Here is a 54,952-nt window from a genome sequence, read left to right as displayed (position 1 = left end):
TTCGCGGTTCGTCCAGTACGGCACCGCGTCCAGACCCGGCACCGGGGGGATCTGCGGACGGCTGCCGGTGGCGATCACCACCCCGCGCCGGGCGGTGAACTCACGCCCGTCGATTTCGACCCGTTTTGGCCCCGCCAGCCTGGCGCGGCCCCGGACGAACTGCCCGCCCTTGCCGGTGAACCGGTCCACGGCCACCTGGTCGTTCCAGTCGTCGGTGGCCTCCTCACGAATCCGGGAAGCCACCGGTGCGAAGTCCGGAGTGACCTGCGCCTGCCCCGCCATACCGGGGATCCGGCGGGCCTCCGCCAGCAGGTTCCCACCGCGGATCATCATCTTGCTCGGGATGCAGGCCCAGTACGGGCATTCGCCGCCGACCAGCTCCGCCTCGACCCCGACGACGTCCAGCCCTTCCTCCGCCAGGCGCTCGGCGACATGCTCACCGCCCACGCCCATCCCGATCACCACGACATCAGTCTCCTGCGCCATGTCCGTCTCCTCGCTGAGGTACTTTCCGTCCTGCTTCGGCCTATACCGGGAACCCCGTGGGGACTCCCGCTCCATCCCTTCCCTGTCCCTCGTGCAGCGGCGCAAGAGCGCTACTGCGTTCCCATGCGGTCGGCAGAGAGTTCAGTGCGCCGGGTCGGCGTCGTGGCGAGGTAGCGCGCCGTTGGCCTGGTCGATGGCCGCCGCCGCGTTGATGAGCCCGATGTGGCTGAACGCCTGCGGGAAGTTTCCGAGCAGCTCACCGGTGCGCGGGTCGATCTCCTCTGCGAGCAGCCCCAGGTCGTTGGCGAAACCGGCGACGCGGTCGAAAAGGGCCTGCGCGCGGTCCGGCCGGCCGGCCTGGGCGAGGGCGGCGGCGAGCCAGAACGAGCAGAGCACGAAGGTGCCCTCGCTGCCTTCGAGTCCGTCGAGGTTGCGGTCGTCGGTCAGCCGGTAGCGCAGCACCAGCCCGTCATCGGTGAGATCGCGGGCGATCGCCTCGATGGTCGCGTTCATGCGTGCGTCGGTGGCGGGCAGGAAGCCGTAGAGCGGCATGAGCAGGGCGGCGGCGTCGAGTTCGTCGGAGTCGAACGCCTGGGTGTAGGCGCCGCGTCGCTCGCTCCAGCCGCGTTCGAGCACCGCCGCGTGGATGCGGTCCCGCTCGGCTGCCCAGGCTTGAGGACGCGCGTGCCCGCCCAGGCGGGGCGCGAGTTTCACCGCGCGGTCCAGCGCCACCCAGCACAGCACCTTGGACGACAGGTGATGGCGCGGTTCCCCGCGCATCTCCCACATGCCGGCGTCGGGCTCCTGCCAGCGGCGCACCGCCGTGTCCGCCAGTCCGGCGGCGAAGCGCTGGATCTCCGGATGCAGGTCGCCGAGCCGCTCCTGGTAGAGGTGCAGGGCGTTCAGCAGTTCGCCGTAGACGTCGAGCTGGGTCTGCGCCCATGCCTGGTTGCCGACTCTGACCGGGCGGGAGTCCCGCCATCCGCGCAGGTGCGGCAGCTGGCGTTCGCTCAGGTCGTGCTCGCCGCCGACGCCGTACATGATCTGCAGGGACGAGTCCGCCCCGGAGGTCCCACCGGCAGAGCTGGTCATGAAGGAGACAAAATCGGCTGCCTCGTCCGGGCATGACCCGTGGTAGAGGGCTTCCAGAGTCAGGCTGGCGTCGCGGATCCAGGCGTAGCGGTAGTCCCAGTTGCGCGTCCCTCCCACCGCCTCCGGCAGTGAGGTCGTCGGCGCGGCCACGATGGCGCCGGTCGGACGATAGGTGAGCCCCTTGAGGACCCGGGACGACAGCAGCACCAGGTCGCGGTGCGGGCCCTGGTAGATGTCGTGCTCGGCTTCCCAGGACCGCCACGCCTCGACGGTGTCGTCAATCCGCTCCGCCACCCGCTCCGGAGTGGTCGGTTCGGGCGGCGCCACTTCCGGGGGCGCCCACACCAGGGAGAAGCCGAAGCGCTGCCCAGCCGCCACGCGCAGTTTCGCCCGTACGCATGCCTCGCCGGCCTCCAGCGGAACGGGGGAGCGCACGGCGATCTGGTTCGGCCCGCCGAACGTGCGCATCCCACCGTCCGTGAGCCGCAACAGCGGCCGTACCAGACCGTATTCGGGACGGGGCACCAGCTCCACGTCGAACGCGACATCGCCACTCACCCCCTCGATCTCGCGCAGCAGCTCGTGCGGCGGCGACATGCCCAGCTCGTGGCCGCGCTGCCCCTCGGGAACCGCGAGGGCGTCGCGCAGCCGCGCCACGCCGGACGCGGTGGTGAACGTCGTCTCGATGACCAGCGTGCCCGGCAGGTAGCGGCGCGTCGCCTCGAATCGGCCGACTGGTGTGATCGACCAGTGCCCGGCCTCGGGGTCGAGCAACCGTGCGAACAGCGCGGGACTGTCGAAGCGCGGCACACACATCCAGTCGATCGCCCCCCGGCGGTCGACCAGGGCCGCGGAGCTCCCGTCGGCCAGCATTCCGTAATCGGCGATCCGCGAGGACATCACTCAGCTACCCTCCATTCGGACCGGACAACTCCGCTGACGGAAACGGCATACCCGCGCGCACCGAGCCGCCCCTCGGGGGGGGGCAACTCCTCAGCACTCATGGCAACATCCCTGTGACCTCGACGTCATGGGCAGTGTCTACAGCACTGCCACGCAGACCAGGGCGGCCACCACGCCGTAGGTCGCATGGCCGGCAAGCAGTGCCGACCCCACCGCGAACTCTGTGTACTCATTCTCCATTTCCCAGAGCCGGAAATCCGTCATCCGACACTGGGGAAACCCGCTTCGTGCCAAACAGGCTTCCATTGGCGCCCGGCGGCTCAGGAGCACGCCGTTTCCAGGCCGTGGGGACGGAAAATGCGCTCCACACCGGAGGCGAACAACGGGTCTGGGGCGGGCCTACGCGAGGGTTTCCGCAAGTTCACGGAGATTGCCTACCGTGTAGGTGGGAGGCAGCATGACCTGCGGGTAATCCGCTGCGTCCCGCCGCAGCCATGCGCCGCCGAGTCCAGCACGCTGCGCACCGTCGACATCCCACGGGTGCACTGCCACCAGCACCGCCTCATCCAGACGTACGCCGACCTGCTCCACGACGTACTGGTAGGCGGCCTGGGCCGGTTTCCAGCGCTGTGGCCCGCTCGCGTCCAGATGGCTCTCAAAGCAGTCCGCGAGCCCGGCTCGGCCGAGGAGCCGCTTGCTAAGGTCCGAACTGCCGTTGGTCATGGTCACCAGTCGGAACCCCCGTTCGCGAAGAGCGCGGACGCCGTCCGGAACATCAGGATGCACCTCCAGGTGCGAGAACCCGTCCACCACATGTACGGCCGCTTGTTCGATATCGCCGGACCACTCGGGCGCACTGGACAGCAACGCCCGCATTCCCTCTCGGGCCACGGCTGAGAAATCTGAAAAGGAACCCGCAGCAGTGAGTGCGAAGCCATCACGCAGCACGCCTGCGAACCAGAGGTGGAACAAGTGAGGCGGGGCGCCGATCTCCGCAAATCGGCTCTGCAGCGGGCTCATGTCGCTGAGGGTCTCGTTGACGTCGAATACGAGCAGGGGTGCGTTCTGGCGCGGCACGGTGTCCTCCATCAGCTCGGCGTACGAACAGCCACTTGTCTCGACGGAGCCCTGCGGTGCCCCGCACCGACCGTAAGCGCGGGGCGGGTCACCGACTCCTCTGGCACCGCCTTCCGGAGGACTCAATAGCCTTGATGGCTCTCAAGCGCGGTCCTGCGCGCGCTGACGGAGGCGGTCGACGGCCAGGAGTTCGAGACGGCAGTAGCCCACCCGCAGCAGGCCCTGGCGCTCGAAGTCCTTGATCACCCGGTTCATCGTCTGTCGACGCATTCCCAGCATCGCTGCCAGGGTGCCTTGGGAGCAGGTGACCGCACTGTCGCGGGCCTCACGCAGCAGCAGCCAGGCGGCACGGCTCTCCGCACTGCCGTGCAGCGTCCGTACCTGCGCCTCTTGCGCTCGCAGGTGCCGGTGGGCGAGTGCGGTCAGCCAGGCCCGGGTCAGTGCGGGACTGGCGTCCAGCGTGGCGAGGAATCCCGCCGCGCTCAGAAAGCTGCTCTGCACATCGGTACGTGCCCGCACCGTGCAGACCGCCGGTTTGCCCAGGAGAAGCGGCACGTCTCCGGCGATGCCACAGGGCTGCAGCGTCCCGACCACCACCCGGTCCTGTCCCCTGCCCGCGACAAGTTCCAGTTCCCCGCTGCGTACCATCCATACTCCGTCGGGATGCGTTCCCTGCGTGAAGATGATCTGTCCTTGCCGGAGTTGACGGTGTTCCAGTCGATCGGCGAGTTTCAGGGCATCGATGTGGCCGGGCGGCAGAAAGCTTCTCATGCATCCCGCGATCCAGGCAGCCGCCCGCTGTGCCGCGGGGCCCACGACGGTCATTCCGCGGCGTGTGCTCGCATCCAATGTGTCACCTCCCTGACCATGCCTTCGCTTGTCTGGCGGGTTCAGCGGTTGGGCGCCGGTCGCGGAACGTACAGGTGGCAGTACAGGGCGGCAGCCGCCGCCCCGCACTGTCCAAGGAGGCATCCCTTATGCGAAACCGTCTTCTGCTCCGGGCCACCTTCGGCACCGCCGCCACCCTGCTGGCCGCCGGCGCCGTCATCGGCGCGCCCGGCACCTCGTCCGCTGCCCCGCAGCATGGGGCTTCGGCCGCTGCGGTGACCTCGGACCACCGGGGCCAAGACCGCTACGACCGCGACTGTGACGGGCACAGCGCGTACCCGTACGGGGGCTACTACGGTGGCGGCCTGGGCCTGCTCAGCTGGCTTCTCTGAGATCTCCCTCTCCGCGAAGAGGGATCTCTAGGCGCCCGCCGGGGGCGTCGTGCCATGTTCCGCGTCGTCGTCCCCGGCCGGCGGGTCGCTCATGAGCGAAGCGCCGAATGCCCGCAGCCGCTCCACCGCTCCACCGTCCGGTTCCGCCCGGCGGGCCAGCGCATCGTGGAGCTCCCGGTAGACGGACGCCTCCAGGCCGCAGCGCCGACAGTCCTCCAGATGGGCCGCGACCCGGCGTGCGGTGACCTCGTCCGTTTCGCCATCGAGGTAGGACTGCAGCACGCGCCCGACCTGCATGCAGTTCATCCGGCGCTCCGCCGCTGCACGCCGCCACCATGGACGCTTGTTCACATCACACCTCGCTTCGGTGCCAGTCCTGCTGTGGCCAGTCGCGCCCGTATCCGTTTGCGCGCCCGGTGCAGCCGGCTCATCACGGTCCCCTCGGGGACATCCAGCAGGTGGGCGGCCTCCGCGTAGGTGAGGCCGTCGATGTCCACCAGCTGCACCACCTGACGGTGCTTGTCCGGCAGCGCGCCCAGGGCCTCGTCCACCACCTCGTCGAACGCCTCACCCACCACGATCTCTTCCGCCGATCCGCTCGGGCCCGTGGAGCTGAGCCGGTCCAGATCGGCGTCCGGATCGTCCAGGAGGTGCGGACGGCGGCGGCGGTGCCGGTTGATCTCCGCCCGCCGCATGATCGTCAGCAGCCACGCGCGCGGATGTTTCCCGTCGAAACCGTCGATGGCCCGGTAGGCGCGCAGCAAGGTGTCCTGCACGAGATCCTCTGCGTCTGCCGGCTGCGCGGTCAGCGTCATCGCCACCCGCAGCAGCACCTCCACCTCCGGCAGCACATAGGCGGCGAACGCCTGGCCCTGCGGGTCCGCAGGATCCGGTGGCGCTGTCACTTGGTCTTCCACACGGCGGAAACCCCTTCTACCTGGACCCGCATTCCATCTTCTTCCTTCTTCTTGTGGTCTGCGCTCCGCTCCGAGGCCGCTGCGGACCGCACGGCCGGGCGAGGAGCCCTGCGCAGGCTGGAATGCCGCGTACGACTGGAGGGGTTTCCGCTGCATGAAAAAGCAGCGCGTTCCCGGGCCAGGGCGAGTGTGGGCCGAGTGCCGGGAGAAGATCCGGCATATGCGGCTGCGCGGCTAGGTGGAGGCGTACGCCGACGGGCAGCTCACCGGTGCGCACCGTATGCAGGTGGCTGCTCACATCGCCTGCTGCTGGGCCTGCAGCGGCAGTCTGCAGCTTCTGCGGCTGATCAAGGCGTCGCTCCGGCACAGTCCCCAGCGGACGCCCCCTTCCCTCGCGTCGGCCCGGGTACGGCGCTTCGCTCAAGACCTCAGCGCGCCGACGGGCCGGGACCGGCCCAGCGGTTGACGCCCGCCGGTCCCCAGCCCGTCAGACCGCGGGCAGCCCCGGCCCGCCCGCGGTCCGGATGATCAGCAGCAGCCGGGCGCGGCGCCCGGGCCCGGCGCGGCTGCTCCCTCTGCGGGGGTGCAGGGGAACAGGCCGAAGTGCTGGCTCTTGTCACCGGTGACGGCGAAGTGGGCGGCGTAGCGGGTGGCGGCAAGCATGTCGGCGGTGTTGCCGCAGACGAGCGCCGGTTTGCCGGTGTGGAAGCGGTGGTGGTCGTCGAGATCGAAGGCGCGCGGGTGCTCGGCGATGGTGCCGTGGTAGACGGCGACCTGGCCGTAGTCCTCGCAGCGGTCCTCCAGCGGGAGCTTGAAGGCGCGGATGGTGCGGGAGGTGAAGGCGGCGAAGCCGATCTTCCGCTCGATGTCCGGGTCACTGATCGTCACCGGGGAGGCAGCCACGGTACGGGCGTCCGGGCAGCCGGCGCTTTCCAGAGCACGGCGGAAGTCCTCCGTGTACAGGGCGCCGGCGAGGCATTCGCCGACCAGGACCGGGTCGTCGAGCAGTGAGGCGGGCAGGCGCCGGTCGGAGAAGATGTCGGAGAAGTACAGCTCACCGCCGGGTTTGAGGACGCGGAAGATCTCGGACAGGACGCGCGGCTTGTCCGGGGAGAGGTTCACCACGCAGTTGGAGACCACGACGTCCACGGAGGCGTCCGGGATTCCTGCCCCGGCCAGGTCCTCGATGTAGCCGTGCCGGAAGTCGGTGTTGGCGTGGCCGAACCGTTCGGCGTGCCAGTCCTGGTGGCGGCGGGCGACGGCGAGTTGTTCCTCGGTCATGTCGACGCCGATCACACGGCCCGTGGGGCCGACCAGTTGGGAGAGCACGTAGACGTCCCGGCCACTGCCGGAGCCCAGATCGAGCACGGTGGCTCCTTCCAGAGCGGGCGGGATGGGTGAACCGCAGCCGTAGAAGCGCTCCATGACCTCGTCGTGGACCTCGGCGAGCGCCGCGGCGATATGGGGCGGCGGTGCCACGTCCGTACAGCAGGCCGTTGTCTTCAGGTCGGCGGAGGAGGCGAGGACCTTCCCGTAGTAGTCCCTGACCGATTGCGCAACGGACGCCTCGGCTGCCTGCTGGTCTGTGGATACATCGGTCGTCGCCATGTCTCTCCCTGATGAGTGAGTTGCCGTGCGCGAGTCGGCGCTTCGCCGGGCCGCGACGGAAACCCGCTGCGCGGCCGTCGTCATTCCCTCTCTGCCGGAGCACGACCGGAACAGCGCTCAGCCCGCTCGCGGCACCACCCAGCGATGCGCGACGGGCAGGTGCAGCCAGACATGCTCCGACGGGGCAGGTGGCGTGCCGGGCGGAAGAAGTACGTGTACGGGGCCGGCGGCCGTGTCGGCGACGAGAGCGGTGAAGGCGCCTTCCGGGCGCACGCTGTGCACCACGGCGGCCACGGTGTCCGGTCCGGTGCCGAGCTGGACGGCCTCGGGGCGGATCACCAGGTGACCGGGGCCGCGGTGGGCGACGGCGTCGGGCAGGTCCAGTTCTCCCAGAGGACATGCAAAACGTCCATGCGGCGTGACGTGACCGGGGAGCGCGGTGGGGCAGCCGAGGAAGCGGGCCACGGCCAGGGAGGCCGGGCGGGCATAGAGGTCGGCGGGCTGAGCTTGCTGAAGGAGACCGCCCCGGTCGAGCAGGGCGACGGTGTCGGCGACGGCAGCGGCTTCCGTCTGGTCGTGGGTGACCAGGACGGTGGTCACCGCGAGTTCTCGCTGGACCGTGGTGAGCAGGTCGCGCATGGTGTGCCGCAGGCTCGGGTCAAGGGCGCTGAACGGTTCGTCGAGGAGCAGCACGGCCGGTTCGGCGGCCAGTGCCCGGGCGAGGGCGACGCGCTGGGCCTGGCCCCCGGAGAGCTGGCGGGGGTAGCGGGCTGCGAGTGCGCCGAGGCCAACGCGCTCCAGGTGTGCGAGGGCGCTGGTGCGGGCGTCGCGGTTGGAGCGGCCCCGCATGCGGGCGGGGAAGGCCACGTTGTCCAGCGCCGTGCGGTGCGGCAGCAGCATGGGCTGCTGGAAGACCACCGCAGCACCGCGGTGTTCCGGCGGGACCCGGGTCACCTCGGTGCCACGGAGGTAGACGGCGCCCCGGCCGGGCGTGAGGAGCCCGGAGGCGACCTGCACGGTGGTGGTCTTGCCGCAGCCGGAGGGGCCGAGCAGGGCCAGCAGCCGGCCGTCGTCCACATCGAGGTCGAGTCCGTCCAGGACGGGCTCGCGGTGCCCCGGATAGGTGACGGTGATCCGCTCCAGGCGCAGGCCGGGGGCGGGAGTGGAGGACAAGAAGGGCATGACGGTCAGCGCTCGATTCCCGGTGCGGCGGAGGAAGAGGAAGAAGCAGGTTCGGCGTCGGCCCAGGCTGCCCGGTGACGTCGCAGCAGTGCCGCACCCACGCCGAAAAGGAGGATGGGTGGGGCGACGGTGAGGATGCCCAGTACGGCGGTCAGGGCCTGGTTCCCGCTGCCCGCGGCCGTGGAGAACAGCAAGAGCGGCAGTGTGGTGACGACCCCGCCCCCGACCAGCACGGTCATCAGGTACTCACTCCAGGAGACGAGGAAGGCCAGGGTCGCCGAAGCCAGCAGGGCCGGGGCGAGTGCGGGCAGGGTGACGTGGCGGAGAACGGCGCTTCGGGACGCGCCGAGGGTGCGGGCGGTCTGCTCCATGCGCACGTCGTAGGTGGCGTAGCCGCCGATCATGACGAGGACGGTGTAGGGCAGGGCGGGCACCAGGTGGACGAGGGCGACGCCGGCCGGCTGGTCGGAGAGTCCGGCCCGGACGAACACTTCCTGGACGCCGACCGCCAGTGCGAACGGGGGGACCAGAACGGGGGCGAGCAGCAGCAGACGCACCAGTCCCGCGGCCGGTGGGCGGTACAGGACCAGGCCCCGCGCGGCCATTGCCCCGAGCGCGGTGGCGGTCATGGCGGTGGTCAGCGCGAGTCCCAGCGAGGTGCCGGTCGCGGCGATCACCTGCTGCTGGGGGGCGGCGGCCTGGTCCCACGTGCGGAGGGTGAAGTCCTGGGGGACGAGTGCGGGATACACCCACCGCCCGGCGAAGGCCCAGATCAGCAGGGGCAGCAAGGGCGCTGCGATCCAGAGGGTGAGCAGCGCGAATCCGGCGCTGTGCAGGGCCCGCCTCATGGTCCGGTCCTTGCCAGGAGCAGTCGGCGGGAGATCGCCGCGGCGGCGAGGGCCGCGAGGGCGATCACCAGGCCGATCACGACGGCGAGGGCCAGGGCGGCGGGCCGGTCGTCGAGTTCCACCGAGCGGTAGAGCTCGACGGCCTCTACGGGCAAGGCGCGCGGGACGGTCGCTCCCAGCAGCGCTGGAGTTTCGTAGGCGGCGAAGGTGAACGCGAAGACCAGCAGGCATGCCTCGGTGAGAGCCGGGGCGAGCAGCGGCAGGGTGACGTGCCTCAGTCGGCGCAGCCGTCCGGCTCCCAGGGTGCGTATCGCGTTCTCCTGGTCGCGTACGGCGGGTGTGTAGGCGGCCAGCAGCATGATCGTGACGAAGGGGGCCTCTTTCCATACGTAGGTGAGCAGAACGGCGCTGGGGGTGGAGCCGGCGACGAGTGCGGGGAAGTCCGCGGGCCCGTCGGTCCATCCCGCGGCGTGGGTGAGCCGGGAGATGATTCCCGACCCGGAGAGCAGCAGTGCGAACGCCGCGGCGGCGAGCAGGTGCGGGACGGCGAGCGTGGCGCGGGCGGCGGTCTCCAGGGCGGCCCGGCCGCGGCGGGAGCCACTGACCGCACCCACCACGGCCAGTGCCAGCGCAGCCGACACAACGGTGCTGAGCGTCGCGATCTTCAGGCTGAGCAGCAGGGAATCGGCGAAGGCCGGGTCTTGCAGGAGCCCCGCGTAGGCGGAAAGGCTCCAGCCCCGGCCCAGGCCATCGGCAATGCTGCCGCGGGCTGCGAGCAGCAAGGCACCGCCTGCGAAGGCGACGACGGCCAGGGACGGAGCCGTCAGCAGCAGTCCCCGCCATCGCGGCGGCATCGGTACGGTCACGGGGCGGAGGCGACTTCCTGCTTCCAGCCCTTGTCCAGCGGCCCCACCCAGTCACCGCTCAGTTCGGGGCGGGCGTTTCGCGAGAGTTCCTCGATCGGAAGTGTCGTCTCCGGTGTGGTCAGCGAGGCGAACTTCTCTCGCCACTGCTCGGGCAGCCGTTCCTGGTCCAGCACCGTGTAGGCGCCCCAGCCGCCCGGCCGGGCCTTGGCGTACTGCAGCTCGGGCGAGAGCATCAGGTCGGACAGCACGAGCGCCGCCTCCCGGTGGGCGGCGTTCTTGGGCACCGCGAGATAGCTGGTGTTTCCCAGGGTTCCGTCCTCGGGCACGAACACCCGCGCGCTCGGCGGGAACTGGCCCTTGCCGACGAGGGCCGGGACCTCTGCGGGGCCGTAGGTCATCGTCATGTCGACCTCGCCGTTGGCGAAGAGGTCGTTCAGCGCAGCCTGGTCCTTCGGGTAGGTGGCACCCTGCCGCCACAGGGCGGGCTTCAGCGCGTTCAGGTCCTTCCATAGGCCGGGGGCGACGGTTTCGTACGCCTTCTTGCTGTAGGCAGGGGGGACGGGCTCATCCTGGGCGCGGGCGAGGAGGATCTGCCGTACGAAGGCCGAGCCGGTGAAGTCGGGCGGTGCCGGGTAGGTGAAGCGACCGGGGTTCTGCTTGATCCACTCGGTCAGGGCGGCCGTGGTCCGGGGCGGATCGGCGAGCTTGGCCGAGTCGTAGACGAACGCGAACTGGGCCCGGCTCCAGGGCGTTTCGCAGTCGTCGACCGGGGTGCCGAAGTCCTGGGTGAGGGTGAGGTCGGTACTGTCCAGATACTTCTGGTTCGGCATCAGGCCGGTGTATCCGCACAGCCACAGGTCCGCCTGCTTTCCAGTGCGGAAGTTCTCTCCGTTGACCCACACCAGGTCCACCGCACCGCCGCTGTCCTTGCCGGCACGCTGATCGCCGAGGATCTTCTGCACGGCGTCCTGGGTGTCTGCCACGGGGACGCGCCTGACCGTGATGCCCAGCTTCTTCGCCGCCGGGGCGACTTCGTCGTCAATGTAGGAGTTGGCTCCCTTGTCGCCGCCGAACATGAACATATTGACGCTCTGGCCTTTCGCGGCGCTGCGCAGCTGGGCCCAGTCCTTCGCGGGCGGCTCGGCCCCGCCGGTGCCGGGGCCCGAGCAGGCGGCCGTCAGCAGCCCGGCCACGACGGCCCCTGCGGCCAGAACTGTGGCTCTTTTGACGCGCCGCCCGCTGTGCCGCATCCGTATCCGCATATGCGCTGCCCCTTCGGCTGGTCCTTCGTAGTTTCCCGCGCGACGATCCTGCGAACATCCGTTGCGCGGAAACGGAACACGGTCGGGTGCTCGCAGGCTTCCCTTTGTGTTCGCCGGCGCGGTGCCGGTGTGGCGGAAGGAGACAAGCGATGCTGGACGTGCGGGCGAGGGCGGCACTGAGCGGTCCGTTGGACCGTGCTGCCGCGATGCTGGACCGCCCCGCTGTCACGCCCAATCGTCTGACTGCGCTCGGCATGCTGACGGGTCTTGCCTCGGCCGGTTCCGCAGCGGCCGGCTGGTGGCCGGCCGCGGTGGTGCTGTGGCTGCTGTCCCGGCTCGCCGACGGCCTGGACGGTCCGCTGGCCCGTCGCCGCGGCACGGCGAGCAGTGGGGCGGGCGGCTTCCTCGACATCAGTGCCGACTTCCTCGTCTACGGAGCGTTCGTCGTCGGCGTCGCCGTCGGCGTGGGCGGTCCGGCACTGCCGTTCCTGCTCGTCCTGCTCGCCTACTACGTCAACGGCACTGTCTTCCTGGCCTTCTCCTCCATCGCCGAACGCACCGGGCGCCGCAGTGTCGATCGCCGGTCGGGAGGCCGGTCGCTGAACTTCCTGGGCGGCCTGGCCGAAGGCGCCGAGACCATCGCCGTGCACACGCTGTGGTGCCTGCTGCCCGGCTTCGCCCACACCATCGCCTGGGTCTGGGCCGCGATGGTCACTGTCACCGCGGCCCACCGCGTCGTCACCGGATATCGGCAGCTGCGCTGACCTCTGCGCCGCGGGAGCGGAGCAGACGTGCAGCCCACCAGCCGCCCGCGCTCAGCACCAGCAGAGCGCCCAGCGCGATCCACAGCCCGGGAGAGCCGGGGTCGCCCAGAGATCCGCCGAGCCCGGTGTAGACGACGGTGCCCGGGATGATGCCCAGGGCCGTGGCGGTGACGTAGGAGGAGAAGCGGACACCGGCCACCCCGGCCCCGTAGTTGATCACCGAGAAGGGAAACAGCGGCACCAGCCGCACCAGGAGGACGGCCACGAAGCCCCGGCGTGTCAGAAAGGCATCCAGCCGCGCCAGCCGCCCCGAACCCGCGTACCGGGCGACCACCGGACGCCCCAGCCAGCGCGCCAGGCCGAAGGAGAGAGCCGCGCCCACCGTCGCTCCCACGAGCACCGCGCCGGCCCCCACCGGAAGCCCGAACAGCACGCCGGCCGAGGCGGTCAGTACGGAGCCGGGCAGCAGGGCCGTCACGGCCAGGGCGTAGACAACCGCGAAGACGACCGGCCCCCACATCCCGAGCGAGTCCACCCACTGACGCACATCACGCAACAGGTCTCCACCCCCCAGCGCCACCCAGGAGCCGAGCGCCAGGAGCAGAGCCACGAGGAAGGCCAGCCGTATCCACGCCGCACGTCCCGGCCGCCGCCCCTCCTCGTCCGCGTCCGTGACGGGCGGTGGGAGCTCGGTTGCGGAGGAGCGGGCTGCCGGGCGGTTCATGTCGTCTCCTGTGACTGCTGTTCGATCGGAAGTTCGGCCACGACGCGACGCAGTGGCAGTTCCAGACGCCGCCCCGGGGCCGCCCATCTCGCGAGGGAGCGCTTGGCGGCCTGAGCCCGGTGGGCGGTGAGGCCGGGCAGGTAGAGGGCATCTGCCAGCAGGGCCGCCGCGTCGGCCGAGCCGATGGCGAGGGTGAAGACGTGTCGCTCGTCGCTGCGGACGCGGAACCCCGCTGTGCGCAGCAGTGCGGGAAGTCCGTCGCGGGCCTGCGGGTTGGGCCACGGCTGCCGCACGGCGCGCAGGGCCGCCATCACCCGGACCCAGCCGAGCATGCCGGACGGGGAGAGCCCGGACTGGGAGGGCACCAGCGCCACGAGCGTCCCGCCAGGCCGCAACACACGCCGGGTCTCTCCCAACGTCTGCGGCAGGGGTGTGACCACCGGCAGGCACATGGCCGCGCAGACCGCCCCGACGCTCGCCGAGGCAGCGGGGAGCGCGTCCGCTGCGGCCCGCACCAGCGGCCCGCGCCCCCGTCGGGCCGCCTCGGCGAGTTCCTCTGCCGAAAGGTCGACCCCGACCCAGTCGGCGTCCGGGAGTTCCTGACGTGTGGGTGCCGAACCGCAGGCCAGGTCGAGGACCGTGCCCTCGATACCTCGCAGCGGTTCGGCCAGCCAGGCGTAGGGGGAGATGTCGGCCAGGGAGAACAGTTGCTCGGTGATGCCGGCGTGCTCCTGGTGGTATGCGGTGATGAAGCGCCGCCAGTCCGGTTCGTCCATCCAGCCCTCGCCCCTCCTGTGACTCATGGAGGCGGCTCGCGCCCCTGTGCTTCCCTCGGGAACCCTGCCGGGCTGGTCACGCATTCCGTTTCGGACACGCCACAGGCGCGCGGATGAAGCGGGAGGGCCATCGCGACCGTGATCGTGGGGGCGGGGAAGGGAAGGCCACAACGGTGTCACCGGGTTCCCTTCACGTCCCACGCCCGCGCGCCGGCCGTCCCACGACGGCGCACCGACAGAGAGTTCCGCGCCATGAAGAGGTACGACTTGGTGGTCATCGGCGGCGGCAGCGCCGGTCTGACCGCGGCCCGCACCGCCGGACGCCTCGGCGCCCGCACGCTGCTTGTCGAACGCGACCGCCTGGGCGGGGACTGCCTGTGGACAGGATGTGTTCCGAGCAAGGCACTGCTGCATGTCGCCGCCGATGTCCAGGCGGCCCGCCGCGCCGCCGCCTACGGGCTCCCGCCGGTGTCCGGCCCGGCCGACCTTGCGGCGGCCATGGCGGAGGTGAAGCGGGCGATCGGTGCGATCGAACCCCACGACTCCACCGACGCGCTCGCCCCGTACGGGGTCCACGTGGTGCACGGGGCAGCGTCCTTCACCGGCCCGGGCACCCTGACCGCGGGCGAGCGGGTGGTCTCCTTCCGGTACGCGCTGATCGCCACGGGCTCCTCGCCGGCCCTGGTACCGGTGCCCGGCCTGGCCGAGGCCAAGCCGTTGACCAGCGACACGGTCTGGGAGCTGTCCGAACTCCCGCGCCGCCTGGTGGTGCTCGGTGGCGGGCCGATCGGCTGCGAGCTGGGCCAGGCGTTCGCCCGGCTCGGCTCGCGGGTCACTCTCGTGGAGGCGATGGACCGCCTGGTACCGCGCGAGGAGCCCCGGGCCTCGCAGGTGCTGCGGGAGCGGCTGGAGGCCGAGGGCGTCACCGTGCTGACCGGCTACCGCGCCGAGCGAGTCGATGCCGACGCCGTTCACGGGCCCGGTGGTCCTCTGCCCTACGACGCTCTGCTGGCCGTCACGGGGCGCCGTTCCCACACGCACGGGCTCGGCCTGGAGGCGGCCGGTGTGGAACTCACCGATGCCGGTCATATCCGCACCGACGGTCGGCTGCGCACCACCAACCACCGGATCTACGCCGCCGGAGATGTGACCGGCCTCTCGGCCTTCACTCATCTTGGCGGCACTCAGGGCGGAGCAGCCGCCGTCGACGCTCTGCTGGGGGTGCGCCGTCCCATCGACTACCGGGCGGTGCCCTGGGTGACGTACACCGATCCCGAGATCGCCCGCGTCGGACTTACCGCGGACGAGGCGCGGGAGAAATACGGCGACGACACACGCGTCCACACCTTGGACAACGACCGGGTCGACCGGGCGGTCGCCGACGGCCGCACCGAAGGCTTCACCACCCTGGTGCTGGGCCCGCGCGGCAAGATCGTCGGAGCCACGGTCGTGTCACCGAGGGCCGGCGAGACCATCGCCCATCTCGCGGCGGCGGTGCGCCTGGGCTGGGCGCCCTCTGACTACGCCCGCACCGTGCACCCCTATCCCACCTACGCCGACGGGCCCTGGCATACCGCGCTGGCCGACGTCTACGCCCGTCTGGCCCGGGGCAGCAGCGCGATCGGTGCGCTGCTGAAACTCCGCAGAGGGATGATCCGGTGATCCTTCGTCTCGTCCTGGGCCTGCTCCTCGCGGCGATGGCGCTCGGCCAGGCCGCTTCGTTCGACGCGATGCCCGCCATCCTGACCACCTACGGACTGACATCCGGTGCGGCCTCGACCGCCCTGGCCGTGGCGTTGATCAGCACCGAAGCCGTAACGGCCCTCTAGTTCCTCGCCCGGCCCCGCTCCCGCGCCACCACGCCCGTCTGGCTCTACACCGGCGTCGCGGTGGTGTGGGCCGTCCTGGCCTCTCAGGCGTTCGCCCGCGGACTCGTCCTCGACAACTGCGGCTGCTTCGGCACCTACCTCCCCCAGCCGCTGCGCTGGTACGTCCTCGTCGAGGACACTCTGATGCTGCTGTACGCCGGGCTGCTGTGGCGCGGCCTGCACCGGGCCCGGCCCACATCCCCGCCCGCCACAGCTCGAACCCCGCAGGAGAACCACTGATGCGGATCACCGCGAAACTGCGCGCCCTCGAACGTGCCACCCGCCCCTACGACACCGCGTTCGCCGCGGCGATGGAGCTCCGCTGGAAGGAACTCCCCGACACCGCCAAAACACCCGGCCAGATCCTCGGCCGGCACGGCGTCGGCTGCGAGGGCACCCACGGCGTCTTCCCCAAGTGCAACCTCAAGTGCACCCCCTGCTACCACTCCAGAGACGCCAACCAGGTACGCGTCGACGGCCCCCACACCCACGAACAGATCACCGCCCAGATGCGCCTGCTGCGCGAACTGCGCGGCCCACGCGCCCACACCCAGCTCATCGGCGGCGAGGTCAGCCTGCTCACCCCCGACGACCACTCCGCCGCCCTCGCCATCATGCGGGACCACGGCCGGGAACCGATGAGCTTCACCCACGGCGACTTCGACGACGACTACCTCACCCAGCTCGCACTCGGACCGGACGGCACACGGCGCTTCGACCGGCTGTCCTTCGCCGCGCACTTCGACAAGTTCATGTACGGCCGGCGTGGCATCGAACGCCCGCCGGACGAGCAGTCTCTGAACCCCTACCGCGCCCGATTCGCCGCGATGTTTGCCCGCATGCGTCGCGAGCACGGGGTGCGGTTCTTCCTCGCCCACAACATGACCGTCACCCCCGGCAACCTCGACGAGATCGCCGAAGTGATCCGCGACTGCCACGCCATGGGCTACGGCATGTTCTCCTTCCAGCCCGCCGCCTTCCTCGGCGACGACCGCCGCTGGAAGGAGAAGTTCCGCGAGGCGACCCCGGACGCGGTATGGGCGGAGATCGAGCGCGGCGCCGGAACCCGCCTGGACTACCGCGTCCTCGAGAACGGCGACGTGCGCTGCAACCGCACCGCCTACGGCTTCTACGTCGGCAGCCGCTGGTATCCCTTCCTCGACGGCGACGACCCGCGCGACCTCGCCGTACGCGACGCGTTCTTCCGCTACTTCGGGAAGATGACCTTCACCGGCACCCCGACCGCCCTCCTCGCGGCAAGGATCGTGCGGGTGGTGGCCCGCCATCCGTCCACCGTGGTGACGGGGCTGCGCTGGCTGGGCCGTACCGCCCGCCGCGTCGGACTGCTGCGGCTGGTCCGCCACCGGATGCGGGTACGTCCGGTCACCTTCGTCATGCACCAGTTCATGGACGCCGACGTCGTCGCCCCGGCCTGGGAGATGATGCAGCGCGGCGAGCAGGCCGAAGACGCCGCACTGCGCGAAACCCAGGAGCGGCTGGCCGCCTGCCACTACGCCATGGCCCACCCCGAGAACGGAACCCTCGTCCCCGCCTGCGTCCAGCACGCCGTGCTCGACCCGGCCGAGAACGCCGCGCTGCGCACCCTGCTGCCGATCGTCGAGGTCCGCACCCCAGCACGCCGCTCGCCCGGCACGTCCGGCATGTAACCGAAGAACCGAAGGAGAAGCAGTCCATGCGCATAGGCGTGATCACCGGCTCCGGCAGCTACGACTGGCCCCACATGGAGGGTGCGGCGGAGCGGACCGTCGTCACGGACCACGGCGAGGTCACGGTCACCGAGGGCCGCCTCGGGGACGCGGAGATCGTGCAGTTGTCCCGGCACGGCACCGGTCACCACCGGCTCTCCAGCCAGGTCGACCACAAGGCGAACCTCGCCGCTCTGCTGGCCGTCGAGGCGGAGGCCGTGGTGTCCTTCACCGTCTGCGGTTCCCTCGACCCGGACCTGCGGCCGGGCTCGCTGGTGGTCTTCGACGACCTGTACTTCCCCGCCAACCGGCTCCCCGACGGCACCCCCTGCACCTGGTACGACACCCCCGGCGAGGCCGGACGCGGCCACTGGATCTTCGACCGGCCCTTCAGCGAACCACTGCGCCAAGCGCTGATCACCGCCGCCAAGCAGACCGGGGCACCGGTCGCGACGCGGGGCGTGTACGGACACGTCGACGGCCCCCGGTTCAACTCACGGTCGGAGGTGGCCGCGCTGGCCGCCGCCGGGGTGAGTGCCATCAGCCAGACCGCGGGCCCGGAGGCCGTCCTGGCCGGTGAGGCCGAACTGCCCATGGCCCTGGTCGGTTTCGTCACCGACTACGCCAACGGCGTCGCCGCGAAACCGGAACCGGTGCAGGCGTTGCTGGACCGCATGGCGGCGAGCAAGGAGGTCTTCGCCACGCTGGCCGGGCACGCGCTGCCATCCCTGGGCAGCGTGAGCGCGGCGGGTTTCGTCTACCGGTTCGACACGTGAGCGCCACCGCCCACCGGGGCACACCCGCGATCCTGGTCATGGCCAAGGCGCCGCGGCCCGGCACGGTCAAGACCCGGCTGCATCCCCTGCTCGGCCCGCTTCGCTGCGCGGAACTCCAGGCCGGACTCATCCGCCACACCCTGGAACTGACCACCCTCCGCATTCCGCGGACCTACCTCGCCTACGCCCCGGCCGACGGCGGGGACACCATCGGTACGGCAGCACCCGCCGGCGTCCGCTTGCGCCTCCAGCGCGGCGAAGACCTCGGACAGCGCCTGGCCGCAGCCGTCGCCGACGCCTTCGCCGACGGCGCGGGCCCGCTGCTGGTCATCGGCACCGACGCGCCGACCCTCACCGGCGACCACCTGACCGCCGCGTTCACCGCCCTGGAAAGCCACGACGTGGTGCTGGGCCCCGCGCTCGACGGCGGCTACTACCTGATCGGCCTGCGCGCCCCCCACACCTCGCTCTTCGCCCTCGACGCGGATGTCTGGAGCACGGACCGGGTGCTGAGGGCGACCCGCTGCGCCGCCCGGCGCGAAGGGATGAGCGTGGAGCTGCTGTGCCCACTGCGGGATCTGGACACCCCCGAAGACGCAACCGCCCTCCTCGCCGATCCGGCGCTGCCCGCGCCGATCGCCGCTCTGATCCGGCCCGGGGAGGCGCCATGACACACGTGTCGATCATCGTCCCGGTACTGAACGAGGAGGCCGCGATCCAGCGCGCGGTGAGCCGCCTGTGCCGCGACTTCCCCGACTGCGAGCTGATCATCGTGGACGGCGGCTCCACCGACGCCACCGCCGAACTCGCCGCGCTCCACGCCACCGTGATCACCAGTGAGCGAGGACGGGCCAAGCAGATGAACGAGGGCGCCCGGCACGCCTCCGGCGACATCCTCTGGTTCGTCCACGCCGACACCGACATCGATCCAGACGCCCTGGACCAGATCCGGGCCGCACTCGCCGACCCGGCCGTGGTCGGAGGCGGCCTCACCCTCCGCTTCGACCGCCGCACCCCTGCCCTGAACTACCTCGCGTGGACGTCCAACGCCCGCGCCCGCCGCCTCCACCACATCTTCGGCGACCAGGCAATGTTCGTCCGCCGCACCGTCTTCGACGAACTCGGAGGCTTCCCCGACCTGGCCATCATGGAGGACCTGGAGATGTCACGGCGCCTGCACCGCCTCGGCCCGCTGCGCCTGCTGCCCGCCACCTCGACGGCCTCCTCACGCCGCCTGACCGCCCACGGAACCTGGCGCATGATCGCCTTCATGCAGTACCTGAAGCTGCTGTACTTCGCCGGCGTCGACCCCGAAGCCATCCGCACCCGCTACACCGCCGGCCCCCGCCTCTTCCCGCACAGATCCCGGGCAGCGGAACGAACCAGCCCCACCTGAGCGACACCCTCCCCCTCTCTCTTCGACACATTGGAGACCGACTTCATGCGCATCGCAGTCTGCGGAGGGCCCTACGGAAACCCGTACGCTCTCCAGGCATTCGTCGACGACGCCCGCGCCCGGGGTGCCGAGCGGCTGTTCTGCCTGGGCGACCTCGGCGGCTTCGGCGCCGACATCGATGCCCTGTGGCCGATCCTCACCGACAACGCAGTCGAGTGCGTCGCCGGAAACTACGACGTGGCCATCGCCCGCGGCGACACCGACTGCGGCTGCGGTTACCGCGACCCGAAGGACAATGAGTACGCCCAGCTGATCTACGACCACACGCTCGCCACCCCCCACCGCGACTTCGCCGCCTGGATGGGCACCCTGCCCACCGAACGCCGGGAGACGATCGACGGCGTCGACATCCACATGGTCCACGGCTCGACCCTGGCCCTGAACGACTTCTGGTGGGAGTCGCTGCCCGAGGAGCAGCACCGCCTGCGAGCGGAGGCGTCCGGCGCCGATGTCGTCCTGTGCACCCACAGCGGCCTGCCCTGGCAGCGGCGCATCGGCGACACCCTCGCCGTCAACGTCGGCGTGCTCGGCAAACCCGCCAACGACGGCCGCCGCGAGGTCTGGTACGCGATCCTCGACCTGTCCGACGGGCCGGTCACGGCCGAGCTGATCCCGCTCGCGTACGACTGGCAGGCACAGGCCCGCTCGATGCACGCCGCGGGGCTGCCCGAGATCTTCGCCGAGACCATCGAAACCGGCTGGTGGACCACCTGCCTGGAAATCCTGCCGCCACGCGAGCGCTCCCGCGGCCGTTACCACCTCTACCGCTCCACCCTGCCCTCCGGCTTCCGCCCCGCGAACGACGGCTGGGGCGAGACGACCACCGATGCCCTGGCGGGCGAGCGTCCGGTCGTGCCCCTCTTCGGCACGGCGTACTTCCCGTCCCGACTGTGGATCTACACCAACTTCCACTGCAACCTGGCCTGCGACTACTGCGCCGTCGCCTCCTCCCCGAAGGCCGCGCCCCGCACCCTGCCCACCGACACCTTCCACGCCCTCGTCGATGAGGCCGTACAGGCGGGGTTCACCGAGCTGTACCTCACCGGCGGCGAGCCCTTCCTGCACCCTGACATCGTCGCCCTCCTCGACCACGCCTCCGCCCAGCTGCCCACCGTCGTGATGACCAACGCGATGCTGCTGCGGGGCCGCCGCGCCGCCGACCTCGCGGACCTGGCCGACCGCAAACTCACCGTCCAGACCTCCCTGGACGGCGCCACCGCCCACACCCACGACCTCCACCGCGGCGCCGGCTCCTGGCAGCGCACCCTCGACGGCATCCGCCACCTGATCGACCTCGGCCTGCCCCCGCGCGTCGCCCTCACCGAGACCCCGGAGAACACGCACGAGGTCCCCGCGGTCGCCGAGCTGCTGGCCGGACTCGGCCTGCCCGCCGACCACTTCGCCGTACGCCCGCTGCTGCGGCGCGGCTTCTCCGACACCGGCGTGGAGATCGGCGAGGACTCCAGCATCCCCGAACTGACCGTCACCGCCGACGGCTTGCACTGGCACCCGGCTGGAGCCGACCTCGGCACCAGCCCCGACCTGCACCTCGCACCCGCCGGCACCCCGCTCGCCACGGGTCAACAGCTCGTCACCGAAAGGTTCTTCACCGCCCGCCTCACCGACGGCACCCTGCCCCGCCCCGTCCACTGCGCCATCTGACCTCTCCGGAAGGAAGTCCACCATGCAGCGACACGTCGCGATCCTCGGCGCCGGGCCCGTCGGCCTCGACGCCGCCCTCGCCTGCTCCGACGCCGGATGGCCGTTCACCGTCTACGAGGCAGCGGACACCGTCGCCGCCCACGTACGGGCCTGGGGCCACGTCCGGCTCTTCACCCCGTGGAACCTCAACGTCTCCCACCGGATGAGGGCCCACCTGCCGTACGCCCCGACCGGGGACGACTGCCCCACCGGGACCGAACTGGCCACCCGCCTGCTCGACCCGGTCGCCGCCCTGCCCGCCCTCGAAGGCCGCATCCGCTACCGCACCCGCGTGGCCGCCATCGCCCGCACCGGCCTGCTCAAACACGAGCAGATCGGCACCGGCACCCGCGCCGCCGCCCCCTTCACCCTCCTGCTCGACACCCCCGACGGCGAGGACACCGCGGAGGCCGACCTCGTCCTGGACTGCACCGGCACCTACTCCCACCCCAACACCCTGGGCCCCGGCGGTATCCCCGCCCCCGGCGAACGCGCCCTCGCCGACCACATCACCCGCACCGTCCCGGACACCCGCGACCCTGCCCGCTGGGCCGGAACCGTCCTACTCGTCGGTGCCGGCAAATCCGCCCAGACCGCGGCCCGCGACCTGGCCGCCCTGCCCGGCACCCGCGTCGAGTGGGCGGTGCGCAGCCCGGAACCCGACTGGGGCGCCGTACCCGACGACACTCTGCCCGGCCGTCAGCACCTCGTGGACACCTCCCGCGCCCTCGCCGACGGTGTCAACGACCGCATGACCGTCCACACGGGCGCCCACGTCCAGGCCCTGCACCCCGCCGACGACCAGGTACGCGCCTCTCTTGCCACCGCCGACGGCCCGCGCGAGGTCGTCTGCGACCACGTCGTGGCGCTGACCGGGTATACGGGCGACGCTGCCCTCTATCGGCAGTTGCAGGTCCACGAGTGCTACGCCACCGGCGCCCCCATGAACCTCTCCGCCGCCCTCCTCGGCTCCGCGGGCGGCGACTGCCTCGCCCAGCCGTCCGTCGGCATCGACGCCCTGCGTAACCCCGAACCGCACTTCTTCATCCTGGGCGCCAAGTCCTACGGCCGCCTCAACACCTTCCTGCTGCGCACCGGCTACGAGCAGATCGACCAGCTCGCCGCCGCGTACGCCGAAGAATCAGAGCTTCTACCTGCCGGTACGTAAGCGCGGTCACATACCTTCCCGATGCACTGGTTCTAGCGTCGGCCAGGAAGGAAGACACGCGCAGGCAGAGAGGTCGTACACCATGACAACCACCATGCAAGTATCCCCGAGAGCCGCCGTCATCCCCCTGCATGCCGCCTGGGGCGCCGCGGCTGGTGTCGTGGGCGGCATCGGCATGGGCATCTGGATGTCCGTCTCCCGGCCGATGATGGACACCGCGATGATCACGATGGTCGCTGGACTGCTGGGCTCGACGAACGCCGTCGCGGGCTGGCTCATCCACCTGGCCATCGCCGTCTCCTTCGGCCTGGCCTTCGGCGCACTTCTGGGCAGCTACGCCCAGAAGCTGGTGCCCGCAGCCGTGCTCGGGCTGGGGTTCGGAGTCGTGGCCTGGCTGATCGGAGCGATGTGGATCATGCCCGCGAACATGGGCATGCCGGTCTTCGAGTGGAACGACGTCACCAGCTCCAGCTTCGGCGCTCATCTCGTCTTCGGTCTGCTGCTCGGACTCGCGTTTGCCTTCATCGCCTCGATGATGGGCAAGAAGCGCACAGGGTCGGCCTGAGTATGGGACGCACACCGCCGGAGTCAGCAGGCACCCCGGGCGCGCCTCCGCCCCGGGGTGCTCCACCGGAGGGATCTCTTCCGCCCGCAGGAGCACAGGAGAGCACAGACGTCCCTATCGACGGACAGGTGCCCTATTGTCTGGCTGAGGGGGCCGACGCCCTGGCGGACCCGCCCTGGGGTGCGGCACCACCGCCCTGGGCCCCGGGCCGACGCGAGGACATAGGCCGCATGCGCGAGAATCACCATGACGACGCCGACCGCACGTGGTGCCTGTCCGAGGTGGACATCTTCTGCGACCTGAGCGAGCCGGAGATGGCGGCCATCGCGGAAGCCGCCCCGATGAAGACCTACACAGCAGGCGAGATCCTCTACTCCCCGCCCCAGATGTCCGAGGTGCTGTTCATCCTCAAGCGCGGACGCATCCGCATCTTCCGCGTCTCCGCCGAGGGCCGCGCCCTGACCACGGCGATCATCAACCCCGGCACGATCTTCGGCGAGATGGTACTGCTCGGGCAGCGCATGTACGGCAACTACGCCGAGGCCCTCGACGACGTCACCGTGTGCGTGATGAGCCGCGACGACGTTCACCGGCTGCTGCTCTCGGATCCCAGGATCGCCGCACGGATCACCGCGATCCTCGGCCGCCGTCTCGGCGACCTCGAACAACGCCTGTCCGACACGGTCTTCAAGTCCGTCGCCCAGCGTGTCGCCTGCACCCTGATCACCCTCATCCCCGCGCAGGCACCGTCCCGGACACTGCGCCCCTTGGCCTCACATCCACAGGTCACACTCACCCATGAGCAGGTGGCCGCCCTGGCCGGCACGTCCCGCGAGACGGTCACCAAGGTGCTGCGTGAACTGGCCGACCGGGGCCTGCTGCGGCTGGGTCGGGGCCGCATCACCGTTCTCGATCCGGACCGGCTGCGCGACGAGGGCGGATAGCTCGAAGCCATCGCGGTATGAGGGCATCCGCTGTTCCGCGGGTACCTGCGGGGCAGTCGATGGCTTGCGGAGCGTTGCGAGGACGTAGGCACTGGGAGGTCACCCGCAGGCATGCGCAGCGGCATCGCTCGTCAGCACCTCATCGTTTCCCCCTTCAATCCCGGCATCATCGCGGTGATGCCGGGGCGCGCCGTCGGCCAGGGCAATCGCCTTGGCCTGGCCGTCAACCGGCCCGCGCAGCCCACCCGATAGACCACCAGGTGCCGACCTTGCTCACTCGGCGCAGCAGGACAACCTGTCCACATCGCGCGTGAAAGTCTGCGCGGCGAGCTTGAGGGCCTCGGCCATGGTCAGATACGGCGCCCAGGTGCGCGCCAGCTGGTCGACGGTCATCCCCCCGCTGATCGCGTACGTAGCGGCAGTGACAAGGTCTCCGGCGCCCTCGGCGACAGCATGCACGCCGAGCACGCGGCCGGTGCCCGCCTCGGCGACGATCTTCACCAGACCGCGGATGTCCCGGTCGACCAGCGCCCGGGGCACGTGCGCCAGCGGCAGCGTTCGGCAGTCGCAGTCGATGCCGGCCTCGGCTGCCTGGGCGTCGGTCATACCGACTGAGGCCAGGGCGGGGCTGGTGAACGTGACCCGGGGCAGGGTCGCATAGTCCAGCGACCGCCTCGAACCGTCGAAGGCGGCGTCAGCGACCAACGCGCCCTGCGCAGCGGCCAGATAGACGAACTGGGCCTGGCCGGTGACATCCCCGGCGGCCCAGATCCTCGGATGCGTGGTACGTGACTGCTCGTCCACGACCACCTCGCCCAGCGCACCGCTCTTCACAGCGACCCGCTCAAGATTCAGGCCGGTAGTGACGGGACGACGCCCCGTCGCCATCAGGAGCTGCTCGGCCCGCAGTCCCTCGGCCGTGGTGGCCAGCGCATAGCCGTCCGTGTCGCGTCGGACGACGGTGACCGTGGTGCCGGTGCGGACCGTGATGCCCTCGTCGGCGAAGACGTCCTCAATCGCGGTGGAGACCTCCGGTTCCTCGAACGGGGCGAGCCGTTCCCGCGCCTCGACGATGGTGACCCGCGTGCCGAGCCGGGAGAAGAGCTGGGCCTGCTCCAGACCCACCGCGTTGCCGCCCACCACGACCATGGATTCAGGGAGTCGGCCGAGCTCCATCGCGCTGGTGGAGGTCAGGTACCCGGCCTGCTCCAGCCCTTCCACGGCCGGCACCCACGGGGCGGCGCCCGTGGCGATCAGATAGTGCGTGGCCTCGATCCACGCCTCGTCGCCGTCCTCGGACGCGACGCGCAGGACCGGGCGGTCGGCGTCCCCGCCGAAGGAGGCGCTGCCGCGCATGATCCGCCAGCCGTACCCGTCCGCGAGACCGGTGTACTTCTGGGCCCGCAGCGCCTTGACCAGCGCGTTCTTCCCGCCGATCAGAGCGGGGAAGGCGACCGGAAGGTCCTGGGCGGCCAGGCCGGGGAAATCTCCCGCCACCTGGCCGGTGTGCCGGGCCGCGGCGGCGGCCAGCAGCGCCTTGGAGGGCACACATCCGACGTTGACACAGGTGCCGCCGACGGTGCCGCGCTCGATCACGACCACGCGCTTCCCTTTGCCGGTCGCGGCGATGGCGGCGGCGAAGGCCGCCGACCCGGAACCGATGACCGCCAGGTCGAAACTGGCGTCCGCACCTGCCATGGCGCCGCCCCTCTTCCCGGGCCGTCCCTGCATCGACCCGCCTATTCGCTTACCCGGATAGGTCAAGAGTGCCATACTATTCGGGTAAGCGAATAGTTCACTACGCGAAGGCCCCCCACATGCTCCAGCGCCCCACTCCGGCCCCACCGGCCGCCTCGGCGGGAACCTGCCCGCACACGGACACAGTGGCCACGTTCTTCCGGGCGCTGGCCGATCCCACCCGGCTGAAACTGCTGGAGTTCATACTCGGCGGCGAGCGCACCACCGCCGAGTGCGTCACCCATGCCCAGATCTCCCAGCCCAGGGTGTCGGTCCACCTGTCCTGCCTCACCGACTGCGGCTACGTGACCGCCCGCCGCGACGGCCGCCGGCTGCTCTACTCCGTCGGTGACCCCCGCGTCGCCGACCTGGTCCTCCTCGCCCGCGCGCTGGCCGCCGACAACGCCACCCTGACCTGCTGCCCCCGCATCGACCCGGCCAGCCCTCAAGGAGACGACTCGCGATGACCGACACCGGCAAACCGCCCCGGCCGACCGGTGCACTGGCCGCCGGGGGCGCCGGCCTGGTGATGGTGGCCTGCTGCGCCGGACCGGTTCTGCTGGCCGGCGGTGCGCTCGGCGCCCTCGGCGATCTCCTGCACGACTTCTGGACCATCGCGGCGGCCACCGCCGTGGTGGTCGCCGCGGTCGGCCTGCTCGTCCGCCGCCGTCGCCTGGACCGCGGCGCCTGCTGCCCGCCCCCGTTCAGCCCGGAAGACCAGGAGCCGGCGGAACGTCCAGCTCGGTACGGGCGTAGTGGTTGAAGTAGTTCGTGAACAGGTTCGCCACCACATGCGCGAACGCCTCGGTCAGCTCCACATCACTCCACCCCGCATCCAGACCCCGTTGCCACGTCGCATCGTCCACCTCCCCGACCTCGGACGCGATCTCGCGTACGACGCCGACCAGCGCGGCCAGCTTCGGATCGAAGTCGACCTCGCCGCGGCGGATGGCCACGGTCTGCTCCTCGCTCAGCCCGGCCGCCTTGCCCGCCATCGTGTGGGCGGACTGGCAGTAGTCGCAGTGGTCGACCGCGCCGACCGCCAGCGCGATTGCCTCCCGCGTACGGGCGTCGAAGGTGCCGTGCTCCGCGATCGCGTCGGTCATCGCTGCGTACGCTGCCAGCACCACCGGCGAATGCGCCATCTCCGCATGGATGTTGAGCAGCTTTCCGAAACGCTTCTCCAGCACCCGCAGCGCCTCGCGGCTCTGATCCGGAGCACTGTCGACCGTGTGTACCGGAATCCTGGACATCTGTGTTCCCTCCATCTGCTCACAACGGCCCGGACGGGCCTTACAGAAAGGGAACCCGGCGAAGGCACGGCTGTCTTCCACAACCCGCGCTGTGAAACGGAAGCCCGGCCTCGACCCACCGGGTTTCCGTAACGCCCCCCAGTAAAAGGAGCGCGAGCAGTCATGATGCGAGCGATCTTCAACGGCGTCGTCATCGCCGAAACCCCCCGCACCAAGCGTGTGGAAGGCAACGACTACTTCCCGCCCGACTCCCTCAAACGCGAGTACTTCACCGACAGCCCGACCAAGTCGCTGTGCCCGTGGAAGGGCGTCGCCCGCTACTATTCCGTGTCCGTCGACGGCGTCACCAGCCCGGACGCCGCCTGGTACTACCCGCACCCCAGCCCACTCGCCCGCCGCATCAAGAACCACGTTGCCTTCTGGAACGGCGTCACCATCGAAGGAACCCGAGAGAAGAAGCCGACGGCTCAGAGCCGCTGACCTCCTGCGTGTTACTGATTTTGTCGTCGCCACTGCCGCGGTCGCGATCCGGCTCGCGGCGCGGCGTATCCGGCCTGCCGACCGTACTGCCGGTCACGATCGATCCTGCGGGTCGGGGGCGAGGGTAACGGCCAACCAGGGCGCCGCCTCTTCGCGGTAACTGTGTCCGACTGGGGCCACTCCGGCGGCGCGGTCGAGGCTGAAGATCGTCACCATGATCATGTCCGGGACTGTTGATCTCCCTGCCGCAACATAGCGGCGGATCCCCGGATACCGAAACCGGGGATCCGCCGAATACTTGCAGTTCCACCGCCACGCCCTGACCGCCCGTCGAAAGGCAGCAAAGCGACGATCAGCACCTCACCTGTGAATTTCACCTGACCCTATCGAACACTGCCCTGTCACACCGCGGACAGGGGAAGTCAGACCGCCACGAGCCGGACCCGACCGCCGCAGAGCTTGACCATGTCGTCGATATCGGAGGTCAACATGACCACGGGGCGGTGCTGGCGCAGCGCTGCCTCAGCGACCGCCGCATCGATCGCGTACTTGTGCCCGTGCAAACCTGCTCCCATCAGCAGCTTCGAGGCCGCTCTCGCCTCCTCGTCGCCCACCGGGACGACCCGCAGACCGGAGAGCACCCAGTTCAGGCGGGACTTGTTCGTACGCGAGTGGACGGCCTCGATGATGGTGAGCGCACTGATCACGACCTCCATGCCGCGCGAGCGCGCCTCGGCGATCAGAGCCACCACCTGCTCGTCGTCGGCGAGTAGCTTCGAGAGCCCTTCACTGTCAAGGATCAGCGTCCCCTCGTGACTCAGCCTGCGGCGGGCCACTCGGCCTCCTCGGCGAACACCTCGTCGAAGACCTGGCGTGCCCGCTGCCGGGCCTGCTCAGAGACCGGCCCCTTGCGGCTCTCGTAGTCGGCCAAGTACTCGTCAAGGACCTGACCACGCAGCTCACGCTCGACCGCCTCAGCGATGAACGCCGAGAACTCCCGCTTACCCACCCGCGCCCGGATCGCCTCCGCGGTCCCCTCCGGCAGCGACAGGCTCACCCGCGTCGCCGGCCCTTCCCCGATGCTGTACGTCGTCTCGGCCATACCCCGATTGTGTCAAACGAGTAGGAAAAGTGCCACGGTGCGGCCCTGCATGTAGGCCCACAGCCGCGAAGAAGGCGTGTGGACGGATCCACCCTCGCCAGCCCCCCGCATCGGGCAGCGCAACGCCCGAAACCCAGCACGGGCGTTCCATCCCATCCCAGCACGATCCCAGCACGGTAGGGATGAGCAGGGGTGATGACAGGTGACGAGGGGTCAGCTATCCCAGCACCATCCCAGCACGGGAAAAAACCAAGGGCCCGACTCCGAAGAGTCGGGCCCTCTCTGACCTGGGCGTTTGCCAGATCAGCGACGTGGTGATACTTCAGCGGCTACACGTTGAAGCGGAATTCGACGACGTCACCGTCCTGCATGACGTAGTCCTTGCCCTCCATGCGGGCCTTGCCCTTGGCGCGGACGTCGGCGACGGAGCCGGCGTCGACGAGGTCTTCGAAGGAGATGACCTCGGCCTTGATGAAGCCGCGCTGGAAGTCGGTGTGGATGACGCCGGCGGCCTCCGGGGCGGTGGCGCCCTCGGGGATCGTCCAGGCGCGGGATTCCTTGGGGCCTGCGGTGAGGTAGGTCTGCAGACCGAGGGTGCGGAAGCCGACGGTGGCGAGGGTGGCGAGGCCGGGCTCTTCCTGGCCGACGGACTGGAGGAGTTCGAGGGCTTCGGCGTCGTCGTCGAGCTCGACGAGGTCCGACTCCAGCTTGGCGTTGAGGAAGATCGCCTCGGCGGGAGCGACCAGGGCGCGCTGTTCGTCCTTGAACGCCTCGTCCGTGAGCTCGTCCTCGTCGACGTTGAAGACGTAGAGGAACGGCTTGGTGGTCAGCAGGTGCAGCTCGTGCAGCGGCTCGGCGGCCTCGGTGCCCTGGGCGATGCCGGCGGAGAAGAGCGTACGGCCCTCCTCCAGCAGGGCCTTCGCCTCCTGGACGGCCTTGACCTGCGGCAGCTTGTCCTTCTTGATCCGCGATTCCCTCTCCAGGCGCGGCAGGACCTTCTCGATGGTCTGGAGGTCGGCGAGGATCAGCTCGGTGTTGATCGTCTCGATGTCGTCCTTGGGCGAGACCTTGCCGTCGACGTGGACGACGTTCTCGTCCTGGAAGGCGCGGATGACCTGGCAGATGGCGTCCGACTCGCGGATGTTGGCGAGGAACTTGTTGCCCAGGCCCTCGCCCTCGCTGGCGCCGCGCACGATGCCTGCGATGTCGACGAAGTCGACGGTGGCCGGGAGCACCTTCTCGGAACCGAAGATCTCGGCGAGCTTGTCCAGCCTCGGGTCGGGTACGCCGACGACACCGACGTTGGGCTCGATGGTGGCGAACGGGTAGTTGGCCGCGAGCACGTCGTTCTTGGTCAGGGCGTTGAACAGGGTCGACTTGCCGACGTTGGGCAGACCGACGATTCCGATCGTGAGCGACACGTGACGAACTTCCCGTAGCGAGGCGGTTGGGTGCGGCGGCCCCGCGCACGGGAACCAGTCCACCAGTCTACGGCTGCCCCGCGGCAGCCGTGGACGGGTGGACTGGTTCCCGTGCGCGGGGCTGTTCGCCTCGCTGCTGCTCGACGACTCGATGACGTTCTACGGCGTCTGGGCTCACTCCTGCGTTGCTCCACCGCACCAACGTAGAACCGCCCGTCCGCCACCCCGCCCGGACACGCCCGCCCGCCCCGGCAACCGACGTCGTCGACGACGTCGGTTGCCGGGGCGGGCGGGCGTGTCCGGGCGGGGTGGCGGACGGGCGGTTCTACGTTGGTGCGGTGGAGCAACGCAGGAGTGAGCCCAGACGCCGGACGGCAGAGCGGCAGGCGGCGCACCGGGCCGCCGTGGAGCCCGGGACAGGGCAGCCCGGAAGGCCGAACGCCGGGCGGGGTGTGCCCGTTGAACGTCCCAGCCGAACGCCGGCATCCGAGGACCGGCGGCCGGAGAAGCCCGGCGTCGGGGAGCCGTGGGGCAGACAGCCCGGCGGCGGGAAGCCCCGGGGCCGGACGGCGGTGTCGGCGAACGGCGGCGGCCGGGCCGGAGGGCTGCCGGCGCTGCTGACACGGATGCCCCGGCCGCGGTTGACCGCGCTCGGCGGCGGGCTGCTCGCCGTGGTGGTGATGCTGTGCGCGGGGCTGTTCGCCTCGCTGCTGCTCGACGACTCGATGACGTTCTACGGCGTCTGCTTCGTCGTGCTGTGCGCGGCCTGCGCGCTGGGGGTACGGGTGGCGGAGGCGCTGACCGCGCCGGTCGCCGTACCGATCGCCTTCACCTTCGGGCTGATTCCGATCACCGGCGAGGACGGGGTCGGCGCCTGGTTCGTAGCGCTGGCGTCGACGCTGGCGGTCAACGCCGGTTGGCTGTACGGCGGGACGCTGGTCGCGGTGGCGATCGTGCTGGTGCGGCGCGGCCTGTACGCGGCGGGACGGCGGCGAAGCCGGTCGGCCGCCCGTACGCGCTGACGCACGGCCGACCGACCTGCTCCCGCCTGGCCGCGCCGAAAGGTCGGCCCGGGCACCGCGCCGAAGCGGTGCGCGCGGGCCGCCGGGGTCAGGATGCGGCGGAGTCCGCTGCGGCGGCCTTCACCTCCGCGCGCAGGTCGCGACGCAGCTCCTTGGGCAGCGAGAACTGGATGTGCTCCTCCACCGGCTGCACCACCTCCACATCCGACCATCCACGCTCGGCCAGCCACTGGATGACGCCCTCCACGAGCACGTCGGGGACGGAGGCGCCGGAGGAGAGGCCGACGGTGGTGACGCCCTCCAGCCAGGCTTCGTCCAGCTCGCTCGCGTTGTCGACGAGGTGGCCGGCCTTGGCTCCGTGGACCAGGGCGGTCTCGACCAGACGCACGGAGTTGGAGGAGTTCTTGGAGCCGACGATCAGCACCAGGTCGGACTGTGCCGCGACCTGCTTGATGGCGGTCTGGCGGTTCTGGGTGGCGTAGCAGATGTCGTCGCTGGGGGGCGAGATGAGCTGGGGGAACTTCTCCTTCAGCGCATCGACGGTCTCCATCGTCTCGTCCACCGACAGGGTGGTCTGGGAGAGCCAGACGACCTTGGAGGGGTCCTTGACCTCGACGCTCCCGACGTCCTTGGGGCCGTCGACGAGAGTGATGTGCTCGGGCGCCTCACCACTGGTGCCGATGACCTCCTCGTGGCCCTCGTGGCCGATGAGCAGGATGTCGTAGTCGTCCTTGGCGAACCGGACCGCTTCCTTGTGGACCTTGGTGACCAGCGGGCAGGTGGCGTCGATGGTGGCCAACTGCCCCCGCTTCGCCTCGTCGTGGACGACCGGAGCGACGCCGTGGGCGGAGAAGATCACGATCTCGCCGGGCGGCACCTCGGCGGTCTCCTCGACGAAGATGGCGCCCTTCTTGCGGAGGGTCTCCACGACGTACTTGTTGTGGACGATCTCGTGGCGGACGTAGATGGGGGCGCCGTACTGCTCCAGGGCCTGCTCCACGGCTATGACCGCGCGGTCGACGCCGGCGCAGTAGCCGCGCGGAGCGGCGAGGAGGACTCTCCTGCCCCCGCCGGACTCGCTCTCCCCGCGAACGGTCTCTGCGGGGGCACTCTCCTCGCGTGCGGTGCGCTCGGGCGCGAGGTCTGCACTGTCGGTGGCGGCGGTCGACGGGCGGGACGCAGAAGTCATGCGCCCATCGTAAAGCTCATCGGCGTCGTGTCGGAGGGCGCACTTGTTCGGGGGACGGCGCGCGGAGGGCGTGCGCCCACCCCGGCCCCGGAGGCTCCCCGCGGGAGCGGAAGCGGAGACTCCCCCGTCCGGGCTCGTCGCGCAGGAGCCGCGGGTTCGTCGCGCGCGAGCGCAGACGCCGCACGGGCTCGTCGCGGGGAAGGCCGCGGAAGGCTGAGGAAGGCTGAGGAAGGCTGAGGAAGGCCGCCACGGTCGCTGCGGGCCGCGCGCGGACGAGCGGGTGGGAGAGGGCCGAGGGGATTGTCAGTGGGGGCGACTAGCCTCGCGGTCATGGCAATGCAGACGTCTCCCGAATCGCCGATTCCGGTCGGCGAGGTGTCGCGGCTAATCGGCGGCTGGATCGACCGCCTCGGCCCGGTGTGGGTGGAGGGGCAGATCGCCCAGCTCAGCCGTCGGCCGGGCGCGGGCGTGGTGTTCATGACCCTGCGCGACCCCTCGCACGAGATCTCGCTCACCGTGACGTGCTACCGCCAGGTCTTCGACCAGGTCGCGGACGTGGTGAGCGAGGGCGCGCGGATCGTGGTGCACGGAAAGCCCTCCTGGTACGCCGCGCGCGGTCAGCTGTCGCTGAGGGCGGCCGAGATACGTCCGGTCGGCATGGGCGAACTGCTGGTGCGGCTGGAGCAGTTGAAGCGCAAGCTCACCTCCGAGGGCCTCTTCGAGGCACGCCACAAGCGCCCGCTGCCGTTCCTTCCGCGCCGGGTGGGGCTGGTGACCGGTCGCGCCTCCGCCGCCGAGCGGGATGTGCTGGAGACGGCGCGGCACCGCTGGCCGGCGGTCCGGTTCACCGTCCGCAACGTCGCCGTCCAGGGGGTGCGGGCGGTGCCGCAGGTGGTGGCGGCGGTCCGGGAGTTGGACACCGACCGCGAGGTGGATGTGATCGTGGTCGCGCGCGGCGGCGGCAGCGTGGAGGACCTGCTGCCGTTCTCGGACGAGGAGTTGGTGCGCGCGGTGGCCGCCTGTCGTACGCCGGTGGTCTCCGCGATCGGCCACGAGCCGGACAATCCGCTGCTCGATCTGGTCGCCGATCTGCGCTCGCGCACCCCGACCCACGCCGCCAAGGACGTGGTTCCCGACGTCGGCGAGGAGCACGAGCGGGTGGCGCAGTTGCGCGGGCGCGCACAGCGCTGTGTGACGGGTTACCTGGCGCAGCAGGAGCGCGGGCTCTCGGACTGGATGAGCAGACCGTCCATGACGTATCCGCACCGGTTGCTGGAGAGCAGAGAGGACGAGGTGGCGGAGCTGGCCGGCCGCGGGCGCCGCACCTTCGGTCATGCGCTGGACCGGGCGGAGGCCGATCTGGAGCACACCAGGGCCAGGGTCGTGGCCCTCTCCCCCGCGGCCACGCTGCGCAGGGGTTACGCGGTGCTCCAGCGCGAGAGCGGAGAGGCGGTGCGCGCGAGCGGCGAGGTGGCTCCCGGCGAGCAGTTGCGCGCCCGGGTCGCCGAGGGCGAGTTCAGGGTGACAGTCCGGGAGTGAGCAGGTTCCGGGGTGAGCAGGTTCCGGGGTGAGCAGGTTTTCCCGGGACGCAGTGAGCGCTGCGGGCAGCGGTCGCGGTGAGGGGCGGTGGTCGCGCGGAAGGAGCGGTCGCGGTGGGTCCGGAGAGAGTTCTGGCGAGATCTAGGGTGGAGACATGACGGAGACGGAGCCCACGGGGCCCGCCGCTGCGGCGGGTGGACCGGAGCCGGCCGAGGAGCCGGCGCTCAGTTACGAGCAGGCGCGGGACGAGCTGGTCGAGGTGGTACGGCGGCTGGAGGCCGGCGGGGCGACCCTGGAGGAGTCCCTGGCGCTGTGGGAGCGCGGTGAGCAACTCGCCGGCGTCTGCCGGGAGTTCCTCGCCGGCGCGCGGGCACGTCTGGACGCGGCGCTCGCCGAGCCCGAGCCCGCCGAAGAGGCCGCAGGCCCCGAGGGAGCGGCGAGAGCTGGCGGAGAGCAGGGCGGCGCGTAGCCGGGAGCGGGCCGGCTCCACCGAGTGGCGAGACGCCTCCCTCGGTTCGTCGGTGGCCCTTGGCGGTCTCGTGCGCGCGGCAGCGGCCCGTACCGCCGAGGTGGCCCTGTGGACGCTGTGGCGCATCACACTGCGGGAGCGCGAGCCGGGCTCGTGGATCTTCCGTAGGCTGGTAGTTCAATTCCGAACTACTTGGATGGGACGACCGATGGCTCTTGCTCTCGACGACGCCGCGCAGAACCTGCTCTTCCGCGAGGCCCACACCGCGCAGACGTTCGCCGACACTCCCGTCAGCGACGAGCAGATCCACGCTGTGTACGACCTGATCAAGCTGGCGCCCACGGCGTTCAACCTCTCACCGCTGCGGCTCACCCTCGTCCGCACCCCCGAGGCTCGCGAGCGCCTGGTCCAGCACATGTCCGAGGGCAACAAGCAGAAGACCCGCACCGCACCGCTGACCGCGATCCTCTCGACCGACCTGGACTTCCACGAGCGGCTGCCGGAGCTCTTCCCGGCCGTTCCGGGGCTCAAGGACTCGCTCTTCGCCGAGTTGGAGACCCGTGAGCAGCACGGGCGGTTCAACGCCGCACTCCAGGCGGGCTACTTCCTGCTCGGCGTACGTGCCGCCGGCCTGGCCGCGGGCCCGATGACCGGACTCGACGCAGGCTCCGTCGACAAGGAGTTCTTCGGCGACGGCAAGCAGCGCACGCTGCTGGTGGTGAACATCGGCCTGCCCGGCGAGGACGCCTTCCGTCCCCGCGCCCCGAGGCTGGCAGCCGCGGAAGCCGTCACGACCGTCTGAGGTTCAGGAACGACGGCGGGTCCGGGCGCCCGGCGCACGGGCCCCGGTAGGTGCAGGCAGAGCGGGAGCGGGCGGGGCCGGAGCGGGCGGATGCCACGAGCCCGGCCCGGCGCCTTCGCCCGTCGCGCTACGGGCCCTGCCCGCCGGGACCCGGCGTGGCGTGGGCGCCACAGCACGGGACCGGCGGTGATCAGTTGCCGGCGGTCTGCGGGGGCTCCAGCGAGGCGGCCAGCTTCTTCAGCGAGGCGTACGAAGCGGTGCCGGTGACGACCGTGGTGACCCCGCCGTCCTGCTGCGAACCGCCGGAGAAGTTGGCGCGGTCCGGTGCGTCGGGGTCGCGCTGGAGCACCAGGGCGTTGTACTTCTCCCCCTTGTAGCGCACCCACTCCTCGCCGTTGACGGTCTCCGTCGTCTCCGTCTCGCTCGCGCCGCGGGTGACCTCGTGCACGAACTTCCGCTCGTCACCGTTGCCCTGTTCGACGGCCGCGTACTCGTCGGAGGGGTTCATGAAGCCCAGGTGCCAGACCGAACCGTGGTCGCTGTTGGCCTTGTAACTGACCGAGGTGGCACGCCACTTGTCGCTGAGCCCTTCGGGCGAGAGCAGCTCGTACGGTGCCGCGCGGCCCGCGGTGGCGAGCTCGGCCTCGTAGGTGATCTCGTAAACCGGGTCCTGGCTCTCGTCGTTGGGAAGCGTGGAGTAGAGCAGGAGCGCGCCGAGGCCGATGACGGCCATCGACAGCACCATGTCGCGTACGGACTTCAGGCCCTTCTTCTCGGGCCCGGACGTGGAGTGATCAGGCCCGGATTCGACCTGCTCGGGCCCTGGGGCGGACCGGTCGGCCCCAGCCGTTCCGGCGGCCTCGGCCGAGCCGGAGTCCGGAGCCGCCCCGTCGCCGCCACCGGCTGCCGGAGCGGTCGCCGCCCGGTCGTCGGCCGCCGCCTCGGGCGTGGCGTCCTCGCCGGCCGTACGGGTCGTACCGGTTTCGTCGGTGCTGTCGCGCTGCTCTCCCACAGCCCCATCATCGCCCACCCGCCACCTGGCCTCGTACACGGGGGCCCGAGGTCCGCCGCGACCGCTCATCCGAGGGGTCCACTGCTCACTTTGTCGACGTGCCGATAAGGTCGGAAGCACCCTCAACCCTCAACTGTCCGTGCCGCGGCTCCCAGCGGACGTGCAGAAAGGTGTCTCCAGATGACCGAGAACCACCACCTTCCGTCCCAGCTCGAGGTGAGTCCCGAGGCTCCGGACCGCAACCTCGCACTGGAGCTCGTACGTGTCACCGAGGCCGGTGCGATGGCGTCCGGCCGCTGGGTGGGGCGCGGCGACAAGAACGGCGCCGACGGTGCAGCCGTCAAGGCCATGCGGGCGCTCGTCTCCACCGTCTCGATGAACGGCGTCGTCGTCATCGGCGAGGGCGAGAAGGACGAGGCGCCGATGCTCTACAACGGCGAGCGGGTCGGCGACGGTACGGGCGCCGAGTGCGATGTGGCGGTCGACCCGGTGGACGGCACGACGCTGACGGCCAAGGGCATGGGCAACGCCGTATCCGTCCTGGCGGTGGCCGAACGCGGTGCGATGTTCGACCCCTCGGCGGTCTACTACATGGACAAGCTCGTCACCGGTCCGGAGGCTGCCGAGTACGTCGACATCAACGCGCCCGCCTCGGTGAACGTCCGCAGGGTCGCCAAGGCCAAGGGCACCGCGCCCGAGGACGTCACCGTCGTCATCCTGGACCGGCCGCGGCACGAGGGCATCGTCAAGGAGGTCCGGGAGGCCGGCGCCCGGATCAAGTTCATCACCGACGGCGACGTGGCGGGCGCGATCATGGCTGTTCGCGAGGGCACCGGCGTGGACCTGCTGCTGGGCGTGGGCGGTACGCCCGAGGGCATCATCTCGGCCTGTGCCATCAAGTGCCTGGGCGGCGTGATCCAGGGCAAGCTCTGGCCGAAGGACGACGAGGAGCGGCAGAAGGCCCTCGACGCGGGCCACGACCTGGACCTGGTACTGACCACCACCGACCTGGTGCGCGGCGACAACGTCTTCTTCGTCGCCACCGGCATCACGGACGGCGATCTGCTGCGCGGTGTGCACTACCGCTCGGAGCGGGCCTACACCCAGTCGCTGGTGATGCGCTCGAAGTCCGGCACCATCCGGCAGATCGAGTCGACCCACAAGCTGGAGAAGCTGCGCGCCTACAGCGCGGTGGACTTCGACCGGGCGCGCTGAGCGCACACCCCGCTGCGGGCGCGCACAGCGCACGGAGCCGGCACATCAGGACAGCGGTGCAACCGGGGCGTACGACGCGACCCTGTGCCGGGCAGGCCCGTCCCTCACAAGGGGCGGGCTTCGCGTCTTCCCGACCTCGCGACTCACGCGCTCAGCAAGCCCCGGGCGAGCAGCTCGCACAACGAACCCGTCACCCCCGGCCCTGCCGACCGAACGCTCCAAACGCCCGCCCCGGAAAGCCCGAGCCCGCGCGAGGCCGGCCCGACCCCACAGCCCCGCCGGCCTGTCGGGCGGCGCCCGAACCACGGACAGCCCGGAGACGCAGGCACCACCCGGAACATCACCGGTCAGCCGCAAGCCGCTCCCGCGCGGCCCGCAGCCGCGCACCTCAGGCTATGCGCCGGCCGGCCGCCGGTGTGGTGTCGCGGCGACGGCGCCGGGCGAGAACCACGCGGCGCTCCGCGGCGGTCAACCCGCCCCAGACGCCGTACGGCTCGGGCTGGAGCAGCGCGTGCTCCCGGCAGTCGGCGAGCACCGGACAGCCGGCGCACACCTGCTTGGCCGCCTGCTCGCGGCTGAGCCGGGAAGCCGTGGGCTCTTTGGAGGGCGCGAAGAAGAGGCCGACCTCGTCCCTGCGGCACGCGGCGTCGGCGTGCCAGGGATCGTCGGGACTGCTCGCTCGCTGCTGTGCGGCGGAGCGCTGCTGGGGTACGACAGCGGCCTGGAGGTGCTGATGCGGCGATCGCAGCACGGTCTACTCCCTGACTACGGCGATGGAGTCTCAGCTGTTCGGTCCGACCTGGTGCCCTCAACCGCCCCCGCGCGCACGGAAGTTCACCGGAGGCAGTGCAAGGAGGCGATGCACCAGCTCTACCCGCTGTGCGCGCGCTTATGCGCTCAGTCGCGAAGCGCGCGTAGATCCCGGATACGACGGCCCTTCGCACCCTTGGCCTCCGCGCCCGCGAAGAGCGCGAAACCGTGGACGACGACCACCGGGGCTCGCGGGTCGCTCGCCTCCTGCTCCGCCACCTCGAAACCGCCGAACACGCCGTGGTGGCCCGCACCGCGCAGGGTGACGTTCTCCGGGACGCGGATGTCCACCCCGCCGAAGAGCGCGGTGACGTGGATGTCCACCCGCGGGTAGTCGTACAGCGCCTCGGTCAGGTCGATCTCCACACCGCCGAAGCAGGCGAGGACGTTGATCCGTCCGCCCGCACGCCAGCGGCCCTTGCGCACCGCCCCTCCGAAGATGGCCACGAGGTTGGCGGTGGTGCGCGTCGGAAGCGTGCGCGGGCCGGGCGCGGGTGCTCTGCGTCCCACCGGAAGATCCGCCAGGAGCGACTCCAGCTGGCCGGCCGTCTTCGCCGCGTACGCCGACTCGACGCGCTCCGCGTACTCCTCGCCGTTCAGCCGGCCCTCGCTCAGGGCCAGGCGCAGCAGATGCGCGACGCGATCGCGGTCCGCGTCGGAGACCCGCACCTCGGGGCCGGTGGCCGAACCGGCGGGCTGCTTGCTGAGCGAGATCTCTTCCACGGGTGTCAGCTTGCCAGACGCGATAGGTCGCGACCAGAGGCAGCCACCCGGTAACCGAACGCAACTGAGCCTTACCTCACCTGATTTCACCGGCGGGCGCGTTCTACGCTGCGAGGGAGGCCGGAGCTCCGTCCCGCGCCGCCGTGAACACGGCACGGCGAGCGGGCGACGGTCGCGCGTCAGAGCCGGGTCAGGGTCAGGGCCGGGTGAGGGTCAAGAGGAGAAGTGAGTCGTCCGATGGCAAGTGCACGCCCGGCCGGTAAGTCGTACCCCGAGTTCTCGCACACCGAGCTGCTGCCGCTCGGGGAGGACGAGACCCCCTACCGTCTCGTCACCGCCGAGGGCGTGAGCACCTTCGAGGCCGACGACCGGACTTTCCTCAAGGTCGAGCCGGAGGCGCTGCGCACCCTCGCCGCGGAGGCGCTGCACGACATCTCGCACTATCTGCGCCCGGAGCACCTGGCGCAGCTGCGCCGCATCCTGGACGACCCGGAGGCCAGCGCCAACGACAAGTTCGTCGCGCTGGACCTGCTGAAGAACGCGAACATCGCCGCGGCGGGTGTGCTCCCGATGTGCCAGGACACCGGCACCGCGATCGTGATGGGCAAGCGCGGCCAGCAGGTGCTCACCGAAGGCGGCGACGAGGCCGCGCTCTCGCACGGCGTGTACGACGCGTACACCCAACTCAATCTGCGCTACTCGCAGATGGCCCCGGTGACCATGTGGGAGGAGCGGAACACCGGCACCAACCTCCCCGCCCAGATCGAGCTGTACGCGACCGACGGCGACGCCTACAAGTTCCTCTTCATGGCCAAGGGCGGCGGCAGCGCGAACAAGTCCTTCCTCTACCAGGAGACGAAGGCGGTGCTGAACGAGGCCTCCATGATGAAGTTCCTGGAGGAGAAGATCCGTTCGCTGGGCACCGCGGCCTGCCCGCCGTACCACCTGGCGATCGTCGTCGGCGGTACGAGCGCCGAGTACGCGCTGAAGACCGCCAAGTACGCCTCGGCGCACTACCTGGACGAGCTGCCCGACGAGGGCTCGGCCGCCGGCCACGGCTTCCGGGACACGGACCTGGAGGAGAAGGTCTTCGAGCTGACGCAGAAGATCGGTATCGGCGCCCAGTTCGGGGGCAAGTACTTCTGCCACGACGTACGCGTGGTGCGGCTGCCGCGGCACGGTGCCTCCTGCCCGGTGGCGATCGCGGTGTCCTGCTCGGCGGACCGGCAGGCCAAGGCGAAGATCACGGCCGAGGGCGTCTTCCTGGAGGACCTGGAGCGCGACCCGGCACGCTTCCTGCCGGAGACCACCGACGAGGACCTCGAGGCCAGGGCGGCGGACGAACTCTCCGGCGGCGACTCGGTGGTGCGCATCGACCTCAACCGGCCGATGGACGAGATCCTGGCGGAGCTGACCAAGCACCCGGTCAAGACCCGGCTGTCGCTGACCGGCCCGCTGGTGGTGGCGCGCGACATCGCGCACGCCAAGATCAAGGAACGGCTGGACGCGGGCGAGGAGATGCCGCAGTACCTCCGCGACCACGCGGTGTACTACGCGGGCCCGGCGAAGACCCCCGAGGGGTACGCCTCCGGCTCGTTCGGGCCGACGACGGCGGGTCGGATGGACGCCTACGTCGAGCAGTTCCAGGCAGCCGGCGGGTCGAAGGTGATGCTCGCCAAGGGCAACCGCAGCAAGCAGGTCACCGACGCCTGCGGCACGCACGGCGGCTTCTACCTCGGCTCGATCGGCGGCCCGGCGGCGCGGCTGGCCCAGGACTGCATCAGGTCGGTGGAGGTTCTGGAGTACCAGGAGCTGGGCATGGAAGCGGTCTGGAAGATCGAGGTCGAGGACTTCCCGGCGTTCGTCGTCGTGGACGACAAGGGCAACGACTTCTTCACCGACCCGGGCCCCTCCCAGCCCTTCGTCACCAGCATCCCGGTGCGCCCGGGCGCGTAGCGGAGCGGCGGAACTCCCCGGTCACGACCGGGGAGTTCCGCACGACCGCGCGGCTCTCCCCCGCGCGCTCCCGCCCACCTGCGCGCGACTAACTTAGGGTTGCCTTATGAGCGATGAAGGCAACTTCAGGATCGAGCACGACTCCATGGGCGAGGTCCGGGTCCCCGCCGACGCCAAATGGCGGGCGCAGACCCAGCGCGCGGTGGAGAACTTCCCCGTCTCGGGACAGCGTCTGGAGCGCGCGCACATCAGGGCCCTCGCCCAGATCAAGGCTGCCGCGGCCACGGTCAACGCCCGGCTGGGCGTACTGGACGAGGAGCTGGCGGCGGCCATCGGCTCCGCCGCCGAGGAGGTCGCGGACGGCCACTGGGACGCGCACTTCCCCGTCGACGTCTTCCAGACCGGCTCGGGCACCTCCTCGAACATGAACATGAACGAGGTCGTCGCCACCCTCGCCGGTGAACGGCTGGGGCGTCCGGTCCACCCCAACGACCACGTCAACGCCAGCCAGTCCTCCAACGACGTCTTCCCCTCCTCCATCCACATCGCCGCCACCGCGGCGGTCACCGCCGGCCTGATCCCGGCGCTGCGGCACCTGGCCGCGGCGCTGGAGCGCAAGGCCGAGGAGTTCGCCCCGGTGGTGAAGTCCGGACGCACCCACCTGATGGACGCCACCCCGGTCACCCTCGGCCAGGAGTTCGCGGGCTACGCGGCGCAGATGCGGTACGGCGTGGAGCGGCTGGAGTCGGCGCTGCCGCGGCTGGCCGAACTCCCGCTGGGGGGAACGGCCGTGGGCACCGGCATCAACACTCCGAAGGGCTTCTCCGCCGCGGTGATCGCCGAGGTCGCACGCGCCAGCGGGCTGCCACTGACCGAGGCGCGGGACCACTTCGAGGCACAGGGCGCACGCGACGGGCTGGTGGAGGCCTCCGGCCAGTTGCGCACCGTCGCGGTCGGCCTCACCAAGATCGCCAACGATCTGCGCTGGATGGCCTCCGGGCCGCGCACCGGACTCGCCGAGATCAACCTGCCCGATCTCCAGCCCGGTTCCTCGATCATGCCGGGCAAGGTCAACCCGGTGATCCCGGAGGCGGTGCTGATGGTGGCCGCACAGGTCGTCGGCAACGACGCCACCGTCACCGCGGCGGGCGCCGCCGGCAACTTCGAACTCAACGTGATGCTGCCCGTACTGGCCAGGAACGTGCTGGAATCCGTCCGTCTGCTCACCGCCGCCTCCACCCTGCTCGCCGACCGCACCGTGGACGGCATCACCGCCAACGAGGAGCGCGCCCGCGAGTACGCCGAGTCCTCCCCCTCGGTGGTCACTCCTCTGAACAAGTACATCGGCTACGAGGCCGCCGCCAAGGTCGCCAAGGCCGCGCTCGCCGAGCGCCGGACGATCCGCGAGGCGGTCCTCGACGGGGGCTACGTGGAGCGCGGCGAACTGACCATCGATCAGCTCGACGAGGCCCTGGACGTCCTGCGCATGACGCGGCCCTGACCCGGCCGGAGCCGCCCGCACCCCGGATCCCGCGGGGCGCCGCATACCGGACCGGTGGTCCGGTATGCGGCGCCCCGCGTACGTTGGTACGCCCACCCACCGGCGGGGCCCGCGGGTAGGATCCGTGGATGACAGCGGACATCCAGCACCCCCGGGAGAACCGGCCGGTACGGGGCCGTTGGGCACCCGGTACGCCCATCCTCTGGCGCTACCGGGCGAACGGCCGCTCCCACCCCCACATCTGCCGGCCCGTGACGGTCATCCAGGACACCCCGCAGCTGCTGGCGACCTGGATGGCGTCGGGCACCCCCTGCGTCAAGCCGCAGCTGGCGGACGGCACTCCGGTGCACCTCGAACCGCTGGCCACGCGCTACACCAAGCCCCGTACGACGGTGCGCTCGCGGTGGTACGGCACCGGGGTGGTGATGCTGGCACAGCCCGGCACACCCTGGTCGGTGTGGCTGTTCTGGGACCGCGGCTGGAAGTTCAGGAACTGGTACGTGAATCTGGAGGAGCCGCTGGCCCGCTGGTCGGGCGGCGTCGACTCCGAGGACCACTTCCTCGACCTCGAGGTCTACCCCGACCGCAGCTGGCTCTGGCGCGACGAGGACGAGTTCCACGAGGCCCAGCGGGCCGGGCTGCTCAGCGCCGGACAGGCCGAACGGGTGAGAGAGGCGGGGCAGGAGGCGCTCGCGGTGGTACAGCAGTGGGGGCCGCCGTTCGACGGACACTGGGAGGACTGGCGGCCGGACCCGCAGTGGCCGGTACCCGACCTGCCGGAGGACTGGGACCGCCATCATCGGGCGTGCACCCCTTGATCGACCCCGGGCCGGTGACCGTAGGATCAGCCCGCGTGGCTCGCGCAGAGGTACGCGGAAGCAACTCCACCGCACTGCACAGGACTTGACCCATCATCGTCAACCGCGAGGCGACTGCCGGCACAGCCGCCGAGGCGGCTGGCCAGTCGCAGAAGGAGCCACGACGTGAGCAGCACGGACGCACCGGGCGCGTACGAGTCGTACGACCGGTCCCGTATCGACAGGGGAGGCCAGGCCGAGGCGTTCGACGCGATCGGCGACCGCTACGACGAGGCCTTCCCCCACAAGGAGGGCCAGTTGGTCAGCGGTGGCTGGCTGGCCGGCTCGCTGCCCGAGGGCTCCCGGGTGCTGGACATCGGCTGCGGCACCGGTCTTCCGACCGCGCGTCAGCTGGCCGAGGCCGGGCACTCGGTGCTCGGTGTCGACCTCTCGGACGAGATGGTGCGGATCGCCTCGGCCGAGGTGCCGCAGGCGGAGTTCCGGGTGATGGATCTGGCCGACCTGGAGTCGGCGGGCCTCGGCACCTTCGACGGCATCGCGGCGTTCTTCTCCCTGCTGATGCTGCCGAAGGACGAGATCCCGGTCGCGCTGCGGATGGTGCACGGGCTGATGCGCCCCGGCGGGCTGCTCGCACTGTCCATGGTGGAGGCCGACGTGGACGACTGTACGATCCCGTTCCTCGGCAATTCGATCCGGGTATCGGGCTATCTGCGGGAGGAGCTGCGCGCACTGGTGGAGGAGGCGGGCCTCGAGGTCGAGACCGAGGATGCCTATTCCTTCGCGCCCGCCACCTCGGAGGTTGCCCCGGAGATCCAACTCTTCCTCAACTGCCGACGACCATGACGACTCCACGCGGATGGATGCCCTGCACGTGACGGAGTACCCGACCACCCCTCAGCAACCCGACGCCGCGACCCGCTCGGCGGCCCAGCCGGGCGGCGGCGCGATACCGCACGCCCGCGCGGGAACGACGGACGGTCATCCGGGAAGCGCGCACCCCGGCGCGCGTCCCGGCGCGGAGCCCGGCGCAGGTCCCGGAGCGGCCCGGCAGTCGGCCGGGCCCGGCGCGGAGAACTCCGCACGGACGGAGCCCGGTGCGCCCGCGGAGCACGGGCGCACCCCGGACAGCGGCGCAGGGGTCTCACGACCCGCGGTCGCCGGAGGCATCGGGGACAGTGGTGGCGGCAGCGGCAACAGCAGCGGAGGTACGGGAGTGGGCGGCACGGGTGTGGGAGTGGAGTCCGGGGGTGAGCGGCTGCGTTTCGTGGGCGCCGCCACCCGGCGGATCGCTCGTGGTGTCGATCTCGACGAGACCGTGCTGGGGCTGTGCCGGGCGACGGTGCCCGCCTTCGCGGACGCGATCCTGGTCTATCTGCGCGATCCCCTGCCCGTCGGCGACGAGCGCCCGACCGGTCCGCTGCGGCTGCGGCTGCGCCGGTCGGACCGGCTGCCCGACCACCTCGGTGAGGGCGGCGCCGGCACCGGCGACGGGCCCCGGCTCGCCCCGTTCGTGGACCGCCCCTCCGGTGGCGCGTCGGAGCTGACCGAGGTTCCCAACGGCGGGGCGCTCGCCGAAGTGCTGCGCGGCGTACGTCCGTTGTTCGGCGACTCGCCGGCCTCGGGCGGCGCGTTGCAGGAGCTGCTCGGCGGCGACCGCGACGTGCCGGACGGCCAGCGCTCGATCCTCGCCCCGCTGCGCGGCCGACGCCGGGTGATCGGCGCGGCGGTGTTCCTGCGCAGGCCCGAGCGCGAGTCCTTCGCCGCCGACGATCTGTTGGTCGCCGCGCAGTTGGCGACGCACACCGCGCTCGGCGTCGACAAGGCGGCCTTCTACGGGCGCGAGGCGTACATCGCCGACGAGCTCCAGCGCACCATGCTCCCGGACACCCTCCCGCAGCCCACCGGCGTCCAGCTGGCCAGCCGATATCTCCCGGCAGCCGAGTCGGCCCGGGTCGGCGGCGACTGGTACGACGCCATCCCGCTGCCCGGCAGCCGGGTCGCGCTGGTGGTGGGCGACGTGATGGGCCACTCCATGACCTCGGCCGCGATCATGGGTCAGCTGCGCACCACCGCGCAGACGCTGGCCCAGCTCGACCTGCCGCCCCAGGAGGTGCTGCACCACCTCGACGAGCAGGCCCAACGGCTCGGCCGGGACCGGATGGCGACCTGCCTCTACGCGGTGTACGACCCGGTCGCGCACCGGATGGTGGTGGCCAACGCGGGCCATCCGCCGCCGGTGATGCTGCACCGCGGCGGACGCGCGGAGGTGCTGCGCATTCCGGCCGGCGCACCGATCGGCGTGGGCGGCGTGGACTTCCAGGCCGTCGAGCTGGACGCGCCCGCCGGCGCGACGCTGGTGCTGTACACCGACGGGCTGGTCGAATCGCGACACCGCGATGTGTGGACCGGGATCGAGCAGCTGCGCGAGAAGCTGGTCGAGACCGCCCAGTTGACCCGTCAGGACACTCCGGCGCCGCTGGAGCCGCTCTGCGACGAGGTGCTGGACATCCTCGGGCCGGGCGACCGGGACGACGACATAGCGCTGCTCGCCGCCCGCTTCGACGGCATCGCGCCGAGCGACGTCGCCTACTGGTTCCTCGACCCGCGGGCGCAGACCGCCTCGCAGGCGCGCAGGCTGGCCCGCCGTGCGCTGGCGCGCTGGGGGCTGGAGGATCTGTCGGACACCGTCGAGCTGCTGGTCAGCGAGGTGGTCACCAACGCGGTGCGGTACGCCGAACGCCCCATCACGCTGCGGCTGTTGCGCACCGACCGGCTGCGCTGCGAGGTCGGCGACGACGTGCCACAGCTGCCGAGACTGCGGCAGGCACGCGCGACCGACGAAGGCGGTCGCGGCCTGTTCCTGGTCAACCGTCTCGCCCGCCGCTGGGGCGCGACCCGGCTCTCGACAGGCAAGGTCGTCTGGTTCGAACTCCCGCTGCCCTGACAGAGGTTGCTGCGCGGGGGCAGGTGTCCCGCCGTACGGGGGCGGCTCCGGGCTGCAGAGGCTGCCCGGAGCCGCCCCCCGGTACATTCCGGTGCGGGCCGGGCCCGGCCACCTCCGACGCACCGCGCCGGCACCCGACGCACCGCACCCCGGTACGGCCAGTGGCCGGTACCGGGGTGCGGCGGCGGAAGCGGCGGGGATCAGCCGGCCAGTACGGCCTCCGCGTCGAGGGTCGCGCCCACGGCCTGGAGCACCGAGGCGATCTTGAACGCCTCCTGGATCGTCTCGCGGTCCACGCCGGCCTTGCGGAGCACCTGCTCGTGCGAGTCGAGGCACATCCCGCAGCCGTTGATGGCGGAGACTGCGAGCGACCACAGCTCGAAGTCGACCTTCTCCACACCCGGGTTGCCGATGACGTTCATCCGCAGGCCGGCGCGGAGATTGCCGTACTCCGGGTCCGACAGCAGGTGCCGGGTCCGGTAGTAGACGTTGTTCATCGCCATGATCGCCGCGGCGGACTTGGCCGCGGTGTACGCCTCGGGCGAGAGCTGCGCCTTCGCCTCGGGCTCCAGCTCGGCCAGCACCTTCGGCGACCGCGAGGCGATCGCGCAGGCGAGCACCGTGCCCCACAGCTGCTGGGCCGGGAGGTCCGAGTTGCCGATCACCGAACCGAGGTTGAGCTTCAGGTCCTTGGCGTAGTCGGGCAGAGCCGACTTCAGTTCGTCGAGTGCCATGGTGGATCTCCGCTTTCCGCTTGGTCGGTCAGTTCACTCGCCGGCGAGCAGCTTGACCGGGTCCAGGGTGTCTTCGCCCTTGCTCCAGTTGCAGGGGCACAGCTCGTCGGTCTGCAGGGCGTCCAGCACCCGCAGGACCTCCTTGGGGTTACGGCCGACGGAACCGGCGGTCACCATGCTGAACTGGATCTCGTTGTTCGGGTCGACGATGAAGACAGCACGCTGGGCGAAGCCGTCCTCGCCCTTGACGCCGCAGTCGCTCATGAGCTCGTGCTTGGAGTCGGCGAGCATCGGGAAGGGCAGGTCGCGCAGGTCGTCGTGGTCCTTGCGCCAGGCGTGGTGGACGAACTCCGAGTCGCCGGAGACGCCGAGGATCTGGGCGTCGCGGTCGGCGAAGTCCTCGTCGAGCTTGCCGAAGGCGGCGATCTCGGTCGGGCAGACGAAGGTGAAGTCCTTGGGCCAGAAGAAGACGACCTTCCACTTGCCCTCGTAGGTCTTGTGGTCGATCTGCTGGAACTCCTCGCCCTGCTCCAGCGAGACGCAAGCGGTCAGGTCGAAGGTGGGGAACTGGTCACCAACAGTGAGCACGTGCTCTCCTTGATCACGAAGGAGCACCCGAAGCGCCGCACAGACGCAGGTCAGGGCACCCCTGAGGGTTGGACGGAGCGCCAGCCTCCCACAGCGGCCATTGATCAAAGAAATAGCTAGACTGTCACCCGTTGATCGAGGCCACCTATCACCGGAGCCGCGCTCGGCACAACCCTCCTGCACGATCTTCCGGTACGTCTCCGCGATGTCTCAACGACATCTCCGCGCGCCGGAACGTGGGCCTCACGGCCGTCCGGTAGACGCGAGTTCGACCCTTTGCATTCCTTTGCACGACACCGTCCCGCGCCGCTTCTCGCACGGGAACTGCACAACCGATCGGAACCGAGCATGTCCCCCACCTCCCACCCGGGCCCCGGACCCGAGGGCCGCAGGCCCCGCCGGGCCGACCACCGCGCGGGCACCCCGGACCACCGCGCGGGCACCCCGGACCGCCGCCCCGCACCCGGTCCGCAGCAGAAGCCCGGACACCGCGGACCGGGCCAGGACGCGCCCGGGGCCGCTCGCGTCCCGCACAGCCGCGCCGGCCGCAGGCCCGCCGCGACCGGTCCGCGCCAGCCGAGCCTGGCCCAGCTGCGCGCCTTCGCTGCGGTCGCCGAACACCTGCACTTCCGGGCAGCCGCCGCGGACATCGGAATGAGCCAACCCGCGCTGTCCGGTGCGGTGTCGGCGCTGGAGGAGAGCCTGGGAGTGCAGCTGCTGGAGCGCACCACCCGCAGGGTGCTGCTCTCTCCGGCCGGTGAGCGGCTGGCCGTGCGCGCCCGTACGGTGCTGGACGCGGTCGCCGAGCTGGTCGAGGAGGCGGAGGCGGTCCGGGCTCCGTTCACCGGGACGCTGCGGCTCGGCGTGATCCCGACCTGCGCGCCGTATCTGCTCCCCACGGTGCTGCGGCTGGTGCACGACCGCTACCCCGAGCTGGAGCTCCAGGTACACGAGGAGCAGACCGCCTCCCTGCTGGACGGGCTCTCCACCGGCCGCCTCGACCTGCTGCTGCTCGCGGTGCCGCTGGACACCGCGCGCGGAGCCGGAGCGGTGCACTGCGTACCGCTGTTCGACGAGGATTTCGTCCTGGTCCTGCCGCGCGACCACGAGTTGGCCGGCCGTGCGGACATAGCGCGCGAGCGCCTGCGGCAACTGCCGCTGCTACTGCTCGACGAGGGCCACTGCCTGCGCGACCACGCCCTGGACGTCTGCCGGGAGGCCGGGCGCACCGACGGCCCTCCGGTGACCACCACCGCCGCCGGGCTGTCCACCCTGGTCCAGCTGGTCGCCGGCGGAATGGGCGTAACCCTGCTCCCCCGTACGGCTCTCGGTGTGGAGACGGCACGCAACGACCGCCTCACCACCGGCAGTTTCTCCGACCCGGCACCCACGCGCAGGGTCGCGCTGGCGATGCGCACCGGCACCGCCAGACAGCAGGAGTTCGAGGGTTTCGCGGACGCGCTGCGCAAGGCCCTCGCCCACCTGCCGGTACGCCCCGTGCTGCCGGACGATCCGGCTCCGACCACCCCCGCCGCCTGCCGTACCGCAGCGGACTGATCCGTGAGCGGGACGGCCGAGGGGCCGCCTTCCGACATGCGGAAGGCGGCCCCTCGGCGGTGTCGCAGCTGCCCGCCGCTCAGCTCGCAGCGGCCGGCGGCTGGTGGAGGCCGAACGGCGAGCCCTGGTTGTCCACGCACAGCTTGAACCTGCCGTGCTTGGCGACGGACTCCTCGTCCCCGCCGAGGTCGACCTCCTGGACGGTGCCGCCGAGCTGCTGCACCCGCAGCAGCGCCCAGTCCATGTCGTCGACCTGGAAGAAGATGTACGGGCTCGCCCCGGAGTCGCCTCCGTGCACGCCGCCGGGGATGGTGGGGGTGTTGATCCGGTACCCGCCCTCCGAAGGGCCGGGCGGCAGATTCCAGCCGAACAGGTCGCCGTAGAAGGAACGCGCCTTGTCCGCGTCCTCCACTCCGAGCTCGAAGAATGACGGTGCACCGTTCATGGGTCTTCCCTTCGTCCGCGGACTGCCCGCAGCAGGGCTCGCGCGAGCGGCCCCTCTGAAGCCTAGGGGCTCCCTCACGTCGTCGCCCAGGGTGATCTCGATGCCCACCAAGGTTTTCCGCGATGGTCACCCGAAGGGCAAATCTCCACGATTGCCGCCACTACCGCCACATGACGCCTCACTCTCCCCAGCGGCGTCCGCCGCGGCCCGCTACTCCGGGTCGCTGTTGGCCTCCGGGCCACCGGCCTCCTCGGGCGCGGGCTCCCGCGGCGGCCTGCCGCGCCGGGGGTGGGGCCGGGCGTCCTTCGGCCGTCGACCGGCTTCGGCGAGGGCCTTGCGCAGCAGGAAGTCGATCTGCGCGTTGGTACTGCGCAGCTCGTCCGCCGCCCACCGCGCGAGCGCGTCGTGGACGGCGGGATCGAGCCGCAGCAGCACCTGTTTGCGGGCCGGGCGGCTGGGCCGCTCGGTCACTGGTACAGCGAACCCGAGTTGACGACCGGCTGGGGCGCACGGTCGCCGCAGAGGACGACCAGCAGGTTGGAGACCATCGCCGCCTTGCGCTCCTCGTCCAGTTGGACGAAGTCCTGCGCGGTGATACGGGCGATGGCCTGCTCCACCATGCCGCAGGCGCCCTCGACGATCAGCTCGCGGGCCGCGATGATCGCACCCGCCTGCTGGCGCTGGAGCATCGCGGCGGCGATCTCGGGCGCGTAGGCGAGGTGGGTGAACCGGGACTCGACCACCTTCACGCCGGCGGTCTTCACCCTGGCCTCGACCTCGACGGAGAGCTGGTCGGTGATGCTCTCGGCGTTGTCCCGCAGCGAGAGCTCGCCGCCGTCGGCCTCGTACGGGTAGTGGGTGGTGATGTGGCGCAGTGCGGTCTCGGTCTGGGTGGTGACGAACTCCTCGTAGTCGTCCACCGCGAAGACGGCCTGTGCGGTGTCCTCGACCTGCCAGACCACGACGGCGGCGATCTCGATCGGGTTGCCCCTGGCGTCGTTGACCTTGAGCTTGGCGGTCTCGTGGTTGCGGACCCTGGTGGAGATCCGGGCGGCGCTGGTCAGCGGGTTGACCCAGCGCAGCCCGTCCTCGCGGACGGTGCCGACGTAGCGGCCGAAGAGCTGGATGACGCGGGCCTCGCCCGGGGCGACCATTTTCACGCCGTTCCACGCGACGAGAGAGCCGACGAACAGCAGCGCGCCGAGGACGATCAGCGGTACGCCGATCGCGGGTGTGACGTTCGCGGTGAGCACTCCGCCCGCGACCACCACGGCGGCACCGATCAGCGGGCCGAAGATGGAGATCAGCAGCCCCAGCACGCCCGAGACGCTGTGCGCGACGTGCTCCTCGACGGGCGCCGTGGGCATCTCGAGCCTCTCGGGCGCCGAAGTCTCGCTCGTACGGACCGGCCTGCCGCTCTCGCCCGCGTCCCGGATGTTGTCTTCGTGCTTGGTCATGGAGCCCCCGTTCAGTGCTTTCAAAGTGATATCACTTTAACCCGAAGGAGTGATTCCGCGCCACCCGGGCTCCGCGCGGGACGCGCTTCGCCCGGCACCCGTCGTGGCGACGGACACCGGGCGAAGAGCCGAGGGCAGGTCAATTCCATCACTGAACAAGGCAGTTGACGGGCCGCCCGCAAATTTGACTCACTCCGTGCGGAGCCCGTCGGGTCGCATCATGCGCCACAGCGCGGGCAGGCTCGCGAGCGTGACCAGGGCGATCATGGCCAGGCCCATGCCGACCATCGGCAGGAACGCCCACCAGTCGGCCACCCCGCCGCCGATCATCCGCAGCAGCAGCAGACCGAGGCCCAACCCGCCGGCCGTCGCCAGCGTCAGTCCGAGGCCGACGGGGATCGCCGTCTGCCACAGCACCGAGGCGCCGAGGGTCGACCGTTTGGTGCCGAAGGCGACCAGCACGGACAACTGCCTTCTGCGCTCCCTCAGTTGCTCCAGGGTGGAGACGACCATCGACCCGCCGATCAGCAGCATCACCAGCACCGAACCCGCCATCAGCGCGTTGCTGAGCACGGTGAACTCGTCCGACTGGGCCTTGGACCGCAGCTCCTGCACCGAGAAGCTCGGATCGGTGATGGGGGCGAGGTTGCGGATGCGCTCCACTCCGTCAGCCCGGCCGGCGCCGTCGGCGACCATTCGCACCTGGACGTGCGCCGCAGCCTCACCACCGAGGCGTTCGGGCGCCAGTGCGTCGGGCGTGGTGTAGAGGCCGTACGGAGCCTGGGAGCCGGAGGCGTCCTGTCCGACCCGGGCCTGCTCGACCTTCCCGCGGACCGTCCACCAGTCCGGGTTCTCCGGCCGGGCCTTCTCCGGGTCGGCCCGCAGGTCGTACCGGTCACCGGCTGCCGGGACCTTCGGCCTCTCGTCCTTCGGCAGGTTCGGGTCGAGGGCGAAGTAGGTACTGCCGTCCGCGCAGGAGTCGATCTTCAGCAGATAGCGCAGGGTCGGGCAGTCCGCGACAGTGAAGGTCACCGACTCGCGCACGTCGTACTCGTTCACCCTGGTCTTCTCGTGCACCGCTTCACCGGTGAGGTAGCCGTGCGCGGAGCGTACGCCGTCGAGCTCGCGGATCTGCCCGGCCAGCCGCTCCCCGTCCGAGCCGCCTTCGACGCCGGAGTACACCGTCACATCGGCCTGCCCGGTGTCCATGCCCGTATCCCGCTCGTCCTCGCGCTGCACGGAGCTGTAGAGCATCTGGAGCGCCACCGCGCCGGCCACCGCGAGAGTGACGCCGCTGACCGCGCGGGCGGCGAGACCGCTGTTCAACTGGAGTCGGCGGGTGGCCAGTTGCCAGGAGAGCGAACCTCCCTGCAGCCGGTCCACGACCCGCTCCACCACCCACGGCAGCAGCGAGGTCACCCCGACGAGAGTGAGCATCACCGAGCCGGCGAGCAGCCAGATGTCCGCGCCGCCACCGCTGAAGCGCGGCCCGAGGACGAACAGCAGGACCACTCCGAGCAGCAGGGTCGCCAGCCGCCACCACAGCCGCCTGCCCCGGTCGACGCCCTCGCGCGCCACTCCGAGCGGACTGATCACGACCTTGCGCAGCGCAAGCTGGGTCACCCCGACCGCGCAGGCCGGTACGAGCACCACGATCAGCAGTGTGAACAGGAAGCCGGGAGCGATGTCGGAGGGGAAGAGGCCGATGCCGTAGAGGTCGATCGACCGGGCCTGCGAGCGCCCCAGCAGAAAGAGCCAACTGCCCAGCGCCAGACCGAAGACGGCACCCACCAGCGACTCCCCGGCGGCGACCCGGCGCGTCATGGCGTTGTCAGCGCCCACCAGCCGCAGCGCGGCCAGCCGCTGGTCGCGGCGCTCGCCGCCGAAGCGCACTGCTGTGGCGATGAATGCGGCGATCGGCAGCAGCAGCACCACCAGCATCACCACGACCAGCGCCACCAGAGCGACGCTGAGCGGATTGCTGGGCTCGCTGTGGCCGAAGCCGGACACCCGCCAGACGTGACCGGAGTCGGCCTCCAACTCGTCGCTGCCGGAGTAGAAGAGCAGCTCGGAGGGTCCCGACAGGCCCTGGTCACCGACGGTTCCGGTGATCGTCAGTCCGTCGAAGCGCGGCTGGAGGTACTTCCGGCCGTCCTCGGTGTCCAGCAGGTCCCGCAGTGCGGGCGAGACCAGCGCCTCGCCGGGCGCGGGCAGCTTGTCCACACCGGGCGGGAGCACCGCCTTGTCCGGATCGCCCTCGGCCTGGAGCTCCCTGCCCGAGACGGTCTCGTCCCGGAATTCGGTGTAGACCCAGGAGAGGAGGACAGTGTGCTCCGCCTTCTCCACTTCCTCCGAGGAGGCCCAGTCCCGGTTGTCCTTGCGGATGTCGCCGGCAGTCAGCGCGGTCGGCACCGAGGCGGCGAGCAGCAGCACCGCGACGCCCAGGCCCACCCCGAACGAGGTCAGCAGCGTGCGGGTCCAGCCCGCGCGCCCGCCGCTGACCGCGAATCGAGCACCGAGCAGCAGTTCGCGCGCCCACTGGCCGAGCGGCACACGGGTGCCCGCGCTCACGCGACGCCCGCCATGCCGGCCACGTCCCTGGCCTTGCCGTCCCGTACGACGACGTCGCGGTCGGAGTAGGCGGCGACCCGGGTCTCGTGGGTCACCAGCACCACCGCGGCACCGGTGTCCCGGGCGGCGGCGGTGAGCAGCTCCATGACGCGCTCGCCGTTCAACGAGTCGAGTGCGCCGGTCGGTTCGTCCGCGAAGATCACACGGGGTGTGGCGACCAGCGCGCGGGCGATGGCGACCCGCTGTCCCTGACCGCCGGACACCTGGCCGGGGCGCTTGCGCGCCACGTCCGCGACCTCCAGCCGCTCCAGCCACTCGGCTGCCCTGCCCTCGGCCGTCTTCCGGTCGACACCGGTCAGGCGCAGCGGCAGCGCGACGTTCTCCACACAGCTCAGCTCGGGCACCAACTGACCGAACTGGAAGACGAAACCGAACGCCCCGCGCCGCAGTGCGCTGCGCTCGGCGTCCGAGAGGCCCGACAACTCCCGGCCCTGGTAGTGCACTTGGCCCTCGTCCGGCGGGACGATGCCGGCCAGGCAGTGCAGCAGGGTGGATTTGCCGGAGCCGGAGGGCCCCATCACCGCGACGATCTCGCCGGCCCGGATCTGGAAGTCCGCGCCGTCCAGGGCGGCGGTGGCGCCGTACGTCTTGCGGAGCGCGGTGGCGGACAGCAGCGCACCCGTGGCCCCGGTGGTCGTTTCGGTCATGCGCTTACCTCTTTGGCGAGCTTGTCGAGTCGTGCCGCGGCCAGCTCCAGCCAGCGCAGATCGGCTTCGAGGTGGAACAGGGCGTGGTCGCAGATGAGTTGGTCGGCCAGATCGCCACCGGTCTTGCGCCGGGTGAGCTCGCGCATCAGGCGCAGATGCTCGGCTCGCTGGGTGTCGAGCAGCTCGGCGGCGTCGCGCCCGGTCAGCAGAGCCAGGACGATCTTGGTGTAGAGGGTGCTCTGGAGGTAGGGCTCGGGCTTCTCGGGAGTGGCGAGCCACTGGCCGACGTCGGTGATGCCGGCGTCGGTGATCGCGTAGCGCTTGCGCTCGGGACCGCCGCCCGCCTCGACGCCGTCGACCTCCACGAGGCCGTTCTTCAGCAGCCGCGACATTGTCGAGTAGACCTGGCCGTAGTGCAGGGACCGGTCGTGGCCGAAGCGCTCGTCGAATGCCTTCTTGAGGTCGTATCCGTGGCGGGGCCCTGATTCCAGGAGGCCGAGCAACGTGTGACTGATGGACATGACGAGGACTATACACGAGGCGTATACACCTGATGTATAGCCGAGGTGTATACATGGAGTGCACCGCCACTGAGCAGCGGTTTGTTCTGGAATTCGGAAGAGATGGCGCCTCGCGGCGGGCAGGTAGACCGACGAATGCTTCCCCACGCACGGCGCCCCGCTCACAGGAGAGGAAGCGGCCGAGCATCCCCCGGCGAGGGCCCGACACCGGGTCGATGACCGAGGATTCGAACGCCGCCCACCCGGGACGGACGGGGCGGTCCTCGGCCCTCCGACACGGGCGCGGCAACTCCGGGCCCGTGCGCCGAGCCGCCCCGCCCCAACTCCCCGCCCACGGCCCGCACACCAGTGCGTGGCCGCACCAGCCAATCGCCCCGTCTCAACCCGTGACAGCGGGACCGCGTCCTTACCGGCGGCCCGCGATCCTTTACGGTGAGGCCAGATGTCAGACACTGACAGGCCGGGGAGAC

General features: G+C 70.8%; 60 protein-coding genes (1 of these 60 cut by a window edge). 29 read left to right on the top strand and 31 right to left on the bottom strand.

Features of this window, described 5'->3' with window-relative positions; all coding sequences use genetic code 11:
- From JGS22_RS16520 to JGS22_RS16505, 4 genes are all read right to left on the bottom strand, one after another.
- Window positions 1-486 carry the start of a dihydrolipoyl dehydrogenase family protein gene (locus tag JGS22_RS16520; protein ID WP_124274494.1) on the bottom strand. 879 nt of this gene lie to the left of the window's left edge, so the window shows 486 of its 1,365 coding nt (coding positions 1-486); the start codon lies at window positions 484-486; its stop codon lies beyond the left edge, outside the window.
- A gap of 141 nt (window positions 487-627) precedes the next feature.
- Entirely contained in the window at window positions 628-2,478 is a 1,851-nt protein-coding gene (locus JGS22_RS16515) for a glycoside hydrolase family 15 protein (protein WP_124274493.1), read from the bottom strand.
- A 402-nt stretch (window positions 2,479-2,880) separates the two neighbouring features.
- Window positions 2,881-3,570, bottom strand: a complete 690-nt coding sequence (locus tag JGS22_RS16510) for a haloacid dehalogenase type II (RefSeq protein ID WP_056704858.1) — start codon at window positions 3,568-3,570, stop codon at window positions 2,881-2,883.
- Window positions 3,571-3,699: 129 nt separating this feature from the next.
- The gene (locus JGS22_RS16505; RefSeq protein ID WP_063886186.1) at window positions 3,700-4,329 is read right to left on the bottom strand and encodes a Crp/Fnr family transcriptional regulator; all 630 of its coding nucleotides are present in this window, start codon (window positions 4,327-4,329) and stop codon (window positions 3,700-3,702) included.
- Between the two features lie 206 nt (window positions 4,330-4,535).
- Here JGS22_RS16505 and JGS22_RS16500 point away from each other — a divergent pair, with 206 nt between their 5' ends.
- A complete protein-coding gene (locus tag JGS22_RS16500; protein ID WP_164493625.1) occupies window positions 4,536-4,778 on the top strand; it encodes a hypothetical protein in 243 nt (80 codons plus the stop codon).
- A gap of 27 nt (window positions 4,779-4,805) precedes the next feature.
- Here JGS22_RS16500 and JGS22_RS16495 read toward each other — a convergent pair whose 3' ends face one another.
- Complete coding sequence (locus JGS22_RS16495) at window positions 4,806-5,129, bottom strand: anti-sigma factor family protein (protein WP_308405705.1); 324 nt, start codon at window positions 5,127-5,129, stop codon at window positions 4,806-4,808.
- Window positions 5,126-5,683, bottom strand: coding sequence for an RNA polymerase sigma factor (locus tag JGS22_RS16490; protein WP_211039804.1), 558 nt, complete (start codon window positions 5,681-5,683; stop codon window positions 5,126-5,128). Before JGS22_RS16490 ends, JGS22_RS16495 begins: the two co-directional genes overlap by 4 nt.
- 250 nt (window positions 5,684-5,933) lie before the next feature.
- Between JGS22_RS16490 and JGS22_RS27415 the strand changes: the two genes are divergently transcribed.
- On the top strand, window positions 5,934-6,161 hold the full coding sequence (locus JGS22_RS27415) for an anti-sigma factor family protein (RefSeq protein WP_372454264.1): 228 nt from the start codon (window positions 5,934-5,936) through the stop codon (window positions 6,159-6,161).
- 62 nt (window positions 6,162-6,223) lie between these two features.
- On the opposite strand, the gene JGS22_RS16485 is transcribed toward JGS22_RS27415, so the two are convergent.
- From JGS22_RS16485 to JGS22_RS16465, 5 genes are all read right to left on the bottom strand, one after another.
- Window positions 6,224-7,303 carry a methyltransferase domain-containing protein gene (locus JGS22_RS16485; protein WP_211039803.1) on the bottom strand — a complete coding sequence of 360 codons (1,080 nt, stop codon included), beginning with the start codon at window positions 7,301-7,303 and terminating at the stop codon, window positions 6,224-6,226.
- 117 nt (window positions 7,304-7,420) lie between these two features.
- A complete protein-coding gene (locus JGS22_RS16480) occupies window positions 7,421-8,485 on the bottom strand; it encodes an ABC transporter ATP-binding protein (RefSeq protein WP_211039802.1) in 1,065 nt (354 codons plus the stop codon).
- Between the two features lie 5 nt (window positions 8,486-8,490).
- Window positions 8,491-9,333 (bottom strand): ABC transporter permease, encoded by an 843-nt coding sequence (locus JGS22_RS16475; protein ID WP_211039801.1) that lies wholly within the window; start codon window positions 9,331-9,333, stop codon window positions 8,491-8,493.
- The gene (locus JGS22_RS16470; RefSeq protein ID WP_211039800.1) at window positions 9,330-10,199 is read right to left on the bottom strand and encodes an ABC transporter permease; all 870 of its coding nucleotides are present in this window, start codon (window positions 10,197-10,199) and stop codon (window positions 9,330-9,332) included. The genes JGS22_RS16475 and JGS22_RS16470 overlap by 4 nt, the downstream gene beginning before the upstream one ends.
- Window positions 10,196-11,392: an ABC transporter substrate-binding protein gene (locus JGS22_RS16465; protein ID WP_308405704.1), complete on the bottom strand. Its 1,197-nt coding sequence runs from the start codon at window positions 11,390-11,392 to the stop codon at window positions 10,196-10,198. Before JGS22_RS16465 ends, JGS22_RS16470 begins: the two co-directional genes overlap by 4 nt.
- 218 nt (window positions 11,393-11,610) lie before the next feature.
- Between JGS22_RS16465 and JGS22_RS16460 the strand changes: the two genes are divergently transcribed.
- Window positions 11,611-12,225 (top strand): CDP-alcohol phosphatidyltransferase family protein, encoded by a 615-nt coding sequence (locus JGS22_RS16460; protein WP_211039798.1) that lies wholly within the window; start codon window positions 11,611-11,613, stop codon window positions 12,223-12,225.
- On the opposite strand, the gene JGS22_RS16455 is transcribed toward JGS22_RS16460, so the two are convergent.
- Window positions 12,200-12,949 carry a TVP38/TMEM64 family protein gene (locus tag JGS22_RS16455; RefSeq protein ID WP_211039797.1) on the bottom strand — a complete coding sequence of 250 codons (750 nt, stop codon included), beginning with the start codon at window positions 12,947-12,949 and terminating at the stop codon, window positions 12,200-12,202. The genes JGS22_RS16460 and JGS22_RS16455 overlap by 26 nt on opposite strands.
- Window positions 12,946-13,752, bottom strand: a complete 807-nt coding sequence (locus tag JGS22_RS16450; protein WP_211039796.1) for a class I SAM-dependent methyltransferase — start codon at window positions 13,750-13,752, stop codon at window positions 12,946-12,948. The genes JGS22_RS16455 and JGS22_RS16450 overlap by 4 nt, the downstream gene beginning before the upstream one ends.
- A 225-nt stretch (window positions 13,753-13,977) precedes the next feature.
- Here JGS22_RS16450 and JGS22_RS16445 point away from each other — a divergent pair, with 225 nt between their 5' ends.
- From JGS22_RS16445 to JGS22_RS16395, 12 genes are all read left to right on the top strand, one after another.
- On the top strand, window positions 13,978-15,387 hold the full coding sequence (locus JGS22_RS16445; RefSeq protein WP_211039795.1) for a dihydrolipoyl dehydrogenase family protein: 1,410 nt from the start codon (window positions 13,978-13,980) through the stop codon (window positions 15,385-15,387).
- Complete coding sequence (locus JGS22_RS26405; protein ID WP_236073175.1) at window positions 15,384-15,554, top strand: hypothetical protein; 171 nt, start codon at window positions 15,384-15,386, stop codon at window positions 15,552-15,554. Before JGS22_RS16445 ends, JGS22_RS26405 begins: the two co-directional genes overlap by 4 nt.
- Window positions 15,555-15,614: 60 nt before the next feature.
- Window positions 15,615-15,833, top strand: coding sequence for a hypothetical protein (locus JGS22_RS26400; RefSeq protein WP_236073174.1), 219 nt, complete (start codon window positions 15,615-15,617; stop codon window positions 15,831-15,833).
- Window positions 15,833-17,260 carry a radical SAM domain-containing protein gene (locus JGS22_RS16435; RefSeq protein ID WP_211039794.1) on the top strand — a complete coding sequence of 476 codons (1,428 nt, stop codon included), beginning with the start codon at window positions 15,833-15,835 and terminating at the stop codon, window positions 17,258-17,260. Before JGS22_RS26400 ends, JGS22_RS16435 begins: the two co-directional genes overlap by 1 nt.
- Window positions 17,261-17,286: 26 nt before the next feature.
- On the top strand, window positions 17,287-18,075 hold the full coding sequence (locus JGS22_RS16430; RefSeq protein WP_211039793.1) for an MTAP family purine nucleoside phosphorylase: 789 nt from the start codon (window positions 17,287-17,289) through the stop codon (window positions 18,073-18,075).
- The gene (locus tag JGS22_RS16425; RefSeq protein WP_164493620.1) at window positions 18,072-18,746 is read left to right on the top strand and encodes a TIGR04282 family arsenosugar biosynthesis glycosyltransferase; all 675 of its coding nucleotides are present in this window, start codon (window positions 18,072-18,074) and stop codon (window positions 18,744-18,746) included. Before JGS22_RS16430 ends, JGS22_RS16425 begins: the two co-directional genes overlap by 4 nt.
- Complete coding sequence (locus JGS22_RS16420) at window positions 18,743-19,471, top strand: TIGR04283 family arsenosugar biosynthesis glycosyltransferase (protein ID WP_124274484.1); 729 nt, start codon at window positions 18,743-18,745, stop codon at window positions 19,469-19,471. Before JGS22_RS16425 ends, JGS22_RS16420 begins: the two co-directional genes overlap by 4 nt.
- A 45-nt stretch (window positions 19,472-19,516) precedes the next feature.
- On the top strand, window positions 19,517-21,193 hold the full coding sequence (locus JGS22_RS16415; protein ID WP_211039792.1) for a radical SAM protein: 1,677 nt from the start codon (window positions 19,517-19,519) through the stop codon (window positions 21,191-21,193).
- Window positions 21,194-21,215: 22 nt separating this feature from the next.
- A complete protein-coding gene (locus tag JGS22_RS16410; RefSeq protein ID WP_124274482.1) occupies window positions 21,216-22,400 on the top strand; it encodes an NAD(P)-binding domain-containing protein in 1,185 nt (394 codons plus the stop codon).
- Window positions 22,401-22,482: 82 nt separating this feature from the next.
- Window positions 22,483-22,965 (top strand): hypothetical protein, encoded by a 483-nt coding sequence (locus tag JGS22_RS16405; protein WP_211042556.1) that lies wholly within the window; start codon window positions 22,483-22,485, stop codon window positions 22,963-22,965.
- A 230-nt stretch (window positions 22,966-23,195) separates the two neighbouring features.
- Window positions 23,196-23,909, top strand: a complete 714-nt coding sequence (locus JGS22_RS16400) for a Crp/Fnr family transcriptional regulator (RefSeq protein ID WP_236073173.1) — start codon at window positions 23,196-23,198, stop codon at window positions 23,907-23,909.
- 111 nt (window positions 23,910-24,020) lie between these two features.
- Window positions 24,021-24,161 carry a hypothetical protein gene (locus JGS22_RS16395; protein WP_164493619.1) on the top strand — a complete coding sequence of 47 codons (141 nt, stop codon included), beginning with the start codon at window positions 24,021-24,023 and terminating at the stop codon, window positions 24,159-24,161.
- Window positions 24,162-24,182: 21 nt separating this feature from the next.
- On the opposite strand, the gene merA is transcribed toward JGS22_RS16395, so the two are convergent.
- Window positions 24,183-25,607: a mercury(II) reductase gene (merA, locus tag JGS22_RS16390; RefSeq protein ID WP_211042557.1), complete on the bottom strand. Its 1,425-nt coding sequence runs from the start codon at window positions 25,605-25,607 to the stop codon at window positions 24,183-24,185.
- Between the two features lie 185 nt (window positions 25,608-25,792).
- Here merA and JGS22_RS16385 point away from each other — a divergent pair, with 185 nt between their 5' ends.
- Entirely contained in the window at window positions 25,793-26,113 is a 321-nt protein-coding gene (locus tag JGS22_RS16385) for an ArsR/SmtB family transcription factor (RefSeq protein WP_308405703.1), read from the top strand.
- Window positions 26,110-26,409: a mercuric ion transporter MerT gene (gene merT / locus JGS22_RS16380; protein WP_124274477.1), complete on the top strand. Its 300-nt coding sequence runs from the start codon at window positions 26,110-26,112 to the stop codon at window positions 26,407-26,409. The genes JGS22_RS16385 and merT overlap by 4 nt, the downstream gene beginning before the upstream one ends.
- Here merT and JGS22_RS16375 read toward each other — a convergent pair.
- Complete coding sequence (locus JGS22_RS16375) at window positions 26,351-26,899, bottom strand: carboxymuconolactone decarboxylase family protein (RefSeq protein ID WP_056704904.1); 549 nt, start codon at window positions 26,897-26,899, stop codon at window positions 26,351-26,353. The genes merT and JGS22_RS16375 overlap by 59 nt on opposite strands.
- 162 nt (window positions 26,900-27,061) lie before the next feature.
- On the opposite strand from JGS22_RS16375, the gene JGS22_RS16370 reads away from it, so the two are divergent.
- The gene (locus JGS22_RS16370; RefSeq protein ID WP_124274476.1) at window positions 27,062-27,379 is read left to right on the top strand and encodes a DUF427 domain-containing protein; all 318 of its coding nucleotides are present in this window, start codon (window positions 27,062-27,064) and stop codon (window positions 27,377-27,379) included.
- A gap of 93 nt (window positions 27,380-27,472) precedes the next feature.
- Here JGS22_RS16370 and JGS22_RS26835 read toward each other — a convergent pair whose 3' ends face one another.
- The 4 genes from JGS22_RS26835 to ychF form a co-directional block, all read right to left on the bottom strand.
- Complete coding sequence (locus JGS22_RS26835; protein WP_258039573.1) at window positions 27,473-27,601, bottom strand: hypothetical protein; 129 nt, start codon at window positions 27,599-27,601, stop codon at window positions 27,473-27,475.
- A 200-nt stretch (window positions 27,602-27,801) separates the two neighbouring features.
- Complete coding sequence (locus JGS22_RS16365; RefSeq protein WP_124274475.1) at window positions 27,802-28,215, bottom strand: PIN domain-containing protein; 414 nt, start codon at window positions 28,213-28,215, stop codon at window positions 27,802-27,804.
- A complete protein-coding gene (locus tag JGS22_RS16360; RefSeq protein WP_103541406.1) occupies window positions 28,197-28,481 on the bottom strand; it encodes a hypothetical protein in 285 nt (94 codons plus the stop codon). Before JGS22_RS16360 ends, JGS22_RS16365 begins: the two co-directional genes overlap by 19 nt.
- A gap of 329 nt (window positions 28,482-28,810) precedes the next feature.
- A complete protein-coding gene (gene ychF, locus JGS22_RS16355) occupies window positions 28,811-29,902 on the bottom strand; it encodes a redox-regulated ATPase YchF (RefSeq protein WP_211042558.1) in 1,092 nt (363 codons plus the stop codon).
- 572 nt (window positions 29,903-30,474) lie between these two features.
- Here ychF and JGS22_RS16350 point away from each other — a divergent pair.
- The gene (locus JGS22_RS16350) at window positions 30,475-30,924 is read left to right on the top strand and encodes a DUF6542 domain-containing protein (RefSeq protein ID WP_216815018.1); all 450 of its coding nucleotides are present in this window, start codon (window positions 30,475-30,477) and stop codon (window positions 30,922-30,924) included.
- Window positions 30,925-31,012: 88 nt separating this feature from the next.
- On the opposite strand, the gene JGS22_RS16345 is transcribed toward JGS22_RS16350, so the two are convergent.
- On the bottom strand, window positions 31,013-32,113 hold the full coding sequence (locus JGS22_RS16345; RefSeq protein WP_211040844.1) for a 4-hydroxy-3-methylbut-2-enyl diphosphate reductase: 1,101 nt from the start codon (window positions 32,111-32,113) through the stop codon (window positions 31,013-31,015).
- Between the two features lie 330 nt (window positions 32,114-32,443).
- On the opposite strand from JGS22_RS16345, the gene xseA reads away from it, so the two are divergent.
- From xseA to JGS22_RS16330, 3 genes are all read left to right on the top strand, one after another.
- Window positions 32,444-33,652, top strand: a complete 1,209-nt coding sequence (gene xseA, locus JGS22_RS16340) for an exodeoxyribonuclease VII large subunit (RefSeq protein WP_211040843.1) — start codon at window positions 32,444-32,446, stop codon at window positions 33,650-33,652.
- 154 nt (window positions 33,653-33,806) lie between these two features.
- Complete coding sequence (locus tag JGS22_RS16335) at window positions 33,807-34,121, top strand: exodeoxyribonuclease VII small subunit (RefSeq protein ID WP_211040842.1); 315 nt, start codon at window positions 33,807-33,809, stop codon at window positions 34,119-34,121.
- A gap of 208 nt (window positions 34,122-34,329) precedes the next feature.
- The gene (locus tag JGS22_RS16330; RefSeq protein ID WP_211040841.1) at window positions 34,330-34,923 is read left to right on the top strand and encodes a malonic semialdehyde reductase; all 594 of its coding nucleotides are present in this window, start codon (window positions 34,330-34,332) and stop codon (window positions 34,921-34,923) included.
- Window positions 34,924-35,113: 190 nt separating this feature from the next.
- Here JGS22_RS16330 and JGS22_RS26830 read toward each other — a convergent pair whose 3' ends face one another.
- Window positions 35,114-35,935 carry a DUF4245 domain-containing protein gene (locus tag JGS22_RS26830; RefSeq protein ID WP_308405702.1) on the bottom strand — a complete coding sequence of 274 codons (822 nt, stop codon included), beginning with the start codon at window positions 35,933-35,935 and terminating at the stop codon, window positions 35,114-35,116.
- 180 nt (window positions 35,936-36,115) lie between these two features.
- On the opposite strand from JGS22_RS26830, the gene glpX reads away from it, so the two are divergent.
- Window positions 36,116-37,150 carry a class II fructose-bisphosphatase gene (gene glpX / locus JGS22_RS16320; protein WP_211040839.1) on the top strand — a complete coding sequence of 345 codons (1,035 nt, stop codon included), beginning with the start codon at window positions 36,116-36,118 and terminating at the stop codon, window positions 37,148-37,150.
- A 388-nt stretch (window positions 37,151-37,538) separates the two neighbouring features.
- On the opposite strand, the gene JGS22_RS16315 is transcribed toward glpX, so the two are convergent.
- On the bottom strand, window positions 37,539-37,901 hold the full coding sequence (locus JGS22_RS16315) for a WhiB family transcriptional regulator (protein WP_211040838.1): 363 nt from the start codon (window positions 37,899-37,901) through the stop codon (window positions 37,539-37,541).
- 146 nt (window positions 37,902-38,047) lie between these two features.
- Window positions 38,048-38,683: a DUF1707 SHOCT-like domain-containing protein gene (locus tag JGS22_RS16310; protein WP_308405701.1), complete on the bottom strand. Its 636-nt coding sequence runs from the start codon at window positions 38,681-38,683 to the stop codon at window positions 38,048-38,050.
- A gap of 237 nt (window positions 38,684-38,920) precedes the next feature.
- On the opposite strand from JGS22_RS16310, the gene JGS22_RS16305 reads away from it, so the two are divergent.
- From JGS22_RS16305 to JGS22_RS16285, 5 genes are all read left to right on the top strand, one after another.
- Window positions 38,921-40,639, top strand: coding sequence for a fumarate hydratase (locus tag JGS22_RS16305; protein ID WP_211040837.1), 1,719 nt, complete (start codon window positions 38,921-38,923; stop codon window positions 40,637-40,639).
- 106 nt (window positions 40,640-40,745) lie between these two features.
- Window positions 40,746-42,140 carry a class II fumarate hydratase gene (locus JGS22_RS16300; protein WP_211040836.1) on the top strand — a complete coding sequence of 465 codons (1,395 nt, stop codon included), beginning with the start codon at window positions 40,746-40,748 and terminating at the stop codon, window positions 42,138-42,140.
- Between the two features lie 128 nt (window positions 42,141-42,268).
- A complete protein-coding gene (fomD, locus tag JGS22_RS16295) occupies window positions 42,269-42,958 on the top strand; it encodes a cytidylyl-2-hydroxypropylphosphonate hydrolase (protein ID WP_211040835.1) in 690 nt (229 codons plus the stop codon).
- A 165-nt stretch (window positions 42,959-43,123) separates the two neighbouring features.
- Window positions 43,124-43,801, top strand: coding sequence for a class I SAM-dependent DNA methyltransferase (locus tag JGS22_RS16290; protein WP_211040834.1), 678 nt, complete (start codon window positions 43,124-43,126; stop codon window positions 43,799-43,801).
- 13 nt (window positions 43,802-43,814) lie between these two features.
- The gene (locus tag JGS22_RS16285; RefSeq protein WP_211040833.1) at window positions 43,815-45,902 is read left to right on the top strand and encodes an ATP-binding SpoIIE family protein phosphatase; all 2,088 of its coding nucleotides are present in this window, start codon (window positions 43,815-43,817) and stop codon (window positions 45,900-45,902) included.
- A 200-nt stretch (window positions 45,903-46,102) separates the two neighbouring features.
- Here JGS22_RS16285 and JGS22_RS16280 read toward each other — a convergent pair whose 3' ends face one another.
- Window positions 46,103-46,636, bottom strand: a complete 534-nt coding sequence (locus JGS22_RS16280) for an alkyl hydroperoxide reductase (protein ID WP_211040832.1) — start codon at window positions 46,634-46,636, stop codon at window positions 46,103-46,105.
- A gap of 33 nt (window positions 46,637-46,669) precedes the next feature.
- Window positions 46,670-47,224: a peroxiredoxin gene (locus tag JGS22_RS16275; protein ID WP_211040831.1), complete on the bottom strand. Its 555-nt coding sequence runs from the start codon at window positions 47,222-47,224 to the stop codon at window positions 46,670-46,672.
- A gap of 348 nt (window positions 47,225-47,572) precedes the next feature.
- Between JGS22_RS16275 and JGS22_RS16270 the strand changes: the two genes are divergently transcribed.
- On the top strand, window positions 47,573-48,781 hold the full coding sequence (locus JGS22_RS16270; protein WP_236073172.1) for a hydrogen peroxide-inducible genes activator: 1,209 nt from the start codon (window positions 47,573-47,575) through the stop codon (window positions 48,779-48,781).
- Between the two features lie 79 nt (window positions 48,782-48,860).
- Here the strand turns inward: JGS22_RS16270 and JGS22_RS16265 are convergent, their stop codons facing one another.
- From JGS22_RS16265 to JGS22_RS16240, 6 genes are all read right to left on the bottom strand, one after another.
- Complete coding sequence (locus tag JGS22_RS16265) at window positions 48,861-49,226, bottom strand: VOC family protein (protein ID WP_211040830.1); 366 nt, start codon at window positions 49,224-49,226, stop codon at window positions 48,861-48,863.
- Window positions 49,227-49,436: 210 nt separating this feature from the next.
- Window positions 49,437-49,697 carry a type II toxin-antitoxin system antitoxin gene (locus JGS22_RS16260; protein ID WP_211040829.1) on the bottom strand — a complete coding sequence of 87 codons (261 nt, stop codon included), beginning with the start codon at window positions 49,695-49,697 and terminating at the stop codon, window positions 49,437-49,439.
- Complete coding sequence (locus JGS22_RS16255; protein WP_211040828.1) at window positions 49,694-50,683, bottom strand: SPFH domain-containing protein; 990 nt, start codon at window positions 50,681-50,683, stop codon at window positions 49,694-49,696. Before JGS22_RS16255 ends, JGS22_RS16260 begins: the two co-directional genes overlap by 4 nt.
- Before the next feature lie 189 nt (window positions 50,684-50,872).
- A complete protein-coding gene (locus tag JGS22_RS16250) occupies window positions 50,873-53,254 on the bottom strand; it encodes an ABC transporter permease (RefSeq protein ID WP_211040827.1) in 2,382 nt (793 codons plus the stop codon).
- Window positions 53,251-53,961, bottom strand: a complete 711-nt coding sequence (locus tag JGS22_RS16245; RefSeq protein ID WP_211040826.1) for an ABC transporter ATP-binding protein — start codon at window positions 53,959-53,961, stop codon at window positions 53,251-53,253. The genes JGS22_RS16250 and JGS22_RS16245 overlap by 4 nt, the downstream gene beginning before the upstream one ends.
- Window positions 53,958-54,482, bottom strand: a complete 525-nt coding sequence (locus tag JGS22_RS16240) for a PadR family transcriptional regulator (RefSeq protein WP_211040825.1) — start codon at window positions 54,480-54,482, stop codon at window positions 53,958-53,960. Before JGS22_RS16240 ends, JGS22_RS16245 begins: the two co-directional genes overlap by 4 nt.
- Window positions 54,483-54,952: the final 470 nt, after the last annotated feature.

The sequence above is a fragment of the Streptomyces tardus genome, assembly GCF_018101125.2.
GTDB classification, from domain to species: domain Bacteria; phylum Actinomycetota; class Actinomycetes; order Streptomycetales; family Streptomycetaceae; genus Streptomyces; species Streptomyces tardus.
The sequence above is the reverse complement of the archived record's forward strand: the minus strand, read 5'-3'. Positions and strand labels throughout refer to the sequence as shown.

Bases quoted from the DNA above. Each gene is read 5' to 3' on its own strand.
- JGS22_RS16400 (WP_236073173.1), top strand. From the start codon at position 23,196: ATGCGCGAGAATCACCATGACGACGCCGACCGCACGTGGTGCCTGTCC.
- fomD (WP_211040835.1), top strand. From the start codon at position 42,269: ATGACAGCGGACATCCAGCACCCCCGGGAGAACCGGCCGGTACGGGGC.
- JGS22_RS16405 (WP_211042556.1), top strand. From the start codon at position 22,483: ATGACAACCACCATGCAAGTATCCCCGAGAGCCGCCGTCATCCCCCTG.
- JGS22_RS16475 (WP_211039801.1), bottom strand. From the start codon at position 9,333: ATGAGGCGGGCCCTGCACAGCGCCGGATTCGCGCTGCTCACCCTCTGG.
- JGS22_RS16300 (WP_211040836.1), top strand. From the start codon at position 40,746: ATGAGCGATGAAGGCAACTTCAGGATCGAGCACGACTCCATGGGCGAG.
- JGS22_RS16500 (WP_164493625.1), top strand. From the start codon at position 4,536: ATGCGAAACCGTCTTCTGCTCCGGGCCACCTTCGGCACCGCCGCCACC.
- JGS22_RS16505 (WP_063886186.1), bottom strand. From the start codon at position 4,329: ATGAGAAGCTTTCTGCCGCCCGGCCACATCGATGCCCTGAAACTCGCC.
- JGS22_RS16485 (WP_211039803.1), bottom strand. From the start codon at position 7,303: ATGGCGACGACCGATGTATCCACAGACCAGCAGGCAGCCGAGGCGTCC.
- JGS22_RS16285 (WP_211040833.1), top strand. From the start codon at position 43,815: ATGGATGCCCTGCACGTGACGGAGTACCCGACCACCCCTCAGCAACCC.
- merT (WP_124274477.1), top strand. From the start codon at position 26,110: ATGACCGACACCGGCAAACCGCCCCGGCCGACCGGTGCACTGGCCGCC.
- JGS22_RS16445 (WP_211039795.1), top strand. From the start codon at position 13,978: ATGAAGAGGTACGACTTGGTGGTCATCGGCGGCGGCAGCGCCGGTCTG.
- JGS22_RS16370 (WP_124274476.1), top strand. From the start codon at position 27,062: ATGATGCGAGCGATCTTCAACGGCGTCGTCATCGCCGAAACCCCCCGC.
- JGS22_RS16270 (WP_236073172.1), top strand. From the start codon at position 47,573: ATGTCCCCCACCTCCCACCCGGGCCCCGGACCCGAGGGCCGCAGGCCC.
- JGS22_RS16335 (WP_211040842.1), top strand. From the start codon at position 33,807: ATGACGGAGACGGAGCCCACGGGGCCCGCCGCTGCGGCGGGTGGACCG.
- JGS22_RS16345 (WP_211040844.1), bottom strand. From the start codon at position 32,113: ATGACTTCTGCGTCCCGCCCGTCGACCGCCGCCACCGACAGTGCAGAC.
- glpX (WP_211040839.1), top strand. From the start codon at position 36,116: ATGACCGAGAACCACCACCTTCCGTCCCAGCTCGAGGTGAGTCCCGAG.
- merA (WP_211042557.1), bottom strand. From the start codon at position 25,607: ATGGCAGGTGCGGACGCCAGTTTCGACCTGGCGGTCATCGGTTCCGGG.
- JGS22_RS16430 (WP_211039793.1), top strand. From the start codon at position 17,287: ATGCGCATAGGCGTGATCACCGGCTCCGGCAGCTACGACTGGCCCCAC.
- JGS22_RS16360 (WP_103541406.1), bottom strand. From the start codon at position 28,481: ATGGCCGAGACGACGTACAGCATCGGGGAAGGGCCGGCGACGCGGGTG.
- JGS22_RS16460 (WP_211039798.1), top strand. From the start codon at position 11,611: ATGCTGGACGTGCGGGCGAGGGCGGCACTGAGCGGTCCGTTGGACCGT.
- JGS22_RS16480 (WP_211039802.1), bottom strand. From the start codon at position 8,485: ATGCCCTTCTTGTCCTCCACTCCCGCCCCCGGCCTGCGCCTGGAGCGG.
- JGS22_RS16410 (WP_124274482.1), top strand. From the start codon at position 21,216: ATGCAGCGACACGTCGCGATCCTCGGCGCCGGGCCCGTCGGCCTCGAC.
- xseA (WP_211040843.1), top strand. From the start codon at position 32,444: ATGGCAATGCAGACGTCTCCCGAATCGCCGATTCCGGTCGGCGAGGTG.
- JGS22_RS16305 (WP_211040837.1), top strand. From the start codon at position 38,921: ATGGCAAGTGCACGCCCGGCCGGTAAGTCGTACCCCGAGTTCTCGCAC.
- JGS22_RS16375 (WP_056704904.1), bottom strand. From the start codon at position 26,899: ATGTCCAGGATTCCGGTACACACGGTCGACAGTGCTCCGGATCAGAGC.
- JGS22_RS26835 (WP_258039573.1), bottom strand. From the start codon at position 27,601: ATGATCATGGTGACGATCTTCAGCCTCGACCGCGCCGCCGGAGTGGCC.
- JGS22_RS16265 (WP_211040830.1), bottom strand. From the start codon at position 49,226: ATGAACGGTGCACCGTCATTCTTCGAGCTCGGAGTGGAGGACGCGGAC.
- JGS22_RS16415 (WP_211039792.1), top strand. From the start codon at position 19,517: ATGCGCATCGCAGTCTGCGGAGGGCCCTACGGAAACCCGTACGCTCTC.
- JGS22_RS16435 (WP_211039794.1), top strand. From the start codon at position 15,833: ATGCGGATCACCGCGAAACTGCGCGCCCTCGAACGTGCCACCCGCCCC.
- JGS22_RS16255 (WP_211040828.1), bottom strand. From the start codon at position 50,683: ATGACCAAGCACGAAGACAACATCCGGGACGCGGGCGAGAGCGGCAGG.
- JGS22_RS16420 (WP_124274484.1), top strand. From the start codon at position 18,743: ATGACACACGTGTCGATCATCGTCCCGGTACTGAACGAGGAGGCCGCG.
- JGS22_RS16515 (WP_124274493.1), bottom strand. From the start codon at position 2,478: ATGTCCTCGCGGATCGCCGATTACGGAATGCTGGCCGACGGGAGCTCC.
- JGS22_RS16510 (WP_056704858.1), bottom strand. From the start codon at position 3,570: ATGGAGGACACCGTGCCGCGCCAGAACGCACCCCTGCTCGTATTCGAC.
- JGS22_RS16240 (WP_211040825.1), bottom strand. From the start codon at position 54,482: ATGTCCATCAGTCACACGTTGCTCGGCCTCCTGGAATCAGGGCCCCGC.
- JGS22_RS16455 (WP_211039797.1), bottom strand. From the start codon at position 12,949: ATGAACCGCCCGGCAGCCCGCTCCTCCGCAACCGAGCTCCCACCGCCC.
- JGS22_RS16330 (WP_211040841.1), top strand. From the start codon at position 34,330: ATGGCTCTTGCTCTCGACGACGCCGCGCAGAACCTGCTCTTCCGCGAG.
- JGS22_RS16245 (WP_211040826.1), bottom strand. From the start codon at position 53,961: ATGACCGAAACGACCACCGGGGCCACGGGTGCGCTGCTGTCCGCCACC.
- JGS22_RS16450 (WP_211039796.1), bottom strand. From the start codon at position 13,752: ATGAGTCACAGGAGGGGCGAGGGCTGGATGGACGAACCGGACTGGCGG.
- JGS22_RS16280 (WP_211040832.1), bottom strand. From the start codon at position 46,636: ATGGCACTCGACGAACTGAAGTCGGCTCTGCCCGACTACGCCAAGGAC.
- JGS22_RS16395 (WP_164493619.1), top strand. From the start codon at position 24,021: ATGCGCAGCGGCATCGCTCGTCAGCACCTCATCGTTTCCCCCTTCAAT.